The sequence below is a fragment of the Phytopseudomonas daroniae genome, from assembly GCF_004327275.1.
GTDB classification, from domain to species: domain Bacteria; phylum Pseudomonadota; class Gammaproteobacteria; order Pseudomonadales; family Pseudomonadaceae; genus Aquipseudomonas; species Aquipseudomonas daroniae.
This window is the reverse complement of record NZ_QJUJ01000003.1, coordinates 515406-572362: the sequence shown is the minus strand read 5'-3', so window position 1 is coordinate 572362 and position 56957 is coordinate 515406. Positions and strand designations below refer to the sequence as shown.

Annotated in this window: 54 protein-coding genes (2 of these 54 cut by a window edge); 23 read left to right on the top strand and 31 right to left on the bottom strand. The window is 62.1% G+C overall.

Going from position 1 to position 56957, the window contains the following annotated elements; genetic code table 11:
* Positions 1 to 21, bottom strand: partial view of a hypothetical protein gene (locus tag DNK10_RS10595; RefSeq protein WP_131181027.1) — the beginning only. 210 nt of this gene lie to the left of the window's left edge; 21 of the gene's 231 nt are visible here — the first part of the coding sequence; its start codon is at positions 19 to 21; its stop codon lies beyond the left edge, outside the window.
* Positions 22 to 88: 67 nt separating this feature from the next.
* Here DNK10_RS10595 and DNK10_RS25870 point away from each other — a divergent pair, with 67 nt between their 5' ends.
* Complete coding sequence (locus tag DNK10_RS25870) at positions 89 to 262, top strand: hypothetical protein (protein WP_165495976.1); 174 nt, start codon at positions 89 to 91, stop codon at positions 260 to 262.
* Between the two features lie 62 nt (positions 263 to 324).
* On the opposite strand, the gene DNK10_RS10590 is transcribed toward DNK10_RS25870, so the two are convergent.
* The 4 genes from DNK10_RS10590 to DNK10_RS10575 all read right to left on the bottom strand — a co-directional run bounded on the left by DNK10_RS10590 (position 325) and on the right by DNK10_RS10575 (position 3332).
* Entirely contained in the window at positions 325 to 864 is a 540-nt protein-coding gene (locus tag DNK10_RS10590) for a glycoside hydrolase family 24 protein (protein WP_131191518.1), read from the bottom strand.
* A gap of 51 nt (positions 865 to 915) precedes the next feature.
* A complete protein-coding gene (locus DNK10_RS10585; protein WP_131191517.1) occupies positions 916 to 2052 on the bottom strand; it encodes a glycoside hydrolase family 5 protein in 1137 nt (378 codons plus the stop codon).
* A gap of 122 nt (positions 2053 to 2174) precedes the next feature.
* Positions 2175 to 2534: a putative holin gene (locus DNK10_RS10580; protein ID WP_131181024.1), complete on the bottom strand. Its 360-nt coding sequence runs from the start codon at positions 2532 to 2534 to the stop codon at positions 2175 to 2177.
* A gap of 435 nt (positions 2535 to 2969) precedes the next feature.
* Complete coding sequence (locus DNK10_RS10575) at positions 2970 to 3332, bottom strand: PA0613 family protein (protein ID WP_131191516.1); 363 nt, start codon at positions 3330 to 3332, stop codon at positions 2970 to 2972.
* Between the two features lie 193 nt (positions 3333 to 3525).
* Between DNK10_RS10575 and DNK10_RS10570 the strand changes: the two genes are divergently transcribed.
* Positions 3526 to 4179, top strand: a complete 654-nt coding sequence (locus DNK10_RS10570; RefSeq protein ID WP_131191515.1) for an XRE family transcriptional regulator — start codon at positions 3526 to 3528, stop codon at positions 4177 to 4179.
* Between the two features lie 45 nt (positions 4180 to 4224).
* Positions 4225 to 4524, top strand: coding sequence for a pyocin activator PrtN family protein (locus DNK10_RS10565; protein WP_131191514.1), 300 nt, complete (start codon positions 4225 to 4227; stop codon positions 4522 to 4524).
* 107 nt (positions 4525 to 4631) lie between these two features.
* Here the strand turns inward: DNK10_RS10565 and trpE are convergent, their stop codons facing one another.
* The 14 genes from trpE to DNK10_RS10495 all read right to left on the bottom strand — a co-directional run bounded on the left by trpE (position 4632) and on the right by DNK10_RS10495 (position 22705).
* A complete protein-coding gene (trpE, locus tag DNK10_RS10560; RefSeq protein WP_131191513.1) occupies positions 4632 to 6110 on the bottom strand; it encodes an anthranilate synthase component I in 1479 nt (492 codons plus the stop codon).
* 291 nt (positions 6111 to 6401) lie between these two features.
* On the bottom strand, positions 6402 to 7082 hold the full coding sequence (locus tag DNK10_RS10555) for a phosphoglycolate phosphatase (RefSeq protein ID WP_131191512.1): 681 nt from the start codon (positions 7080 to 7082) through the stop codon (positions 6402 to 6404).
* Positions 7079 to 7753 carry a ribulose-phosphate 3-epimerase gene (gene rpe / locus DNK10_RS10550; protein WP_131191511.1) on the bottom strand — a complete coding sequence of 225 codons (675 nt, stop codon included), beginning with the start codon at positions 7751 to 7753 and terminating at the stop codon, positions 7079 to 7081. The genes DNK10_RS10555 and rpe overlap by 4 nt, the downstream gene beginning before the upstream one ends.
* A gap of 95 nt (positions 7754 to 7848) precedes the next feature.
* Positions 7849 to 9306 (bottom strand): NADP-dependent succinate-semialdehyde dehydrogenase, encoded by a 1458-nt coding sequence (gene gabD / locus DNK10_RS10545; RefSeq protein WP_131191510.1) that lies wholly within the window; start codon positions 9304 to 9306, stop codon positions 7849 to 7851.
* 4 nt (positions 9307 to 9310) lie between these two features.
* Positions 9311 to 10744, bottom strand: a complete 1434-nt coding sequence (locus DNK10_RS10540) for a hypothetical protein (RefSeq protein ID WP_131191509.1) — start codon at positions 10742 to 10744, stop codon at positions 9311 to 9313.
* A 74-nt stretch (positions 10745 to 10818) separates the two neighbouring features.
* Positions 10819 to 11967 (bottom strand): iron-containing alcohol dehydrogenase, encoded by a 1149-nt coding sequence (locus tag DNK10_RS10535; RefSeq protein ID WP_131191508.1) that lies wholly within the window; start codon positions 11965 to 11967, stop codon positions 10819 to 10821.
* A gap of 176 nt (positions 11968 to 12143) precedes the next feature.
* Positions 12144 to 13514, bottom strand: a complete 1371-nt coding sequence (locus tag DNK10_RS10530; protein WP_131191507.1) for a sigma-54 interaction domain-containing protein — start codon at positions 13512 to 13514, stop codon at positions 12144 to 12146.
* A 294-nt stretch (positions 13515 to 13808) separates the two neighbouring features.
* On the bottom strand, positions 13809 to 14849 hold the full coding sequence (locus tag DNK10_RS10525; protein ID WP_131191506.1) for an ABC transporter substrate-binding protein: 1041 nt from the start codon (positions 14847 to 14849) through the stop codon (positions 13809 to 13811).
* 69 nt (positions 14850 to 14918) lie between these two features.
* Positions 14919 to 15746, bottom strand: a complete 828-nt coding sequence (locus tag DNK10_RS10520) for an ABC transporter permease (protein ID WP_131181012.1) — start codon at positions 15744 to 15746, stop codon at positions 14919 to 14921.
* A gap of 151 nt (positions 15747 to 15897) precedes the next feature.
* The gene (locus DNK10_RS10515) at positions 15898 to 17145 is read right to left on the bottom strand and encodes an ABC transporter permease (RefSeq protein WP_131181011.1); all 1248 of its coding nucleotides are present in this window, start codon (positions 17143 to 17145) and stop codon (positions 15898 to 15900) included.
* 106 nt (positions 17146 to 17251) lie between these two features.
* A complete protein-coding gene (locus tag DNK10_RS10510; RefSeq protein WP_131181010.1) occupies positions 17252 to 18286 on the bottom strand; it encodes an ABC transporter substrate-binding protein in 1035 nt (344 codons plus the stop codon).
* Positions 18287 to 18330: 44 nt separating this feature from the next.
* Entirely contained in the window at positions 18331 to 19440 is a 1110-nt protein-coding gene (locus DNK10_RS10505; RefSeq protein ID WP_131191505.1) for an ABC transporter ATP-binding protein, read from the bottom strand.
* Positions 19441 to 19658: 218 nt separating this feature from the next.
* Entirely contained in the window at positions 19659 to 20288 is a 630-nt protein-coding gene (locus DNK10_RS10500) for a response regulator (protein WP_131191504.1), read from the bottom strand.
* Between the two features lie 14 nt (positions 20289 to 20302).
* Complete coding sequence (locus tag DNK10_RS10495) at positions 20303 to 22705, bottom strand: PAS domain-containing sensor histidine kinase (RefSeq protein WP_131191503.1); 2403 nt, start codon at positions 22703 to 22705, stop codon at positions 20303 to 20305.
* A gap of 226 nt (positions 22706 to 22931) precedes the next feature.
* Between DNK10_RS10495 and DNK10_RS10490 the strand changes: the two genes are divergently transcribed.
* Entirely contained in the window at positions 22932 to 23897 is a 966-nt protein-coding gene (locus DNK10_RS10490; RefSeq protein WP_131191502.1) for an alpha/beta hydrolase family protein, read from the top strand.
* Positions 23898 to 23979: 82 nt separating this feature from the next.
* Here the strand turns inward: DNK10_RS10490 and DNK10_RS10485 are convergent, their stop codons facing one another.
* Genes DNK10_RS10485 through DNK10_RS10475 form a run of 3 tightly spaced genes read right to left on the bottom strand, consistent with a single transcriptional unit; the run spans position 23980 to position 26433 of the window.
* Positions 23980 to 24738 (bottom strand): DnaJ domain-containing protein, encoded by a 759-nt coding sequence (locus DNK10_RS10485; RefSeq protein ID WP_131191501.1) that lies wholly within the window; start codon positions 24736 to 24738, stop codon positions 23980 to 23982.
* Position 24739: 1 nt separating this feature from the next.
* Positions 24740 to 25411 (bottom strand): N-acetylmuramate alpha-1-phosphate uridylyltransferase MurU, encoded by a 672-nt coding sequence (murU, locus tag DNK10_RS10480; protein WP_131191500.1) that lies wholly within the window; start codon positions 25409 to 25411, stop codon positions 24740 to 24742.
* Complete coding sequence (locus tag DNK10_RS10475; protein WP_131191499.1) at positions 25408 to 26433, bottom strand: aminoglycoside phosphotransferase family protein; 1026 nt, start codon at positions 26431 to 26433, stop codon at positions 25408 to 25410. The genes murU and DNK10_RS10475 overlap by 4 nt, the downstream gene beginning before the upstream one ends.
* Before the next feature lie 124 nt (positions 26434 to 26557).
* On the opposite strand from DNK10_RS10475, the gene DNK10_RS10470 reads away from it, so the two are divergent.
* From DNK10_RS10470 to DNK10_RS10415, 11 genes are all read left to right on the top strand, one after another.
* Positions 26558 to 29347 carry an LPS-assembly protein LptD gene (locus DNK10_RS10470; protein ID WP_131191498.1) on the top strand — a complete coding sequence of 930 codons (2790 nt, stop codon included), beginning with the start codon at positions 26558 to 26560 and terminating at the stop codon, positions 29345 to 29347.
* Positions 29322 to 30620 (top strand): peptidylprolyl isomerase, encoded by a 1299-nt coding sequence (locus DNK10_RS10465; RefSeq protein WP_131181057.1) that lies wholly within the window; start codon positions 29322 to 29324, stop codon positions 30618 to 30620. Before DNK10_RS10470 ends, DNK10_RS10465 begins: the two co-directional genes overlap by 26 nt.
* Before the next feature lie 99 nt (positions 30621 to 30719).
* Complete coding sequence (gene pdxA / locus DNK10_RS10460; protein ID WP_131191497.1) at positions 30720 to 31736, top strand: 4-hydroxythreonine-4-phosphate dehydrogenase PdxA; 1017 nt, start codon at positions 30720 to 30722, stop codon at positions 31734 to 31736.
* Between the two features lie 108 nt (positions 31737 to 31844).
* The gene (gene rsmA / locus DNK10_RS10455; RefSeq protein ID WP_131191496.1) at positions 31845 to 32657 is read left to right on the top strand and encodes a 16S rRNA (adenine(1518)-N(6)/adenine(1519)-N(6))-dimethyltransferase RsmA; all 813 of its coding nucleotides are present in this window, start codon (positions 31845 to 31847) and stop codon (positions 32655 to 32657) included.
* 14 nt (positions 32658 to 32671) lie between these two features.
* The gene (gene apaG / locus DNK10_RS10450) at positions 32672 to 33052 is read left to right on the top strand and encodes a Co2+/Mg2+ efflux protein ApaG (protein ID WP_131180998.1); all 381 of its coding nucleotides are present in this window, start codon (positions 32672 to 32674) and stop codon (positions 33050 to 33052) included.
* Positions 33052 to 33876, top strand: coding sequence for a symmetrical bis(5'-nucleosyl)-tetraphosphatase (locus tag DNK10_RS10445; RefSeq protein WP_131180997.1), 825 nt, complete (start codon positions 33052 to 33054; stop codon positions 33874 to 33876). The genes apaG and DNK10_RS10445 overlap by 1 nt, the downstream gene beginning before the upstream one ends.
* A complete protein-coding gene (glpE, locus tag DNK10_RS10440; protein WP_131191495.1) occupies positions 33873 to 34202 on the top strand; it encodes a thiosulfate sulfurtransferase GlpE in 330 nt (109 codons plus the stop codon). Before DNK10_RS10445 ends, glpE begins: the two co-directional genes overlap by 4 nt.
* 492 nt (positions 34203 to 34694) lie before the next feature.
* Positions 34695 to 36617, top strand: a complete 1923-nt coding sequence (locus DNK10_RS10435) for a PrkA family serine protein kinase (protein WP_131180995.1) — start codon at positions 34695 to 34697, stop codon at positions 36615 to 36617.
* A 96-nt stretch (positions 36618 to 36713) separates the two neighbouring features.
* Complete coding sequence (locus DNK10_RS10430) at positions 36714 to 37985, top strand: YeaH/YhbH family protein (protein WP_131180994.1); 1272 nt, start codon at positions 36714 to 36716, stop codon at positions 37983 to 37985.
* Entirely contained in the window at positions 37982 to 39550 is a 1569-nt protein-coding gene (locus tag DNK10_RS10425; RefSeq protein ID WP_131191494.1) for a SpoVR family protein, read from the top strand. Before DNK10_RS10430 ends, DNK10_RS10425 begins: the two co-directional genes overlap by 4 nt.
* Before the next feature lie 230 nt (positions 39551 to 39780).
* A complete protein-coding gene (locus DNK10_RS10415; RefSeq protein WP_131191493.1) occupies positions 39781 to 41013 on the top strand; it encodes a multifunctional CCA addition/repair protein in 1233 nt (410 codons plus the stop codon).
* 297 nt (positions 41014 to 41310) lie between these two features.
* Here DNK10_RS10415 and folK read toward each other — a convergent pair whose 3' ends face one another.
* Together folK and folB are read right to left on the bottom strand one after the other, a co-directional pair.
* Positions 41311 to 41838 carry a 2-amino-4-hydroxy-6-hydroxymethyldihydropteridine diphosphokinase gene (gene folK / locus DNK10_RS10410; RefSeq protein ID WP_131191492.1) on the bottom strand — a complete coding sequence of 176 codons (528 nt, stop codon included), beginning with the start codon at positions 41836 to 41838 and terminating at the stop codon, positions 41311 to 41313.
* Positions 41829 to 42185, bottom strand: coding sequence for a dihydroneopterin aldolase (gene folB / locus DNK10_RS10405; RefSeq protein WP_131180990.1), 357 nt, complete (start codon positions 42183 to 42185; stop codon positions 41829 to 41831). Before folB ends, folK begins: the two co-directional genes overlap by 10 nt.
* A 74-nt stretch (positions 42186 to 42259) precedes the next feature.
* On the opposite strand from folB, the gene plsY reads away from it, so the two are divergent.
* The gene (gene plsY, locus DNK10_RS10400; protein WP_131191491.1) at positions 42260 to 42829 is read left to right on the top strand and encodes a glycerol-3-phosphate 1-O-acyltransferase PlsY; all 570 of its coding nucleotides are present in this window, start codon (positions 42260 to 42262) and stop codon (positions 42827 to 42829) included.
* 51 nt (positions 42830 to 42880) lie between these two features.
* Here the strand turns inward: plsY and tsaD are convergent, their stop codons facing one another.
* Entirely contained in the window at positions 42881 to 43924 is a 1044-nt protein-coding gene (tsaD, locus tag DNK10_RS10395; protein WP_131180988.1) for a tRNA (adenosine(37)-N6)-threonylcarbamoyltransferase complex transferase subunit TsaD, read from the bottom strand.
* Positions 43925 to 44137: 213 nt separating this feature from the next.
* Here tsaD and rpsU point away from each other — a divergent pair, with 213 nt between their 5' ends.
* From rpsU to rpoD, 3 genes are all read left to right on the top strand, one after another.
* A complete protein-coding gene (rpsU, locus tag DNK10_RS10390; RefSeq protein WP_003290642.1) occupies positions 44138 to 44353 on the top strand; it encodes a 30S ribosomal protein S21 in 216 nt (71 codons plus the stop codon).
* Between the two features lie 200 nt (positions 44354 to 44553).
* Positions 44554 to 46536 (top strand): DNA primase, encoded by a 1983-nt coding sequence (gene dnaG, locus DNK10_RS10385; RefSeq protein ID WP_131191490.1) that lies wholly within the window; start codon positions 44554 to 44556, stop codon positions 46534 to 46536.
* Between the two features lie 67 nt (positions 46537 to 46603).
* Complete coding sequence (gene rpoD, locus DNK10_RS10380) at positions 46604 to 48451, top strand: RNA polymerase sigma factor RpoD (RefSeq protein WP_131180986.1); 1848 nt, start codon at positions 46604 to 46606, stop codon at positions 48449 to 48451.
* A gap of 142 nt (positions 48452 to 48593) precedes the next feature.
* On the opposite strand, the gene yjiA is transcribed toward rpoD, so the two are convergent.
* From yjiA to DNK10_RS10365, 3 genes are all read right to left on the bottom strand, one after another.
* The gene (yjiA, locus tag DNK10_RS10375) at positions 48594 to 49559 is read right to left on the bottom strand and encodes a GTPase (RefSeq protein ID WP_131191489.1); all 966 of its coding nucleotides are present in this window, start codon (positions 49557 to 49559) and stop codon (positions 48594 to 48596) included.
* Between the two features lie 162 nt (positions 49560 to 49721).
* Entirely contained in the window at positions 49722 to 49925 is a 204-nt protein-coding gene (locus tag DNK10_RS10370; RefSeq protein ID WP_131180984.1) for a YbdD/YjiX family protein, read from the bottom strand.
* Positions 49918 to 51996 carry a carbon starvation CstA family protein gene (locus DNK10_RS10365; protein ID WP_131191488.1) on the bottom strand — a complete coding sequence of 693 codons (2079 nt, stop codon included), beginning with the start codon at positions 51994 to 51996 and terminating at the stop codon, positions 49918 to 49920. Before DNK10_RS10365 ends, DNK10_RS10370 begins: the two co-directional genes overlap by 8 nt.
* Positions 51997 to 52221: 225 nt before the next feature.
* On the opposite strand from DNK10_RS10365, the gene DNK10_RS10360 reads away from it, so the two are divergent.
* The 4 genes from DNK10_RS10360 to DNK10_RS25865 all read left to right on the top strand — a co-directional run bounded on the left by DNK10_RS10360 (position 52222) and on the right by DNK10_RS25865 (position 54971).
* Complete coding sequence (locus DNK10_RS10360) at positions 52222 to 53598, top strand: cache domain-containing protein (protein ID WP_131180982.1); 1377 nt, start codon at positions 52222 to 52224, stop codon at positions 53596 to 53598.
* Positions 53595 to 54221 carry a response regulator gene (locus tag DNK10_RS10355; protein WP_131180981.1) on the top strand — a complete coding sequence of 209 codons (627 nt, stop codon included), beginning with the start codon at positions 53595 to 53597 and terminating at the stop codon, positions 54219 to 54221. Before DNK10_RS10360 ends, DNK10_RS10355 begins: the two co-directional genes overlap by 4 nt.
* A gap of 103 nt (positions 54222 to 54324) precedes the next feature.
* Positions 54325 to 54693 carry a PilZ domain-containing protein gene (locus DNK10_RS10350; RefSeq protein ID WP_131180980.1) on the top strand — a complete coding sequence of 123 codons (369 nt, stop codon included), beginning with the start codon at positions 54325 to 54327 and terminating at the stop codon, positions 54691 to 54693.
* Positions 54694 to 54821: 128 nt separating this feature from the next.
* A complete protein-coding gene (locus DNK10_RS25865; RefSeq protein ID WP_165495975.1) occupies positions 54822 to 54971 on the top strand; it encodes a hypothetical protein in 150 nt (49 codons plus the stop codon).
* A gap of 27 nt (positions 54972 to 54998) precedes the next feature.
* On the opposite strand, the gene radA is transcribed toward DNK10_RS25865, so the two are convergent.
* The 3 genes from radA to DNK10_RS10335 form a co-directional block, all read right to left on the bottom strand.
* Positions 54999 to 56363 carry a DNA repair protein RadA gene (gene radA, locus DNK10_RS10345; protein WP_131191487.1) on the bottom strand — a complete coding sequence of 455 codons (1365 nt, stop codon included), beginning with the start codon at positions 56361 to 56363 and terminating at the stop codon, positions 54999 to 55001.
* 128 nt (positions 56364 to 56491) lie between these two features.
* Positions 56492 to 56746: a hypothetical protein gene (locus tag DNK10_RS10340; protein ID WP_131191486.1), complete on the bottom strand. Its 255-nt coding sequence runs from the start codon at positions 56744 to 56746 to the stop codon at positions 56492 to 56494.
* An 8-nt stretch (positions 56747 to 56754) separates the two neighbouring features.
* Positions 56755 to 56957, bottom strand: the 3' portion of a protein-coding gene (locus DNK10_RS10335) for an HP1242/YdcH family protein (protein ID WP_131173231.1). It continues 76 nt past the right edge of the window; 203 of the gene's 279 nt are visible here — the last part of the coding sequence; its start codon lies off the right edge, out of view — the gene reads right to left on this strand; its stop codon occupies positions 56755 to 56757.

Here is a 56957-nt window from a genome sequence, read left to right as displayed (position 1 = left end):
GGGCAGCAGCTTTCTCGGCATCGGTAAGTTTCCTGTGTTGATTCTGGGATGAGACCTGCAGTTGCTGCTCGAGCATCAGGCGCTTTTCATGCGAGCGTCGAACCTGGTCGGCAGCAGCGCGCTGGGTTTCGGCCAGCATGTCGGCGTGGAGCCTGTCGCGCTGGGCGATCTGGCGCTCAAGCTCCCTGCCCTGCTCAGCCATTTGTTCGCCCAGTCTCCAGCCCTGGACAAGCCACCCCAGGCCAGCGGCGCCGACCAGTAACACCAGAGCCAGGCCGGCGCCAGCAAGCTGACGGTAGCTCGCAGGGATCGCTGAAAGCCAGTTCATCCTGCTACCTGTCCGCCACAGGCGGTGTACATGGCGAGCAGGTCGGCTTGGTCGCAGACTTCAGCGGTGCGCTCTTCTTCGTATATGCCCAGAAGTGCGCTGAGCTTATGTTCGCGCTGGCCATAGCCGGCGCCAGGCAGACTGGCCCAGATCGGAGCGGCGGCGGTGATGGCCTGCTCTATTCTCCCGGCGCGGATATGCCCAAGCGCAGCGCATTCTTCAAGCAGCTTCACCGCGGCCAGATCCTGTGCCTTCGGCGTGAAACGACCATGAAAGTGATAGCGGCTGACGATGGAGTCCCAGGTGCGGGCCAGAAACTGATAGCGGCCGGCTGCCGAGGACTGAATGGCGTAGCGCGGCAGGTCGATCAGGCGGCGCGGGTGCGCGCTGTAGTCGCTGAACAGCGTTCCGCCCACCAGCACGTTGTAGCCGTCATCGCTGTCGGCGATGGTCGAGGTGCCTTCGCTCCAGGCGAGCATGTCGAGAAAGGCGAGTACGTTGGTGCCGCCCGCCTGGGCAGCCGTGAGTCGGGCCATGATGATTCTCCAGTAGAGAATGGCCCGCCGAAGCGAGCCATGTTGAGGGGATTAACGAGGCCCGTAGGCGGTGGTGCTGTTGCCGATCCGCGCCATCAGCGAACGCGTGTTGGGTTTCAGCGTGCCGTCGTTGCGATCCATGCCGTTGGGATCGTCATCCGCATCACCGGGGCCGGCCAGCCACTGAAAACGCAGGATGTGGTTTTCATCGAAGTACTTGTGCAGTTCGGTGAAATAGCTGCGCATACCGGGCACGTGATCCGGGCCGCCGAACTCGCCGGCGATACCGCGTTTGCCGTTGGCCTTGAGCCAGTCGATGAAGGGATGCCAATCGGCCACCCGCTCACGGTAGGTGACCGACTCATTGGCCTGGCTCCACTTGCCACCGCCCTGCCCCCCTTTGTCTGGGTACTGATGCGCTTCGTAGAGTAGCCGGTCTCCAGGATCCTGGAGGTTCTTGAGCATGTCGGAGCGACTCGGCCATTGCGTGGCAGAACTGAAGGCATTACCGGCCACAGTGATGAAATGCCGTGGATCGACGGCGCGCACTGCGCTGACCAGGCTCTGCACATTGTCGCTCCACAAGGTTTCGACGTTGACGCCGCCGTCGGGCACGCTGCCCATGTTGTGAGGCTCATTCATCAGGCCATAGCCGAAAAGCCCAGGTTCGTCGCGAAGCTCACCAGCGACCGCCGCCCAGATACGCGCCAGCAATGCATAGTTCACCGGGCAGTCGGGCGCGCCAATGGCCGTCCACAGGGCGAAGCCGTCACCCCAGGCCTGAACCACACGGCCGCTTACCGGCCCATTGGCGCGCACGTACCAGCGGCAGTAGTTGTGCATATCGAGCAGCGAGAAACCGCCCCAGCTGTGCACGTGCCGGATGGCCAGGCGGATCTCCTCGATATAGCTCTGGCGCAGGGTGAAACCGCCGACACCGTCGAGGATGGCGATACGCTCGCCGGCAAAAGGCAGGCGCACCGCAAACGGCTTGCCGCCCAGGCCACCGGCATAGGACTTGATGTAGTCCGGCTGGTGACCGCGTGGCGCAATGGTGCGGTAGTGGGTATCCAGAAGCGCCGTGCTGATGGCATCGACGTAGGGATTGTTGCCCAGCCCCGCGGCGTTGAAACCAATCAGCGGGAATTCTCCGGCAGCGGCCATTTGGTCAAAGGTTTTGATGGTCATGGGTGTTTCCTCCAGACATGAAAAAGCCCGCGCGGTGGCGGGCCTGGGTGAGTACGGCGACACGGGCGTGTCACACGTACGGGTTCGGATATCGGTTGCGGCAAGTAGCTCGGAACGGCAAGTCAATCGTCCCGGTCTTTCGGGGCCTGATCGCGCGAGGCGCCGACCCGCCGGCGAATGGCAGTGAGCATCAGCGTTACCACCAGCCCGGCGCCGGCAAAGCCGGCCGGCCCCGGATAGGCGAACGGGTGGATGCCGTAGAACTGAAAGTCGGTGATCGCCGGAGCACAGAGGTAGCCCATTACCGCCGACGTCAGAAAGAACGCCAGTCGATTCCACATCGGCAGTTGCTGGGTAGTGGTGAAGTACACCAGCGCCCCGAACAGCGCCCCAATGGCCGCTTCGCCGTCGATGGACGCAAGCAGCGCTGCGAGATTGGCGCCAAGCACACCGAGCAACACGGTACTGCTGAACTCGTTCATTGTTATTGTCCTCCCCGAGGCCGATGGCCACGACGATATTGAGGGTTACGCCGCCCCCTGAAACGACAAAGCCCCGCACGCTGGCGGGGCTTTGCTAGAGGAAGGTCGGTTTGTTGCGGCGCGCTTTCAAGAGCGCGCAATCAGTAGAAAAAGTCACAAGGCCGGCTGGCTGCTCGCCCACCTCTCTGACGTTGATGAATTTATATCCCCCGATTCCCAGGGTCACAAGACACCTGCGACCATCAGCGGAAACGCGCTGGAAAAAAACGGATACGGTAAGGTTTGGTACACGCAGCCCCACGAAATATGGCGCGTGCACGGTGATCGGAACCGTGTTGGCCAAGGCAATAGAGGTCTGAAGGTACATCGGCGTGCCGGGCGGCGCTGCAGGTTGCTGCCTGGCGAGTCAGCAGGGGACAGAAATGAAAAGCGCGCTCAGGCGGCGCGCTTCAGGAGTTGGTACTGGATGGACTTGTGCGCCTGTCCCAGGCGTCGATAGAACTGCGAGCGACTGCAACCGCACGCAGCCCATTTCTCGCTTTGCGAAGCGGAGTGGCCACAGTAGTGCTCGATGACGACCTGCCGCTGTTCGGGCGACAGGTGCTTGCTGACGATCCACTCGATCTCCGCCACCCTGTCGAGCAATACCCGGCTGCCACGTGTGCGGCGAGTCAACACGCCCTGATACGCCATCAGCGAGGCGATGACATTGCTGCCAAACCCGGCGGCGAGATCGGTTGCGCTGCCCTGCCGCTCATCGGCCCATAACTGCAAGGTTTCATCGATGTAGGAAATCATGGTGCTCCTCCTGCCACCCTGTCGGCGGTCAGATAACTGGACATCCCGCTGGCGCTGGCTGCGCGTGCCGGGCTCAAGGATTGGTCGAGCCCTTATCGGTGATCGACTGAGAGAAAATAATCACGATACGTGTTTTATTCAAGACGCAAATTGCGCTATAAACATTTCATATCGTGATTAATGGAGCGCCGTCATGGAAACTCTCGGGCAACGCATCAAGCACCTGCGCAAGAACAGAGGCCTCAGCCAGCAACTACTGGCTGAAGCATGCGGCTGGTCGTCCCAGTCGCGCATCGGCAATTACGAGAGTGATCTGCGTGAACCCAGCCTGGCGGATCTGCTGCTGCTCGCCCCGGCGCTGGGCGTCAGCATCGCCGAACTCGTCGGCAGTGAAGCGCTGCCCGTGCCGGTGGCCGACACGCTGGACGTCGGCCATGCCCGCGGCGGCGCGGTACCGGTGGTGGGGCATGCGCAGTTGGGCACCCATGGCTACTTCGAAGAGATCGACTTTCCCGTCGGCCACGGGGACGGCTACCTGCGCATCTATAGCGACGATCCGAACGCTTATGGCCTGCGGGTGAGCGGCGACAGCATGCACCCGCGGATCAAGAACGGTGAGTACGTGCTGATCGAGCCGAACAAGCCCTTCCACGCTGGCGACGAGGTGATGGTGCGCACGCAGGATGGGCAGGCGATGATCAAGGAATACATCTACCTGCGCGACGGTATGTACCGCTTCGACAGCGTCAACCAGAACCATCCGCCCATTCATATTCCGCAGGACAAGGTCAGCAAGATTCACCTGGTGGGCGGCATCCTCAAGTCGTCGCGCTTCACCGAAGAATGATCACATGCCCTATCAACCAGAACCGGGAGTTGCCAAGCCCACGCCATGAACACTCAGCCTGAGCCGCCACTGCCGCTGCAGACGCTGGAGCTCCTTTTCCGAACCCACGGCGACGTACTGGTGCCCATCGACCGGGTGCGCACGGTGTACTTCCGCCACCTGAGCCCGGACAACTTTATCCGTGCCATCGCCTCCGGGCGCCTGAATCTGCCGATCACCACCCTGGACAGCAGCGCCAAAGCGCCGAAGTTCATCGAACTGCACCACCTGGCCGCGTACATCGACAGCTGCGCCAGCACCGCCCATGTGCAACCGGGCGCTCAGACAGCTACGGCCACGGTCTGAGACAGCACAGCCCGTATTTCGCATGCTCTGGATGCATGGGCGATATCGGCTCGAAACCGAACTCACACAAACGAAAACGGGCGGCATCTGCCGCCCGTTTCAGCTCATCAGCGCGAGCCCTGCTCCGCCAGCGCCACGGCGCGAAACATGGCGCGGCGTTTGTTGAGGGTCTCTTCCCACTCCAACGCGGGTACCGAGTCGGCGACGATGCCGGCACCGGCCTGGACGTGCAGCTCACCGTCCTTGATCACCGCGGTGCGGATGGCGATGGCGGTATCCATGTTGCCGTTCCAGGCGTAGTAACCGACCGCACCGCCATAAACGCCCCGTTTGACCGGTTCGAGCTCGTCGATGATTTCCATGGCACGGATCTTCGGTGCGCCAGAGAGGGTACCGGCCGGCAGGATGGCGCGCAGAGCGTCCATGGAGGTCAGCCCCTTCTTCAGCTCGCCGGTGACGTTGGAGACGATGTGCATGACGTTGGAATAACGTTCGATGACCATCTTCTCGGTGAGTTTGACCGAGCCGATTTCGGAGACGCGACCGGTGTCGTTGCGGCCCAGGTCGATGAGCATCAGGTGTTCGGCGACTTCCTTGGCGTCGGACAGCAGATCCTCCTCCAGCGCCAGGTCAGCCTCTTCGGTGGCACCACGCGGGCGGGTACCGGCGATGGGGCGCACGGTGACCAGGTTGTCTTCGACACGCACCAGCACCTCGGGCGAAGACCCGACGACATGGAAGTCACCGAAGTTGAAGAAGTACATGTACGGTGTCGGGTTGATGCAGCGCAGCGCGCGGTACAGGTCGATGGGCGCGGCCTCGAAGGGTATCGACATGCGCTGGGAAATCACCACCTGCATGCAGTCGCCAGCGAGGATGTAATCCTTGATGGCATTGACCGAGCGCTCGTAATCCTCGCGACTGAAGCTGGAGCGGAAAGCCGGTTCTTCACCCGACGCCTTGTTCAGATCCACCCCCAGCCGCGGCGTGAAAGGCTGACGCAGCTTGTGCAGAATGCTCTGCAACTGCGCCTGGCCGCGCTCGAAGGCATCAGGCTCGGCGGGGTCGGCCAGCACGATGGCGTGCATCTTGCCGGCCAGATTGTCGAACACCACCACGGCGTCGGAGACCATCAGCAGGATGTCCGGGGTGCCCAGGGTATCGGGGTTGACGCCCCCGGCCAGCTTCGGCTCGACGTAGCGCACGCTGTCGTAGGCGAAGTAACCGACCAGACCGCCGTTGAAACGCGGCAGACCGGGAATGGTCGGTACGCTGTAACGGGCCTTGAAGGTCTCGACGAACTCCAGCGGGTCGGCACATTCGTGGCGCTCGACTTCGATGCCGTCGGTGCTGACCACGACGCTGTGGTCATGTACGCGCAGTACGGTACGCGCCGGCAGGCCGATGATCGAATAACGGCCCCACTTCTCGCCGCCCTGCACTGATTCGAGCAGGTAGGAATTGGGGGCGTCGGCCAGTTTCAGGTAGATCGACAGTGGCGTGTCGAAGTCGGCGATGGTTTCGCAGGCAAGCGGAATGCGGTTGTAGCCTTCAGCGGCTAAACGCAGGAATTCTTCATGGATCATGATCAGCCTCGTGGCTTGGGAAATCGGTCAGTGCGAACGGGCCGCCTGTCGCGGCAGAAGAATGTCAGGCGCGCCAGCGCCAACGGGCCAGGGCCTTGATGACTTTCATCCAGAGTTTGCAGGTGACCACCACGGGAGCATCTCGAAGAGGGGGGAAATAACGAGCGGCCAAGGTAGCAGCTGCAAGCTGCACGCTGCAAGCCGGGGTGGATCGGGGCGCGTAGCTGACACTTTTCCCTCCCCCTTCGCCATCGCAATGGTGGATCGGTGAAGCGTGACCCACCCTACACGTCAAAGCAGCTCGGCAAGGCTATCGACCACCAGGTTCGGCTCTTCTTCGGCAACCGGGCGGCCGTGATTGTAGCCGTAGCTCACGGCCACGCAGGGCACGCTGGCAGCTCGGGCGGCGAGCACGTCGTTGCGCGAGTCGCCGACGAACAGCGACTGCGCTGCAGTCACGCCGGCCAGCTGCATCACCTGCAGCAACGCGGCAGGGTCGGGTTTCTGCTGTGGCAGGGTGTCGCCGCCGATGATCCAGCGGAAATAACCGCCCAGGCCAACCTGTTCCAACAGTGGCGCGACGAAACGCTCCGGCTTGTTGGTCACCACAGCCAGCTCGACGGCGGCGGTGCTCAGGGCTTCCAGCAGTTCGTGTACGCCGGGATAGAGCACGGTCAGGTCATGACAGTCGGCGTAGATATCGAGAAAGCGCGCCAGCGCAACGTCAGCGTCTGCATCATCCACGGCGCTGTGCTCGATATCACCGGCCAAGGCGCGGCGCACCAACACGCGCGCGCCGTTACCAACCCATTCACGAACCTGCTCGACGCCGGCCGGCACACGCCCCAGCTCGATCAGCATGCGGTCGACGGCGGTGGCCAGATCCGGCACCGAATCGACCAGCGTCCCGTCCAGGTCGAACATCACCAGGCGCGGCAGCTCACCAGCGCACAACTCGCGCAGCGGTTTCATCCACGCACCTGGGCCAGTTCGGCACGCATGGCGTCGATCACCGCCTTGTAGTCCGGCTGGTTGAAGATCGCCGAGCCGGCGACGAAGGTATCGGCACCCGCTTCGGCGATCTCGCGGATATTCTTGGCGCTGACGCCACCATCGATTTCCAGGCGGATATCGCGGCCGCTGGCGTCGATCAGGGCGCGGGCTTCACGCAGCTTGTCGAGGGTACCGGGGATGAACTTCTGGCCACCGAAACCGGGGTTGACGCTCATCAGCAGGATCATGTCGACCTTGTCCATCACGTACTTCAGTACATCCAGCGAGGTCGCCGGGTTGAACACCAGGCCGCACTTGGCGCCGCCATCCTTGATCAACTGCAGGGAGCGGTCGATGTGCAAAGTGGCTTCGGGGTGGAAGGTGATATAGCTGGCACCGGCTTCGAGGAAGTCGCCGATGATGCGATCCACCGGGCTGACCATCAGGTGCACGTCAATGGGCGCGGTGACGCCGTACTTGCGCAGCGCCGTGCAGACCATCGGGCCGATGGTCAGGTTGGGCACGTAGTGGTTGTCCATCACGTCGAAGTGAACGATATCCGCCCCGGCGGCGAGTACGTTGTCCACTTCCTCACCCAGACGGGCGAAGTCAGCGGAAAGGATCGACGGGGCGATGGCGAAGGGTTGCATGGCGCACCTCTGAGTGCTTGGATCACGGTGGCGCGCATTGTAACGGCTCGAACGCCATCTGGCAGCGCCGCCTGACGGCGGCGCGCCAAAGTGCCTCAAATGCCTAAGCAGAGATACTTGATCTCCAGATACTCATCGAGGCCGTACTTGGAGCCCTCGCGGCCCAGGCCGGAGGCTTTCATGCCGCCGAACGGCGCCACTTCGTTGGAGATCAGCCCGGTATTGATACCGACCATGCCGTATTCCAGCGCCTCGGCCACCCGGAAGGTACGGCCCAGATCGCGGGTGTAGAAGTAGCAGGCCAGGCCGAACTCGGTGTCGTTGGCCTGGCGCACCACGTCGGCTTCGTCAGTGAAGCGGAACAGCGGCGCCAGCGGGCCGAAGGTTTCCTCACGGGTGACACGCATGTCGTCGGTAACGCCGGTCAGCACGGTGGGCTCGAAGAAGTTGCCGCCCAGGGCATGCACCTTCCCGCCCTGCAGCACCTGCGCGCCTTTGCTCAGGGCATCGCTCAGGTGCGCCTGTACCTTGGCCACGGCATTGCCGTCGATCAGCGGGCCGGTGGTCACGCCTGCCTCGGAACCCTGGCCGACCTTGAGTTTGGCCACGGCAGCCGAAAGCTTCTCAGCAAAGGCGTCGTACACCGCATCGTGGACATAGATACGATTGGCGCAGACGCAAGTCTGCCCGGCGTTGCGGTACTTGGCGACCATTGCACCCTCCACCGCAGCATCCAGATCGGCATCCGCGAAGACGATGAAGGGCGCGTTGCCGCCCAGTTCCAGGGACAGTTTCTTCAGGGTCGGTGCGCATTGCTCCATGAGCTTGATGCCGACACCGGTGGAGCCGGTGAACGACAGCTTGCGCACGATGGGGTTGGCGCACAGTTCGGCACCCACCTCACGGGAACGCTCGGCGTCGGCCGGCAATACGCTGAACAGCCCGGCCGGGATGCCGGCACGCTCCGCCAGCACGGCCAGGGCCAGGGCGCTGAAAGGCGTTTGTGGCGCAGGCTTGAGCACCATGGCGCAACCGGCGGCCAGGGCCGGGCCAGCCTTGCGGGTAATCATCGCCGCCGGGAAATTCCAGGGCGTGATCGCCGCCGTCACGCCGACCGGCTCCTTGGTCACCAGCAGGCGCTTGTCGGCCTGATGGCCGGGAATGGTATCGCCATAGACGCGCTTGGCCTCCTCGGCGAACCATTCGATGAACGAGGCGGCGTAGAGCACTTCGCCCCGCGCTTCGGTCAGCGGCTTGCCCTGCTCGGCAGTCATGATCTGTGCCAGGTCTTCCTGGTTGGCGAGCATCAGCTCGTACCATTTGCGCAGCCGCGCGGCGCGCTCCTTGGCCGGCAGCGCGCGCCAGGCCGGCTGGGCAACACGGGCGGCTTCGATGGCTGCTCGAGTCTGGGCTGCGCCCAGGTTCGGCACCCAGCCCAGGGATTCGCCGCTGGCGGGGTTGAAGATTTCCGTGGTGGTGCCATCTTCAGCGTCGCACCACTGGCCGTCGATATACGCCTGATGACGCAGCAGTCGGGGATCGTTCAGTTGCATGGGATCACTCCTGTACGGTGGGAGTCGTGGCTCCCGACGGTAATGGTTTCAGTCCGGATTGGGGAATCTCGGCGGGCGGCAGATCCTTGCTGAAGGTCTGGTCGTTCTCGCCACGGAAGAAGCGGGTGCCGTAGATCAGCAGACACAGACCCAGCCCGATGGCGAAGGCCCAGCCGGCGCCCTTGATCGCCAGCACCGCGCCGATCACCCCGGCGATGCCCAGGTCACGCTGACTGCGCGCTTCCATGATGCCCAGGCGCACGCTGACGTAGCCCTGGATCAGCAGGGTCAGCGCCAGGGCCACACCGAGAATCGGCTGTACCAGGGTCACCACCGGCAACAGCAGTAGGCCGGTGTTGGTGCCCCAGCGGAACGAGCCGACGCCGCCGTAGATGGATTTCATCGCCTTGGCGCCGCCCTTGAAGCGCTCGGTGATCACCACCTGCATGGCCGACCACTGCGGCCCGCACATGGCCACGTCCGGGCCGAAGATGCTCATGAAGGCGTTACGCCCCCCAAAGATCAGGTGGGAGCGGTTAGGGTCGAAGTCGACTTTCTCGTCACGGCGAATGTCATCGGCTTCGGAGAGGATCGCCTTGGCGCCCAGCACATCGCCGAATACCACCAGATAGGCGGCCAGCGCGGTGGGGATGGCGGTGACGAACATCATCAGCGGCGGCATACCCAGGCCGAACACGGTGTACTCGTTCCACAGGGTGACGAAGTCGGGCTTGCTGATGCCCCACTCGATACTCGGCCACGGCGCCTCGCCGAAGATCGGCGCGACGATCACCGCCAGCAGGATGATCGGGAAAATGCCCAGCTTGGCGAAGTTCCACCAGAAGCGGTTGCGCTTCTTCAACTCCTGGAAATGGATGGAGAACACCAGGTAGAAGGCCACGCCGATGGCGATGGAGATGGTCCAGGGGAAGGCATCGAAACGCCCGCCTTCCTTGAATACCGTGACTACCGCGCTGAGTCCGGCGCCCATGATGATCCCGGCCTTGAGCGCCGAGGGCACCAGGGACACCACCTTTCGAGCCATCCCGGTCATGCCCAGGCCGATGGAAAATATCCCCAGCATCAACTGGAAGGTAATCAACGCATGCACCCGCTCCGGGCCCTCCGGGAACTGGCTGCAATAGGCCATGAGCATGGGGATGGCCGGAGTAATCCAGCCCGGCACCACCGGGTCGCCGAGCAGGTGGTGGATCAGGTACAGCAGGCCGTTGAGCATGACCACCGCCAGCGCCACCTCGAACGGCATGCCAAGGAATTCGGTCATCAACGGGATCGCCGCCAGATCCACCGCACACATGAGCAAGCCTTGCATGTAGTCGGAGATTTCGAAGCGGTAGTGGATGAAGGGCAGGCGCAGCTTGAACGGCCCCAGCGGGGTGTAGGGCGCTTCCGGGCCCTGCTCGTGCAGATCGGACATATGGGTTACCTAGTTTTATTAGAGTTGTAAACCAGTGCGCCCCAGAGGGGCGTTGCATCAGGGGTTGCGCATGCTCAATAAGCGGCGCGGTAGATCTTCTCGATATCCGCCGCGGTAAGCCGGCGCGGGTTGTTGCGCATCAGCCGGTCGATCTTGCTGGCCTCCTCGGCCATTGCCGGAATCGCCTCTTCCGGCACACCGAAACTGCGCATGCCCTTGGGAATGTCGACGCTGGCGCACAGTTCGGCCATGGCCTCGACGGCCAGGTCGGCGGCGGCCTTGTCGCTAAGCCCATGGGTCTGCACGCCCATGGCGGTGGCGATCTCGGCCATGCGCTCGACGCAGGCCAGCTTGTTCCAGGCCATCACATAGGGCAGCAGCAGCGCGTTGCTGACCCCATGGGCGATATTGAAACGCCCGCCCAGGGGATAGGCCAGGGCATGCACCGCACCGACGCCGGCGTTGCCGAACGCCATACCGGCCATCAGGCTGGCGGTGGCCATGTCTTCGCGAGCGACCAGGTCGGCCGGGTTGGCATAGGCCTTGGGCAAGGCCCTGGCGATCAGCTTGATGGCGCCGATGGAAAGGGCGTCGGTGATCGGCGAGGCATTCACCGACAGGTACGACTCCACCGCATGCACCAGGGCGTCGACGCCGCTGGCGGCGGTGACGCTGCGTGGGCAGGTCAGGGTCATCAACGGGCTGACCAGGGCCACGTCGGGCAGCAGGTAGTCGCTGACGATGCCTTTTTTCAGCTGCGCTTTCTTGTCCGAGAGAATGGACACATTGGTCACTTCCGACCCGGTGCCGGCAGTGGTCGGAATGGCGATCAGCGGTGGCCCCTTGCGCTTGACCTGATCGACGCCGAACAGCTCTTCCAGCGCGCCGTCATGGCCGACGTAGCCGGCGACCGCCTTGGCGATATCGATGGCGCTGCCGCCGCCGACGCCGATCAGACCGTCATGGCCGCCAGCCCGGTACACCTTGGCGCAGGCTTCGACGATGGCGATCTCCGGCTCCGGCTCGACGCCGTCGAAGATGCCATAGGCACGTTCGCCCAGTTGCTTGAGCACGTGATCGACGGTGCCGGACTTGATCAGGATGGCGTCGGTGACGATCAGCGGGTTTTCGATTTTCAGGCGGGGCAGTTCGACGGCCAGTTGCTCGACGGCACCTTGGCCGGTCAGCAGCTTATTGGCGATCTTGAATGCGGCAATACTCATCATCAGGCCCTTTTATGCATTGTTAGCTGGACGGGTTCGGGCCTGTCATAGCGATTCCTGTGCCAGTCTGACGAAACCCTTGCCGTAGACGGGTTGCGTCGATCTGCCACAGGCTATAGGGATACCGCAGCGATCAAAAAATGGATCAGATAGCCGTCATATGATCCATTTTCCAATCAGCCTTGTTCCCAGCGTTTCATCTTCTGCACCAGGGTCGCCTGGCTCAGGCCGAGCACCCGGGCCGCTTCGCGAGTGGTCTTGTGCTGCACCAACGCCTTGCGAATCAGCCGCCGCTCGAGTTGCTCGACCTGCTTGCGCAGCGGCAGCAGGCTGTCATCACCGGCTTCCCGCTCATTGCTGCGCATCTCCTCAGGCAGGTCGAAGAGTTCCACGGCAGCTCCGCTGCAGGTGACGACCAGGCGCTCGACCAGGTTGATCAGTTCGCGGATGTTGCCCGGCCAGGGGTAATCGGTCAGCGCATCCAGGGCCTCCAGCTCCCATTCCAATTCACGCCCGTAGCGCTGGTTGAATTCGGCCAGGTAGAAGTCGAGCAATGGCTGGATTTCCTCGGGCCGCTCGCGTAGCGCCGGAATATGGATCGGCACCACGTTCAACCGGTAGTAGAGGTCGGCACGAAAGCGCCCTTCGCCGACCATGGCGCGCAGATCATGGTGGGTGGCGGTGATGATGCGCACGTCCACTTCTTTCAGCTCCAGGCCACCGACCGCAATGAAGCGGCTTTCCTCGATCACTTTGAGCAGCTTCACCTGCAGCGCCAGCGGCAGGTCGCCGATCTCGTCGAGGAACACCGTGCCCTGGTGCGCCAGCTCGAGCAGGCCGCGCTTGCCCTTGCTGCCGGCGCCGGTGAAGGCGCCCGGCACATAGCCGAACAGCTCGGCCTCGATCAGGTTTTCCGGCAGGGCACCGCAGTTCAGCGCCAGGAAAGGTTGTGCGGCCCGGGCACTGGCCTTGTGGATGTACTGGGCGATCAGCGTTTTGCCGACACCGGTCTCGCCCTGCAGCAGCACCTTCACATCGCTGGCGGCGACCTGGCGGGCCTGGGCGAATACCCGCCCCGAGGCGGGGTAATCGGCCACCGGAGATGCATCGAACAGGTCATCACGCTGGCCGGCATGCAGGCGTGCGGTGCTGTTGCGTAACTGCTTGAGCTGCTGCAGCTCGTCGCGCTCGTGCTTCATGCGCAGCAACTCGGTCATGTCGCGCACGGTACTGACCACATAGCACACACTGCCATCGGCGGCGAAGATAGGTGTGCCGCTGACCAGCAGGCGCTTACCCTGGCTGACGCTCTGCATCAGCGACAACGCCCTGCCCTCCTTGAGCACGCGCAACGACACCGACTGGGAGATCACCCCCTGCTCGACCAGCGCCTGCATGTGCTGGCCGACCACATCCTCGCTACGCAGCCCGGTGAGCCGCTCGTAGGCGCTGTTGACCTTGAGGGTGATGCCATCGGCATCGGTGATGTAGACGCCGTCATGCAGCGCGTCGAGCAGTTCGCGAAAACTGGGATCGTCGAAATCCATGGGGCTTTCCGGGAAAGGTGCAGATAAAGCGCGACAGTCTACCGGGTCGTGCGGGCCCGGTGCCGTATGTACGCAAGCGGATCCGGGAAATTGCGACGACGGCCTGCGAGGGGGCCGACAGGGATGGCGGCCGGAACAAAGACCATCGTTGTTTCCACTCGCCCTCCGGGAGAGGGGCTGGGGGAGAGGGTGGCCAGGGTGATGAAGCATAAAAAAGCCGCCGCAACCGAGGGGTTTGCGGCGGCCGCGGCAAGGCCGCAAAACGCTTGGTCGTTGAGCGCTGACGCTCCGGGGTCAGCGGCGTGCCAGCCAGGCAGTGAAACGCTGTTCGAGGGCGTCGCCATACTCGGCCCAGAAGTCGACCCCAATGGCCAGCGCGTCACGCATGTTCGCCTCGGCCGTGGGCAAGCGTGCCGCTCGCTCCGCGGAAAGCGAGGTGGTCGCCTGGCGGCTCACCGGCCCGTAGGGAATCAGTTCGGCGAAGGTTCGTTGCGGCTCCGCCTGACTGGCGAAGTGGATGAAACGCTCGGCCTCCTGCACATTGATGCTGCCGCGGGGAATGGCCCAGAAATCGAAATCGTAGATACTGCCGAACCAGACCAGCCCCAGCTTGGCGCCCTGATCCTGGGCGGCGCCGATGCGACCGCTGTAGGCCGCGCTCATCACCACCCCGCCATCGGCCAGGCGCCGTACCGGCTCCTCGCCGGCCTGCCACCAGCGGATATGCGGCCGGAGCTCCTCGAGCTTGCGGAAAGCCCGCTCGACACCGGCCGCGGTCGCCAGCCGGGCGTAGACCTCCGAAGCGGGCACGCCGTCGGCCAGAAGCGCGAATTCCAGGTTGTACTTGGCGCCCTGGCGCAGGCCGCGCCCCCCCGGGAAACGCTGGACATCCCAGAAATCTGCCCAATTGCGCGGTGCCTGGGACAGGCGTTCGGTATCGTAGGCCAGCACCATGGACCAAATGAAGGTGCCGACGCCGCATGGGCGCAACGCGCCGGGAAGCAGCTCCCCGGCCTCATGTTGCAGCGACTCGGACAGCGGTCGGAACAGCCCCTCCTCGCAGCCCCGGGCCAGCTCGGGCGATTCCACTTCCATGACATCCCAGGTCACGTGCTGCATGGCCTGCATACGCCGCAGCTTGTCGAATTGGCCGTTATAGGAACCATTGACCACCAGAATGTCGGTGGCCTCCTTGAATGGACGGTAGAACGCCTGTCGCTGCGCTTCGCGCACGGAACCACCGAAGGAGACGACATTGATCTGGACGGCCAGTACCGGCTGCCCGACGAGGATGCAGGCCAAAGTACCCCAACGACATAGACTCCTTACGAACATAGTTCACTCCTTGCATGACAGACACACAGCCCAGAGCCTGTCACAGGCCCCGGGATTCCTTGCCCGTACTCAGCTGGGCTGCTGAGTGCGCAACTTCTCGCTACGCCCGCGCAGCCATTCCAGGGTCAGCAGAAACAGGATGGAGAAGCCGATCAGCAGGGTCGCCGCGGCGGCGATGGTCGGGCTGAGGTTTTCGCGGATACCGCTGAACATCTGCCGTGGCAGGGTGACCTGCTCGGGGCCGGCGAGGAACAGGGTCACCACCACTTCATCGAACGAGGTGGCGAAGGCGAACAGGGCACCGGATATCACCCCAGGCGCGATCAGCGGCAGGGTCACCCGGCGAAAGGCGGTGATCGGCGAGGCGCCGAGGCTGGCCGCGGCACGCACCAGGTTGTAGTTGAAGCCCTGCAGCGTGGCCGACACGGTGATGATCACGAAGGGCACGCCCAGCACCGCGTGCACCACGATCAGCGACAGGTAGCCGTTAGCCAGACCGAGCGGCGCGAAGAACAGGTAGCTGGCCACGCCGACGATCACCACCGGCACCACCATCGGCGAGATCAGCAGGCTCATCACCAGCGCCTTGCCGCGAAACTCGGAGCGGGTCAGGCCGATGGCCGCCAGGGTACCCAGCACCATGGCCAGCACGGTCGCCGCCGGGGCGATGATCATGCTGTTCTTCAGCGCACGCATCCAGCCGGCGGAACCGAAGAAATCCTCATACCAGCGTAGCGAGAAGCCCTGCATCGGGTAGATCAGGAAGGTGCCAGAGTTGAACGACAGCGGCACGATCACCAGGATCGGCAGCACCAGGAACAGCAGCACCAGACCGCAGAGCAGACGCAGGCCGTAGTACCAGGCGCGCTCGATGGGGGACATGTAGGGACTGAGCATAGCGTCTTACTCCAGTGTTCTTTTGGCTTGAAGCTCCCCTCTCCGGTTTATCGGAGAGGGGCTTGGGAGCGGTGCGAATGGAACCGTCCTCTCCCGCCCTTCGGGCACCCTCTCCCAGCGGAGAGGGCGGTTGGCCTGCTACGCAGACCGTTTATCCAAGACGCAGGCGGCCTGCACCCACCAGCCAGCTGTACACCACGTAGAGCAGCAGCGTGGCGACCAGCAGCAGCCCGCCCAAAGCGGTGGCCATGCCCCAGTTGATGGTGGTGTTGGTGTAGAAGGCCACGAAGTAGCTGACCATCTGATCGCTCGGGCTGCCGAGCAGCGCCGGGGTGATGTAGTAGCCGATGGACAGGATGAACACCAGCAGGCATCCCGCGCCGACGCCGGCCAGGGTCTGCGGGAAGTACACCCGCCAGAAGCTGGCGAACGGGTGGCAGCCCAGGGAGATCGCGGCCCGCATATAGCTCGGCGAGATGCCCTTCATCACGCTGTAGATCGGCAGGATCATGAACGGCAGCATGATGTGCACCATGGAGATGTACACACCGGCTCGGTTGAACACCAACTCCAGAGGCTGATCGATGAATCCGAGCTTGATCAGCGCGGAGTTGATCAGACCGCCCGACTGCAGCAGCACGATCCAGGCCGCGACCCGTACCAGAATCGACGTCCAGAACGGCAGCAGCACCATGATCATCAGCAGGTTGCCCTGCCGGGTCGGCAGGTTGGCCAGCAGGTATGCCAGCGGATAGGCCAGCGCCAGGCAGATGGCGGTGATCACCGCGCTCATCCAGAAAGTACGGGCGAAGATGTCCAGGTAGATGGCCTGATCCGGCGTGGTCTTGACCACGGCGCCGGTGTCGTCGACGCGATGATCCAGCGCCGCCAGCAGGTAGTAAGGCGTCCAGGCGCTGGTGTTGCGGCGGATCACCTGCCAGTAGGCCGGGTCGCCCCAGCGCTCGTCGAAGGATTCCAGCGCATCCTTGTAGGATGCCGGTTCGGTCTCGAACGGCAGGGCACGCCCCGTCTTGGCCAGCAAGCTGCGGTAGCCGGCCAGTTCCATGTTCAGGCGTTTGGACAGATCGCCCAGCTTCTGCTGTTCACGGGCCTCGGCCAGATCCAGCGCCAGCGCCTGGTATACCGGCTCGGCAGGCAGGCCACGGCCATCCCACGCTTCGATGGCGGTGACGGTTCTCGGCATCGAACCGATCACGTCCGGGTTATCCACACTGCGATTGAGCAGCGCCACGATCGGCACCAGAAAGGTGAAGACGAGAAACAGCACCAGCGGCAGGATCAATGCCTGGGATTTGAGGCGATTCATCCGCTCGGCGCGCGCCAGACGCTGCTTGAGCGTGGGGCCGGCGACCTCGGCAAGGGGCACTGCTAGGGCCATGGGGCTAACTCCGGTGAAACGAATAAGGAATTCGGGGTAGAGCCGGAGCGCCTGCACGCAGGCGCTCCTCACAACGATGCTCGTATAACGACGACCTGCTCAGGCTTTACTTCGCGGCCCAGGAGTTGAAGCGCTGCTCCAGCACTTCGCCGAAGTCGGCCCAGAAGGTCACGTCCATGGCCACCTGGTTGGCGATGTTCTCCGGCGCGGTCGGCAGGTCGGCGGCGACCTTGGCGTCCAGCAGATCGACGGCTTTCGGGTTCACCGGCCCGTAGGCGATGTTCTCCGAATAAGTCTTCTGGTTTTCAGCCTGCAGGGTATAGGCGATGAACTTCAGCGCTTCGTCCTTGTTCTTCGCGCCTTTCGGGATGGCCCAGGCGTCGAAGTCGTAGATACCACCGTCCCAGACCACTTTCAGGCTGCTGCCTTCCTTCTGGGTAGCGGCGATGCGGCCGTTGTAGGCCGAGCTCATGACCACGTCGCCGGAGGCCAGGTACTGCGGCGGCTGGGCGCCGGCTTCCCACCACTGGATGTGCGGCTTGAGTTCGTCGAGCTTCTTGAAGGCACGCTCCTGACCATCCTTGCTGGCCAGCACCTTGTACACGTCCTTGGGCGCAACGCCGTCGGCCATCAGAGCGAACTCCAGGGTGTACTTGGCGCCCTTGCGCAGGCCACGCTTGCCGGGAAATTTCTTCACGTCCCAGAAATCCGCCCAGTTGGTCGGCGCCGTGCTCAGCTTGTCGGCGTTGTAGGCCATGACCGTCGACCAGACGAAGAAGCCGACGCCGCAGAAGGTCGCCGCGCCGGGCACCAGGGCGTCCTTGTCGCCGATCACCGAATAGTCGATCTCTTCGAACAGATCCTCATCGCAGCCGCGGGCCAGTTCCGGTGACTCGACCTCGACCAGATCCCAGGACACGCTGTTGGTGTCGACCATGGCTTTGACCTTGGCCATTTCACCGTTGTATTCGCCGGCAATGATCTTGCCGTTGCCCGCCGCTTCCCACGGCTGGTAGTAGGCCTTGACCTGGGCGTCCTTGTTGGCGCCACCGAAGTTGATCACGGTGAGGTTCGCCGCCTGAACCTGTGCGGCACAGATCAGCCCCAGGGTCAGTGCGGAAAGAGAGAGAATCTTCGACATTTCTTGGCTTGCTCCGAGTGCAGTGGTAAAGCGAGAAACGCCAGTCAATCCGCCGACAGCGGATCGAGGGCGCGGACATGCTCGACTTGCCAGCCGAGCGGGATCACATCGCCGACGGCCAGAGCGGGATCGAGCTCGGCAATCGGCTGCTTGACGAAGAAATCGGTCTTGCCGCAGACCTCGAGGCGCACACGCACGTGATCGCCGAGGTAGATGAACTCCGAGACGCGCCCGGAGAAGCGGTTGTCGCAGGTCTGCGCCGCGGCATTCAGGCGAATGCGCTCGGGGCGGATCGACAGACTCACGGCGTCGCCAGGCTGACCGACGTTGACGGCCAACGCCTGCACCTTCTCGCCACGGCTCAGTTGCACGGTGCAGTTGTCACCAGTGCGCTCGACCAGTTCGCCGGCGAAGCGGTTGTTCTCGCCGATGAACTGGGCGACGAAGGTGTTGCATGGCGACTCGTAGAGTTCGCGCGGCGATGCGATCTGCTGGATCTCGCCCTGGTGGAACACCGCCACCCGGTCGGACATGGTCAGCGCTTCGCTCTGGTCGTGGGTCACGTAGACCACGGTCACGCCGAGGCGCTGATGGATATGCTTGATCTCCATCTGCATGTGCTCGCGCAGCTGCTTGTCCAGCGCCCCCAGGGGTTCGTCCATCAGCACCAGTTGCGGCTCGAATACCAGGGCACGAGCCAGGGCCACACGCTGCTGCTGGCCGCCGGACAGCTGCGCCGGGTAACGGCCGGCAAAAGCGTCCAACTGCACCATGGACAATGAGCGTTTGACCTTCTCGCCGACGTCGGCCTTGCTCATGCCACGCACGCTCAAGGGGAACGCCAGGTTCTCGGCCACGGTCATGTGCGGAAACAGTGCGTAGTTCTGGAACACCATGCCGATGTCGCGCTTGTGCGGCGGCACGTTGTTCAGGCGCCTGCCGCCCAGGGTGATCTCGCCGGCCGTAGGGGTCTCGAAACCGGCCAGCATCATCAGGCTGGTGGTCTTGCCAGAGCCGGATGGCCCAAGCAGGGTCAGAAACTCGCCTTTGCGAATGTCCAGGTTGAGGTCTTTGACGATCAGGTTCTCGCCGTCGTAGCTCTTTTGCACGCCACGAAAACTGACCAGGATGTCGCTCGAAGAAGTGTCGCCCATCACCGCACCTGCCTGTTGTTCTACCGTGGCTCAAGACTAGAACCGACGCTAGAACCTGAAAATCGGGCGTGATGACACTTTGATATAAGGCAGACGGAAAGACAGCTGTAGGGCGATTCCTACAACGATGTCGCAAATGGATAAGCCTACGAACGGCAGGCTTGATTCAGTGAGACAGCATGCCCAGGAAGCGTGTCGTGAATAGACAAGTCCCTCTGTCAGACCAGTTTGTGCTCGACCGCATAGCGCACCAGATCGGCGACCGAATGCAGGTTGAGCTTCTGCATCAGGCGTGCCTTGTGGGTGCTGATGGTCTTGCTACTGAGCGCCAGGTGGGCGGCGATCTCGTTCACGCCCTCGCCCTGCACCAGGCGCTCGAACACCGAGAATTCACGCTCGGAAAGCCGCGCATGGGGCGGCCGCGAATCGGTCAGGCCAACTTCGAAAACCATGCGATCGGCCAGATCCGGATCGATATAACGCCCACCACCGGCGACCTTGCGAATCGCCGTGAGCAGCAAGGCCGGGTCGCTGTCCTTGGTGGCATAACCGGCTGCGCCGATCTTCAGCGCGCGGGCGGCCATCTGCGCTTCGTCGTGCATCGACAGCACCAGGATCGCCGGCGGTTGCGCCAACGCGAGAATCCGTGGAATCGCTTCCAGGCCGTTGACGCCAGGCATGGAGATGTCCAGCAGCACCACCTCACAGGGCGTGTGCCGCAAGGTTTCCAGCAACTGTTCGCCGTTGCTCGCCTCGCCGACCACTTGCAGGTCGCGGGCCATGCCGATCAGTTGCTTGATGCCCTCACGGACGATGGTGTGGTCTTCCGCCACCAGTACTCGGATCACGTGCTCACCTCAGTTCAATAACCGGACACACACTCGCTCAGCGGCACCCTCACCCGCAACAGGGTACCCTCGCCCGGCCGGCTGTCGAGGGTCAATTGTCCGCCGAGCATCAGCACCCGCTCGCGCATGCCCACCAGACCGAAGGAATCGGCGCGTACGGCAGCAGGGTGGAAGCCGCGGCCGTCGTCGCTGATAGACAGGTGCAGGCTGTCGCTCAGCAACTCCAGGCGCACCGTCACCGTATGCGCCTCGGCATGGCGCATGACGTTGGTCAGCGACTCCTGGAGGATGCGAAACAAGCCGGTCGCCTTGGCATCGCTCAGTGGTGGCAGGTATTCGGGCACCTCGACCAGGCAGGGAATCTGCGTGCGCGCTTCAAAACGCCGCGCCTGCCATTCGATGGCCGAGGCGATACCGGCATCCAGGATCGGTGGGCGTAACGCCGTGGCTACATCGCGCACCAGCTGGAAAAGTTGGGCAATCAGCTTCTTCATGTTATCCAGGCGGCCACGCAGGCCTGGGTCGAGATCGGCGAACCCCAGCTCGCACATCGAGGTTTCCAGCTTGAGCACGGTGAGCACCTGGCCCAGTTCGTCATGCACTTCGCGGGCGATGCGGGCCTTTTCCTCTTCGCGCACGCTCTCGAGGTGCGCCGACAGATCGCGCAGGCGCACCTGGGATTCAGCCAGCGCCAGCTCGTTGCGCTTGTTCTCGCTGATGTCCCAGACCACGCCATCCCAGATCAGCCGACCATCGGCCATACGCCTGGCCATGGCCTTGATGTCGACCCAACGCGACTCGCCGGTATGGGTGAGCATGCGCCCCTGCCAGTGCCAATCGCTATCGCTGTCGAACGCCCGATCCTGAACACGATGGTAATCGGCCTTGTCGTCCGGGTGCACCAGGCTGCGCAGGCCATGATCGGGCGCCAGCAGAGTCGCCGCCCGATACCCGACCAGGCTTTCGCTGCCCTCACCAATGAAGGCGAAAAGCGCCGGATCGCCTGGCCGTGCGCGCTCCAGGCGAAACACCACGCCAGGCACGTTGGAGGCGATGCCCTGCAGCCGCGCCTCGCTCTCCTGCAGCGCGGCCAGGGCGCGGCGGCGCTCGGTGACATCGGTGATGAACACCACCAGGTATTCGGTATCGCGGTACCGCAGAAAGCTCAGCGATACGTCCACCGGCAAACGGCTGCCATCGGCACGCAGGCATTCGGTCTCGAAACTGGGTGGCCGCTCGTCTCCCTTGCGGGCCAGGCGCCACAGATCGAGCCAGCGATCCATGCTCAGGCTCGGCTCGAAATCACTCAATGGCCGGTCGACCACGCCACCGCTGCGGCAGCCGAGCATCACCTCGGCGGCATGGTTGGCGTAACGTACATGGCTGTCCCAATTGACCCAGAGGATGCCCACCGTGCTGTTGTCGATGGAAAACTGCGACAGCCGTAACGCATCGCGAGCGACTTCGCGCAGCTCGATCTCGTGGCGGGCGGCGAGCAGGCGAAACTCCAGGGTGTCGCGCTGACGCCGCATCCACAGCGCCAACAGCAGTGCGAACACCAGCAACAGGCCGAGCAGCAGGCTGATCCCGCGCCAGAAGCTCGACGATGTATCCTGCTGCAGATAACTCGGCGGCAGCCAGCGACTGTGCAGATCGTCCAGCTCCCGGGCGGACACGCTGCGCAGCGCGACATCGACGATGGCAGACAGCTCAGGCCAGTCACGGCGCGTGGCGACCCGCAGCAGTTGTGGGAAGCCGATATCGCCGACGATTGTCAGGCCGATAAACTCCGGCTCGCGAGACAGGCGCCCGAGCTGTGCTTCGTCGAGCACCGCATAACTGGCCTGTTGGTTGAGCACCCGTTGCAGGGCCTGGCGTGGTGAGCTGGCGATATCCAGCTTGAGCTTCGGGTAACTGCTGCGCAGGTAATCGAGTACCGCATCCGACACTTTCAAGGCAATCGGCGAGCGCTCGTCGAGTTGCTCCAGATCGACCGCCCCGCCGCTGTCACCTTCGCCGATAAGCAGGTGCGACACGCGCAGGAAAGGATCGGAAAACACCCAGCGACGCAGCCCCGCAGGTGTCTGGCCAAGGCCGGGCGCGAGGTCGATCTGATCACTGCGCAACGCCTGCTCCAACTCATCCATTGTCTGGAAGGTTCGCCAGCGCAGCTGGACGCCCATCAACGCAGCCAGCGTATTCATCATCTCGACATTGGCGCCGCTGAGGCGATGCAAGCGCCGATCAAGCTGAGCATAGGGCGCCTGCAACACAACCCCGGCACGCAATACGGGATGCGCGGCAAGCCATTGCTGCTGGGTGCTGTCGAACACCTGGGCAGGCGCCGACGGCAACTCATCCGCCCACGACGCAGTCGGCAGAGTCAGCATCAGGAGAAACAGCCAGCGGTGGATCATGCTCGGTACCAGAAACGGAGGGAGACTACGCAGAGCGAATGCCTGCCACAAAGCCGCATTAAGCTACACCAGGATCTGACAAATCCACGATAAGTTGGGGTCTGTTGCCGGCATCCCGCCTAGCGGGTCGCCGCCCGGCCTGGCGAGATTCTCGCGGCAACGCGGCTTGCGCTGAAACGGCAACAGACCCTAGGCTCTAGCCGCTATCCAACATCCGGGCCATACGATGATGCGCTTTCGACACTCGCCACGCTACCTGCTGTGCCTGACGCTGCTGACGGGCGCGATGGCCGTGCAAGGCGATCAGAGTTCACCCGCCGAAGCCGGCGAGCAAAGCGACTCTGCGCCAGAGCCGCGTGCGCCATTGGCCGAACGCAGTGACCTGGAAGCCCTGGCGCTCGAACGTCAACTGGCAGCCAATGAACAACAGCGGCTCGATGCAGCCGGCACGCCTTTTCTCGCCCTTTGGCTGCCAGCCAACGATCCAGCCCCCAAAGGTGCGGTAATCCTGCTACCGGGCGATAACGAAAGCGCCGATGCACCGCGGATCATCGGACCGCTGCGGCACAAGCTGCCGGATGTCGGCTGGCACAGCCTGAGCGTAAGCCTGCCGGATTCCCAGGGCGCCAACCTCCCCGTGCGCATTGCCGAGCCTCCGCTTGCCAACGGCGATATACCTGCCGAGAAACCTGAAGAGCCCGCCACAGTTGAACCGGTGCCTGCCGAAGAACCCACGCAAAGCGTAGAAGATGCACGCGCTGCTCACGTCGAGCGCGTGTTTGCACGTATCGACGCCAGCCTCGCCTTCGCCGAGCAGCAACAGGCCAAAACCATCGTACTGCTGGGCCATGGCAGCGGTGCCTACTGGGCTGCCCGCTACATCGCCGAGCGCACGCCTGCCAACCTCGACAACCTGCTGCTGGTAAACACCCGTCAGCCGGAAGGCTCCGAGCCCCCGATCAACGACCTGCTGGTGCAGATCAAGGCCAATGTGGGCGACTTCTATTACCGGGACAGCCCTAGCGCACGCCGGGCCGCACAATTGCGCAAACAGATCAGCCAGCGGCAGCCGCAGCCCACCTTCGTACAGGTCGGCCTGGACGCTCTGCCGGGCAATTCTGGCGTGGCCGAGGAACAGTTGTTCAGACGCTTGCGCGGTTGGCTGGATAAACAGGCGAGCGCCGGCCAGTAGGCTTCCCACATGGCGCCCTGCCGCCATGTGCTGCTGAAGGATGAAGAGAAGTCAGCTACGAACCCGGATCACCCGATTCAACTCAACGAAAACCTCGCTGCTGGCGAATCAGCGCGTAGGCGTTGTGCAGTTCACGGGTCGTCTCGGTGGCTTCGCGCACCTTTTCGGGTGCCGCGCCGCTGCCGGCCATCTTGTCCGGGTGATGACGACTGAGCAGACGCCGGTAGGCCTTCTTGATCTGCTCCGCGTCGCTGTCGGCATTCACGCCAAGCAGACGCAGTGCCTGCTGATAGCTACCAGGGGCAGCCGTCGGCGGGCCGCGACGTGGCGAGCAGGCCGCACTCAACGCTTCCTGGGCATCGGCTGAAACCCCCAGCCATTTACCCCACAGCAGAATCAGTTCGCGCTCGGCCTGCCCCACCCGGCCATCGGCCCAGGCCATGCGCCAGCATGCACGCAGCAGGGCATCCGCATCGGCGCGACGGCGCTGTAGAGAGCCGCGCAGATTATCCTGCCCCGTCTTGCCCCGAGAAAAAGCTTCGATGGCTGCCGACTTGGCTGCCTCGCCAACAACGAGACGCTGCATCTCGGCACGGGCCTGGCGGATATGGGCCTGTTGCACCACGCCGTCGCTTTTCGCCAGGCGACCGAGCATGACGAATAGCAGCTCATCATCGCGCACAGTCGTCTTGCCACGCAGGTGCTCACCCAGTGCCGTCCAGCCACGTAAACCGAGACGCCGGTCGAGCACCTGACCAAGCAGCCCACCCAGCAGCAGGCCTGGGATACTCGCCAGCGCAAAGCCGGCCAGAGCGCCAACCAGGGTCAGGGGCCAATACATCTCAGCGCTCGTCCATCAGCAGGCGTTCGACTTCGGCCAGCCGTTCATGGGTACCGACATCGACCCAGCGCCCGGAGTAACGCTCGCCGCTCACGTTCCCCCCCGCCATGGCGTTGCGCAGCAGCGGCGCAAGCTTGAAGGCGCCCGACTGGCAATCAGCGAACAGCGACGCGCCCAGCACGGCGATACCGCTGTAGGTCAGGCTGTCGCGCTCTGCCACGGCATCCTCGACCTGCCCGCCATGCAGCAGAAAGTCGCCTTTCGGGTGATGTGGCGGGTTGTCCACCAGCACCAGATGAGCCTGTCCGGCCAAAGGGCGGCGCAGATTGGCGAAATCGTAATCTGTGAAAATATCGCCATTGACCACCACGAATGGCTCACCACCCAGCAACGGCAGGGCCTTGAAGATTCCGCCGCCGGTTTCCAGAGGCTCGCCCTCGGGTGAGTAGCGAATGCTCACGCCATAACGCTCGCCATCACCGAGATAATCCTCGATCTGCTGGCCGAGCCAGGCGTGATTGACCACCAGTTCGGTAAACCCTGCACGAGCCAGAGCCCGCACGTGGTATTCGATCAGCGGCACACCGGCTGCGTGCACCAGGGGTTTGGGCGTATGCAGCGTCAGCGGCCGCAACCGCTCGCCCTTGCCTGCGGCGAGGATCATGGCCTTCATCGCCGAGCCTGCGCGGCGCGCTTGAGGTCAGCGATCAGCTCGCCGAGCTCCGCCAGTTCCGGTCGCCTGCCGAGTACGGCATCTATATAGGCGAAGAAACGCGGCACATCGGCCAGGTAGCGGGGCTTGCCGTCACGGTGGCAAATGCGCGCGAAGATACCGATCACCTTGAGGTGGCGCTGCACGCCCATCAGGTCGCTGGCGCGCAAAAAGTCCTGCACATCCTCCTGCACCGGTATGCCAGCCGCACGGGCCTGCTGCCAATAATCTTCGAGCCAGGTCTGCACGCGCGCTTCCGGCCAACTGAGGAAGGCATCCTTGAACAGGCTGGTGATGTCATAGGTGACGGGGCCGTAGACCGCGTCCTGGAAATCCAGCACGCCGGGGTTGGGCTCGCTGATCATCAGGTTGCGCGGCATGTAGTCGCGGTGCACCAGTACCTTGGGTTGCGCCAGGGCACTGTCGATCAGCAGCGCGCAGATGCGCTCCCAGGCTGCCTGCTGCATGGCATCGAAGGTGATGCCCAACTCCCGGGCAACATACCAGTCCGGAAACAATTGCAGCTCGCGACGCAGCAGGGCGTCGTCGTAGTGCGGCAACGGCGTGCCCATCGGCAGTCTTTGATAGGCCAGCAACGCGTCGATGGCGGGGCTGAACAGGCTGTCGGCATTGTCGCTGTCGATCACATCCAGGTAGGTCTCGCGACCAAGATCGCTGAGCAGCAGAAAACCTTGCTCGAGATCCGCTGCATAAATGTGCGGCACGTTGAGTTCAGCGCGCGCCAGCACATTCGCCACCTCGACGAATGGTCGGCAATTCTCCTGGGGCGGGGGCGCATCCATCACGATCAGGCTACGGCCAGCGGCCTGCCAGCGGAAATATCGGCGGAAGCTGGCATCGCTGCTCGCCGGCTGTAATGAGGCTTGTGGCACCTCGCCCCACTGCTTAGAGGCGAATAATTCCTGCAACTGGGGCGCAAGCCACTGTTGCAGATACTGCAGACGTACATCTTGATCAGGCATTACAAGGGTCTCCGACGGCGCTAGCCGTTGCGCGGGTCATGCTTTATTATCCAGCATCTTTTTCAGCCCATCGAGAGGCGTGCGGCCCCTGGGCCAAAAGCGCACAGGAAGCCCGGAAAACAAGATGGCAGTAAAATACCCCGCTTTTCGCAAGAAATTCCCGCTTCTGGTAACGGGCGGCCTGCTGGCCCTGCAACCCTTCGCCAGTCCATTCGCCACTGCTGCCGAACAGTTCGATTGCCAGGCGTCGCCTACCGGCGGCTGGGCCTGTGCGCCAAAAACCAGCACTGCCAATCTGCCCATTCGCCCAACGCACAGTAGCAATGCGCTGAGCACCGGCACGGCTGCCGCGGCGACAGGTAAGCCTGAGACCAAGGCCGCACCAACGCAAGTCACCGAAAGTGGTGGCCGAGCGCTGGCATCGCGCAGTGCCGATTACAGCCACCTCGACTGGGTACCGCGCGAGCAGTTGACCAGCGCGCAGCTGGCCGAGATCGGCCCATCCTGCTCCGGCTCTTACATCGAGCCGAGCCGCCCGGGCATGAACGACACCACGCCGATGAGCGAAGCGCCGATGTTCGTTTCGGCCCGCGCCTCGCGTTACCAGCAGGAAGAGCAGGTCGCCACCCTCGCTGGCGATGTGGTCGTGCGTCAGGCCGGTATGCAGGTAGAAGCCGATGAGGCCAACCTGCATCAGGCGGAAAACCGCGGTGAGCTGACTGGCAATGTACGCCTGCGCGACAAGGGGGCTCTGGTCGTCGGCGATCGCGCCGAACTGCAACTGGACAACGGCGAAGCACGCATCGAAAACGCCGAGTACGTGATGCACGCCGCCCACGTACGCGGTAGCGCGGCTTACGCCAAGCGTGAAGAAACCGCGATCATCCGCCTCAAGGATGGCACCTACACCAGTTGCGAACCCGGCAGCAACGCCTGGCATCTGACGGGTAACAACATCACTCTGAATCCGGCCACCGGCTTCGGTACCGCGACCAACGTCACGCTGCGGGTCAAGGATTTTCCGGTGTTCTACACACCGTATATCTACTTCCCGATCGATGACCGTCGCCAGTCCGGCTTCCTGCCGCCCAGTTTCGGCAGCTCCAGCGACAACGGCCTGACCATTCAGACGCCCTACTACTTCAACCTGGCGCCGAACTTCGACGCCACCCTGTATCCGACCTACATGGCCGATCGCGGGTTGCTGCTCGAAGGCGAATTCCGCTACCTGACCCGCAACAGCGAAGGCCAGATCGGTGCTGCTTATCTCGATGACAGCAATGACGACCGCAAACTGCAGTCGGACTACAAGGATCAACGCTGGATGTACAGCTGGCAGCACAGGCAGGGCCTGAACAAACGCCTGCTGGCCGAAGTCGATTACACCGATATCAGCGACCCGTACTATTTCCAGGATCTGAGCACCGACCTGGGTATCGATACCACCCGCTACGTCAACCAGCGCGGCACCCTGACCTGGCGCGGCGATAGCTACACCGCGCGGCTCAATGCACATGCCTACGAGCTGGCCACCATTACCGATCTGACCCCTTATAACCGTCTGCCGCAGATCACGCTCGATGGCAAGCTGCCCTTCCAGCCAGGTGGTTTGAACTTTACCTATGGCACGGAGTTGGTGCGCTTCGATCGTGATCTGCGCAGCGGCAACTTCATCAATGAAGATGGTGTATCCGAAGGGCTTTGGTATGACGCTCGACTCAGGGGTTTAGCTCGCGCCAACGGCACTCGCATGCACGTTGAGCCGGCGGTTAGCCTGCCGCTGGACTGGAGCTGGGGCTTCTTCAAGCCACAGGTCAAGTACATGCAGACCAACTATGATCTGGATCTCGACCAACAAGGCAAAAATACCCTGTTCGCCGAGCAACAATACAGCAGCAGCCAGAACCGCGGTGTCGGTCTGTTCAGTGTCGACAGCGGCCTGTATTTCGACCGCGATACCACCCTATTCGGCCGTGAAGCTCGTCAAACCTTGGAACCGCGTCTGTTCTACCTTTATGTCCCTGAGGAAGATCAAACAGATATCCCGATATTTGACACTGGTGAGAGCGCTTTCAGTTATGCCTCGTTGTGGCGCGAGAACCGTTTTTCTGGCAAAGATCGTATTGGTGACGAGAACAAGTTATCACTGGGTGTAACCAGCCGATGGATTGAGGCGAATGGTTTCGAACGTCAGCGCTTCAGCATCGGCCAGGCCTTCTATTTTGAAGATCGCAAAGTAACCATGCCTGATTCGTATCGAGGCCTGCCAAATACTCAGCGCCTGCGAGACCGCTCTGATTACACCTCCAGCGTTTCGCCCTACGCACTGGAATACATGTATCGCTACAACCAGGACTGGCGCTTCACCTCGGACTTCAACTGGGATCCGGACAGCCACCGTACCCGCTCGGGCAGCGCCATGTTCCATTACCAGCCCGCCGACAATCCACGCAAGATCGTCAACGCCGGCTATCGCTACCGTAATGACACAATGCGCTTCGACCAGAGTACTGGCACGTGGACCTATGGTGGTGACTACGGTACGCCAGGTACCGACAGCTACATCAAGGACTACTACAAGATCAGCCAGCATGACTTCTCCGTCATCTGGCCGCTCGGTCCGCAGTGGAGTGTCATCTCCCGCTGGCAGTACGACTACGGCCGCAACCGTACCCTGGAAGCCTTCGGTGGCTTCGAGTACGACAGCTGCTGCTGGAAGCTGCGGGTCATCAACCGTTACTGGATCGACTACGACGAAGTCAGCCTCAACCCTTCTCGTAACGACGAGCCGGATAACGGCATCTTCCTGCAAATCGTCCTCAAAGGCCTGGGTGGCGTGACTGGCAACAACGTTGAGACATTCCTCGACCAAGGCATTCAAGGTTATCGTGAACGTGAAGATCAAGCTTTCTGAGTGCGTGCGCCCACTGCTGTTGGGCGCGCTGTTTCTGGGTACCGCGGCACACGCCGATGTACAACCCCTCAACCGCGTGGTGGCGATCGTCGATAACGACGTGATCATGCAGACTCAACTCGACGCCCGTGTCCGCGAGGTTCAACAGACCATCGCCAAGCGCGGTGCCGAGGTACCACCGGCCGATGTGCTGGCCCAGCAGGTGCTGGATCGCCTGATCATCGAGAATATCCAGTTGCAGATGGGCGAGCGCTCCGGCATTCGCATCAGCGACGAGGAGCTCAACCAGGCCATCACCACCATTGCCCAGCGCAACGGCATGAGCATCGAGCAGTTCCGTGCCGCACTGGCCCAGGACGGCTTGTCGTTCAATGAGGCCCGCGATCAGGTCGCCCGCGAGATGGTCATCAGCCGTGTGCGCCAGCGCCGTGTGGCCGAGCGCATTCAGGTAACGGATCAGGAAGTGAAAAACTTCCTGGCCTCCGACCTGGGCAAGATGCAGCTGTCTGAAGAGTTCCATCTGGCCAACATCGTTATCCCGGTGCAGGAAGACGCTTCCTCCGACGACCTGCAGGCTGCCGAGCAGCGTGCTCAGGAGATTTACCAGCAAGCGCGTCAGGGTGCTGACTTCGGCCAGTTGGCCATCGCCCACTCGGCCAGTGAAACCGCGCTGGACGGCGGTGACATGGGCTGGCGTAAAGCGGCGCAGCTACCCCCTCCGTTTGACAACATGATCGGGGCCCTGAACGTAGGCGACGTGACCGAGCCGATCCGCACACCCGGTGGTTTCATTCTGCTCAAGGTGCTGGAGAAGCGCGGTGGCGAAACGGCCGTGCGTGACGAAGTCAACGTGCGTCACATCCTGATCAAGCCCAGCGAGATCCGCAGCGAGGCCGAAGCCCAGGTTCTGGCCGAGCGCCTCTATCAGCGCATCCAGTCCGGGGAAGACTTCGCCGAACTGGCGAAAAACTTCTCCGAAGACCCGGGTTCGGCCCTCAATGGCGGTAGCCTCAGCTGGATCGACCCCAACGCTCTGGTGCCGGAATTCCGCGAAGTGATGAACAACACCGCCAGCGGTGAAGTCTCCAAGCCGTTCAAGAGCCAGTTCGGCTGGCACGTACTGCAGGTCATGGGCCGTCGCGCCACTGACAGCAGTGAACAGATGCGCGAGCAACAGGCATTGAATCTGCTGCGCAACCGCAAGTATGAGGAAGAGCTGCAGACCTGGTTGCGCCAGATCCGCGATGAAGCCTATGTAGAGACCAAGCTGTAAGTTCAGGTTGGTACTGCACGACCAAGCCCGGCCCAGCGCCGGGCTTTTTCATTTCTGTCTGCGCTAGAATCGCCAGCGCCCTGTTGTCGAGAGTCGATCATGCCCAACTGCCTGCGTTTCGCCCTCACCCCCGGAGAACCCGCCGGCATTGGCCCGGATCTGTGTCTGCTGCTCGCTCGCGAGCGCCAGGCGCATGCACTGATCTGCATCGCCAGCGCGTCGTTAATGCAAGCGCGCGCAGTGCAACTGGGCCTGGATATCAGGCTGATCGAAACCGGCCCCGATGACTGGCCACTGCAACCAGCCCCTGCCGGCAGCCTGTATGTATGGGATACCCCGCTGGGTCAGCCTGTACAAACCGGCCACCTGGACAAAGCCAACGCCGCTTATGTCCTGCAGACCCTGAGCCGTGCCGGCCAGGGTTGCCTGAAGGGTGACTTCGCAGGGCTGATCACCGCCCCGGTGCACAAGGGTGTGATCAATGAGGCCGGCATCGCCTTTTCCGGCCATACCGAGTTTCTCGCCGACCTGACCAACACCGAACAGGTTGTGATGATGCTGGCGACCCGCGGCCTGCGCGTTGCCCTGGTGACGACACACCTGCCGCTCAAGGATGTGGCAAGCGCGATCACCGATGAGCGCCTGCAGCGCGTAACGCGCATTCTGCATGCCGACCTGCGCGACAAGTTCGGCATCGCCGATCCACGCATCCTGGTCTGCGGCCTGAACCCCCATGCGGGCGAAGGCGGTCACCTGGGGCGCGAAGAAATCGACGTCATCGAGCCGGTGCTGCAGCAACTGCGTGCAGAGGGTCTGAACCTGATCGGCCCGCTGCCCGCCGACACGCTGTTCACCCCCAAGCATCTGGATCACTGCGACGCAGTCCTGGCGATGTATCACGACCAGGGACTGCCGGTACTCAAATACAAGGGTTTCGGCGCCGCGGTGAACGTGACCCTGGGCTTGCCGATCATCCGTACATCGGTCGATCACGGCACCGCCCTGGATCTGGCCGGCACAGGACGCATCGATTGTGGCAGCCTGCAGGTCGCACTGGAAACGGCCTACGAAATGGCCCAGGGCAGCCGCAAGCTGCAAGCGACAAGCCACAAGTAGAAGCGCTGCAGCGGCGCAAGCACGTTCCCTGCTAAACTGCGCGTTTTCGCCTTACCGCTTTGTGCTGTTGCTTATGGCTTGCAGCTTGAAGCTTGGAGCTGCTCTTCGATGTCCGAGCCCTACCAACACCGTGCGCGCAAACGTTTCGGTCAGAACTTCCTGCACGATGCCGGGGTCATTCACCGCATCCTGCGCGCCATCCATGCCCGCGATAGCGAACACCTGCTGGAAATCGGCCCAGGCCAGGGCGCACTGACCGAGGGGCTGCTGAACAGCGGTGCACTACTCGACGTGATCGAACTGGATCTCGATCTGATCCCCATCCTGGAGGCGAAATTCGCTAGCGAGCCACGCTTTCGCCTGAACCAGGGCGATGCCCTGAAGTTCGATTTCGCCCGCCTGCAAGCCGAGCCGAACAGCCTGCGCGTAGTCGGCAATCTGCCCTACAACATCTCGACTCCGCTGATTTTCCACCTGCTGGATAACGCTCACCTGATCCGCGACATGCACTTCATGCTGCAGAAGGAAGTGGTCGAACGCCTGGCTGCCGGCCCTGGTGGCGGTGACTGGGGGCGACTGTCGATCATGGTGCAGTACCATTGTGACGTGGAGCACCTGTTCAATGTCGGCCCCGGCGCCTTCAATCCACCACCCAAGGTGGATTCGGCCATCGTGCGCCTGACACCACACAAGCAATTGCCCCACCCGGCCAAGGATCACCATCTCCTCGAGCGTGTGGTGCGCGAAGCCTTCAATCAGCGCCGCAAGACCCTGCGCAATACGCTCAAGGCCCTGCTTCCGGCCAGCGCCATCGAAGCGGCTGGCGTCGACGGCAGCTTGCGCCCGGAACAGCTGGATCTGGCCGCTTTCGTGCGCCTGGCCGACCAGTTGGCGGAACAACCCGCTCCCTCGCTCACCTGACTTACCGAGTGCCCATGTCCGACTCTCGCTACCAGATCGACGTCAGCGTCTTCACCCGCTACCTGCCGGAGCAGTCACAGCCGCAGCAAAATCGCTTCGCCTTCGCCTACGACGTGACCATCGTCAACAAGGGTGAACTGCCCGCGCAGCTGCTGTCGCGCCACTGGCTGATTACCGATGGCAATGGTCAGGTTCAGGAAGTACGCGGTGCAGGCGTGATTGGTGAGCAGCCACTGATCGAGCCAGGGGCCAGCCATAGCTACAGCAGCGGCACACTATTGACGACTCAGGTCGGTACCATGCAGGGCAGCTACCAGATGGTCGCCGACGACGGCCAGCACTTCGATGCCCCCATCGCGCCTTTCCTCCTCGCCGTACCCGGCGCCCTGCACTGATGGCGACGTATGCCGTCGGTGACCTGCAGGGTTGCCTGAAACCGCTGCAATGCCTGCTGGAGCGCGTAGCCTTCGATCCCGAGCGTGACCGCCTGTGGCTGGTCGGCGACCTGGTCAACCGTGGGCCTGAGTCGCTGGAAACGCTGCGCTTCCTGTATCGCATGCGTGATGCGCTGGTGTGCGTGCTGGGCAACCACGATCTGCACCTGCTGGCCGTCTCGCGCAACATCGAGCGCCTCAAGCGCGGCGATACCTTGCGAGAAATTCTCGAGGCGCCGGATCGCGACGACCTGCTCGACTGGCTACGCAGACAAGCGTTGCTGCATTATGACGAACAGCGCGACATGGCCCTGGTGCATGCCGGCATCCCCCCGCAATGGAGCATGGCCAAAGCGCTCAGGCGTGCTGCAGAGGTCGAGAACGCCCTGCGTGACGATGCCCTCTACCCGATGTTCCTGGACGGCATGTACGGCAACGAGCCCGCCCGCTGGGACAAGGAGCTGCACGGCGTGACGCGCCTGCGAGTGATCACCAACTATTTCACCCGCATGCGTTTCTGCAAGGCAGACGGCACCCTGGATCTGAAAACCAAGGAAGGCCCCGGTACGGCACCTGCGGGTTACTCGCCCTGGTTCAGCCACAAACAGCGCAAAACCCGCGGTCAGAAGATCATCTTCGGCCACTGGGCCTCCCTGGAGGGACGCTGCGACGAACCTGGCGTTTTCGCCCTGGATTCCGGCTGCGTATGGGGAGGCAGCATGACTTTGATGAACATCGACAGCGGCGAATACCATCGCTGCGACTGCAGCGAGGAAACAGCATGAGCGAGTTCAAACGTATCGCCCCTGAACAGGCCCAGGTTCTGCGTGAGAATGGCGCGGTGGTGGTCGACATCCGCGATCCGCAAAGCTTCGCTGCCGGGCACATCAGCGGCTCGCAGCACCTGGACAATCACTCCCTGGCCGACTTCATCGCCAAGGCAGATATTGATGGGCCGGTGATCGTCGCCTGCTACCACGGCAACTCCAGCCAGAGCGCAGCCGCCTACCTGGTCGGCCAGGGGTTCTCCGACGTTTACAGTCTCGACGGCGGCTTCGAGTTATGGCGCAGCACCTACCCCCAGGAAACCACGTCCAGCCAGCCGGAATAAAAAATGGCCGGGAGCCATTTTTAACGTCGCTTGCGACGGCCCGCAGGGTGGCCGCCAGGGATGGCCGGCCATAAAATATTTTCACCGCCAGGCCCGCGCCAGTACTGGGCTTGGCTCTCTCCAGAGCGCTGCAACAGCGTTACTGTCGGCGATTGCGCCTTGACCTTGGTAATTCCGAACTATCCTTACTTCAGGCCATCCCAATTCAGGTAGCCGGCCAATCGGCCGAACGGGCCATCGGTAACCACCTTCAGCAGACAGTCAGGCCATACAGCGAATGGTCATGGCGGGGGAAGGCAGCCGATACGCCGCGCGGGTAACACACCCGGCGGCGGCTGTCCTCGAACCTGCCACGCCACGGACAGGCCGACCACGAGGTTCTGACTGGCTGCGGGGTGCTCGGGGGATTCATCTCGGTAGCGCAAGCGCCGGGTCTGCAAGCACCCGCTCGACCGATCCCGGCCGGCTCCAAGCATCGAGCGAGGTGAAGTCATGAGCATTTTCAGTCACTTCCAGCAACGATTCGAGGCGACCCGCCAGGAGGAGTACTCGCTGCAGGAGTACCTCGAACTGTGCAAACAGGATCGCAGCGCCTACGCCAGTGCTTCCGAACGGCTGCTTATGGCGATCGGCGAACCGGAGCTGCTCGATACGTCGCACAATCCGCGCCTGTCGCGCATCTTTTCCAACAAGGTGATCCGCCGCTACCCCGCCTTCGCCGATTTCCACGGCATGGAAGAATGCATCGAGCAGATCGTTTCCTATTTCCGCCACGCGGCCCAGGGCCTGGAGGAAAAGAAACAGATCCTCTATCTGCTGGGCCCCGTCGGTGGCGGTAAATCGTCCCTGGCAGAAAAGCTCAAGCAACTGATGGAGAAGGTGCCCTTCTACGCCATCAAGGGCTCGCCCGTATTCGAATCACCGCTGGGCCTGTTCAACGCCGACGAAGACGCGGCGATCCTCGAGGAGGATTACGGCATCGAGCGACGCTACCTGGGCAGCATCATGTCGCCCTGGGCCAGCAAGCGCCTGGCCGAGTTCGGCGGCGACATCAGCCAGTTCCGCGTGGTCAAGCTCTACCCCTCGATCCTCAACCAGATAGCCATCGCCAAGACCGAACCCGGCGACGAGAACAATCAGGACATCTCCGCCCTGGTCGGCAAGGTGGACATCCGCAAGCTCGAGGAGTACCCACAGAACGACGCCGACGCCTACAGCTATTCGGGTGCTCTGTGCCGAGCCAACCAGGGCCTGATGGAATTCGTCGAGATGTTCAAGGCGCCTATCAAGGTGCTGCATCCGCTGCTCACCGCCACCCAGGAAGGCAACTACAACAGTACCGAGGGTTTGGGCGCTATTCCCTACAACGGCATCCTGCTGGCCCACTCCAACGAGTCGGAATGGCACACCTTCCGCAACAACAAGAACAACGAAGCGTTCATCGACCGTATCTACATCGTCAAGGTGCCCTACTGCCTGCGCGTCAGCGACGAGATCAAAATCTACGACAAGCTATTGACCAGCAGCTCGCTGGCCAACGCTCACTGTGCGCCGGACACCCTGAAGATGCTCGCCCAGTTTTCCACCCTGTCGCGTCTCAAGGAGCCGGACAACTCCAACATCTACTCGAAGATGCGCGTCTACGACGGCGAGAATCTCAAAGACACCGACCCCAAGGCCAAATCGATCCAGGAATACCGCGATGCCGCTGGCGTCGACGAAGGCATGAATGGCCTGTCGACCCGGTTCGCCTTCAAGATTCTCTCCAAGGTATTCAACTTCGATCCTCATGAAATCGCCGCCAACCCGGTGCACCTGCTCTATGTGCTGGAGCAGCAGATCGAACAGGAACAGTTCCCCGGCGAAGTGCGTGAGCGCTACCTGCGCTTTATCAAGGAATACCTGGCACCGCGTTATATCGAGTTCATCGGCAAGGAGATTCAGACCGCCTACCTGGAGTCCTACAGCGAATATGGCCAGAACATCTTCGACCGTTACGTGCTGTATGCGGATTTCTGGATTCAGGATCAGGAGTATCGCGATCCGGAAACCGGCGAAATCCTCAATCGCGTAGCCCTCAACGAGGAACTGGAAAAGATCGAAAAGCCGGCCGGCATCAGCAATCCGAAGGACTTCCGCAACGAAATCGTCAACTTCGTGCTGCGCGCCCGCGCCAACAACAACGGCAAGAACCCGACCTGGCTCAGCTACGAGAAACTGCGCGTGGTGATCGAGAAGAAGATGTTCTCCAACACCGAAGATCTGCTGCCAGTCATCAGCTTCAACGCCAAGGCCAGCAAGGAGGATCAGCAGAAGCACAACGACTTCGTCAATCGCATGGTCGAGCGCGGTTACACCGAGAAGCAGGTGCGCCTGCTGTCCGAATGGTATCTGCGCGTACGTAAATCGCAATAACAGCAGCGGCAAGCTTCAAGCTGCAAGAAAAGCAGGAGCCAGACTCGGCCTACTTGCAGCTTGTAGCTTGCGGCTTGAAGCTGGCCCGGAGGGCCTATGAGCTACGTGATCGACCGTCGCCTGAATGGCAAGAACAAGAGCACGGTGAACCGCCAGCGGTTCATCCGTCGTTACCGTGATCACATCAAGAAAGCGGTGGAAGAAGCGGTCAGTCGCCGCTCCATAACCGATATGGAGCACGGCGAGCAGATCAGCATTCCCGGCCGCGATATCGACGAACCTGTGCTGCACCATGGCCGCGGCGGCAAGCAGACCGTCGTCCACCCCGGCAACAAGGATTTCGTCGCCGGAGAACGTATTCCACGTCCCCAGGGTGGCGGTGGCGGCCAGGGTTCAGGCAAAGCCAGCAACTCCGGCGAGGGCATGGACGAATTCGTCTTTCAGATCACCCAGGAAGAATTCCTGGACTTCATGTTCGAGGATCTGGAACTGCCCAACCTGGTCAAGCGTCACCTGACCGGCGCGGAGACCTTCAAGACCGTACGCGCCGGCATCAGCAGCGAAGGCAACCCGTCACGCATCAACATCATCCGCACCCTGCGCTCGGCCCATGCCCGGCGCATCGCGCTGTCTGGCAGCAGCCGCGCGAAACTGCGTGAAGCCAAGGCCGAACTGGAGCGCCTGCGTCGTGAGGAACCCGATAACTTCGGCGACATTCAGACTATCGAAGAAGAAATCGAGCGGCTCAGCGCGCGAATTCACCGCGTGCCCTTCCTCGACACCTTCGACCTCAAGTACAACCTGCTGGTCAAACACCCCACTCCCAGCTCCAAGGCAGTGATGTTCTGCCTGATGGACGTATCCGGCTCAATGACCCAGGCGACCAAAGACGTCGCCAAGCGTTTTTTCATCCTCCTGTACCTGTTCCTCAAGCGCAATTACGACAAGATCGACGTGGTGTTCATCCGCCACCACACCAGCGCCAAGGAAGTCGACGAGGAAGAATTCTTCTACTCACGGGAAACCGGCGGCACCATAGTGTCCAGCGCCCTGAAGATGATGCAGGAGATCATGGCCGAGCGTTATCCGGTCAACGAATGGAACATCTACGGCGCCCAGGCTTCCGACGGCGACAACTGGAACGACGACTCGCCGGTGTGCCGGGACATCCTGATCAAGCAGATCATGCCGTTCGTGCAGTACTTCACCTACGTGGAAATCACCCCGCGCGAACACCAGGCGCTGTGGTTCGAATACGAACAGGTCGCCGAAATATTCGACGAGACCTTCGCCCAGCAGCAACTGGTATCGGCCGGTGATATCTACCCGGTATTCCGCGAACTGTTTCAGCGGAGGCTCTTAACATGAGCAGCACCAGCAGCAAGAAACGTCAGCCGCTATCCACAGGGTCGGAGTGGACGTTCGAGCTGATTCGCGACTACGACCGGGAAATCAGCCGACTCGCCGAACGCTACGCGCTGGACACCTACCCGAACCAGATCGAGGTCATCACCGCCGAACAGATGATGGACGCCTACGCGTCGGTGGGCATGCCGCTGGGCTACCACCACTGGTCGTACGGCAAGCAGTTTCTCAGCACCGAGAAGTCCTACAGCCGTGGGCAGATGGGCCTGGCCTATGAAATCGTGATCAATTCCGATCCCTGCATCGCCTACCTGATGGAAGAGAACACCATCACCATGCAGGCACTGGTAATCGCCCATGCGTGCTACGGGCACAACAGTTTCTTCAAGGGCAACTACCTGTTCCGCACCTGGACGGATGCTTCCTCGATCATCGATTACCTGGTGTTCGCCAAGCAGTACATCACCCAGTGCGAAGAGCGCCACGGCATCGATGCGGTCGAGGATCTGATTGATTCCTGCCATGCGCTGATGAACTACGGCGTGGATCGCTACAAGCGCCCCTACCCGATTTCCGCCGAGGAAGAGCGGCGGCGTCAGAAGGATCGCGAAGAGCACCTGCAACGCCAGATCAACGACCTGTGGCGCACCATTCCCAAAAGCGCCAGCAAGGCCGACGAACAGGACAGCAAGCGTTTTCCGGCCGAGCCTCAGGAAAACATCCTCTATTTTCTGGAAAAGCACGCGCCGTTGCTGGAGCCCTGGCAGCGCGAGGTGATCCGCATCGTGCGCAAGATCGCCCAGTATTTCTACCCGCAGCGTCAGACCCAGGTGATGAACGAAGGCTGGGCGACCTTCTGGCATTACACCCTGATGAATGATCTCTACGACGAAGGCCTCGTTACCGAGGGCTTCATGATGGAGTTCCTGCAGTCGCATACCAGCGTGGTGTTTCAGCCGTCTTTCGACAGCCCTTACTACAGTGGCATCAACCCTTACGCCCTGGGGTTCGCCATGTACCGCGACATCCGCCGCATCTGCGAAGAGCCGACCGAGGAAGACCGCCACTGGTTTCCGGACATCGCCGGCAGCGACTGGCTGAGCACCCTGAAATTCGCCATGACCAGCTTCAAGGATGAAAGCTTCATCCTGCAGTATCTGTCGCCCAAGGTGATCCGCGACCTGAAACTGTTCAGCATTCTCGATGACGATCAGGTAGACGAACTGAGCGTACCGGCCATTCACGACGAACCGGGTTATCGCACCATTCGCGAAACCCTGGCCGCCCAGTACAACCTGGGCAATCGCGAACCCAACGTGCAGATCTGGAACATCGACCGACGCGGTGATCGCTCACTGACCCTGCGCCACTTCCAGCACGACCGTAAACCCCTGGGCAGCTCCACCGAAGAAGTGCTCAAGCACCTGCACCGCCTGTGGGGGTTCGACATCCACCTGCAGACCCTGCAAGGCGAGCAGATCGTCAACACCCAGCACGTGCCGCCAAAGAGCGACGCCGCCCCGAACGGCGACTTCCCGCGCCTGGATCTGCACATCCCACCGCTCTGAAAACGGGCCCAGCCTGGGCCCGACTCCTCCAGCACAACGACAGGCTCCGGCACAGCGGTTATCAGGCGGTTGAAAAACGTAGGCGAGGTAGGCAAGACAAGGCAAAAACGGCCGAAAAAGCGCAGTTTAGGTGTGCTAAATGAGCATTTTGAGGCCGTTTTTAACGCAGTATTGCCAACGTAGGTAGTTTTTCAACGGCCTGTTATCCTCCGCCCATGACGGAGAACCCTATGCTCATCTACAAAGTTGGCGGCGCCGTACGTGATCGCCTGCTCGGCCGCCCGGTCACCGAGATCGACTGGGTGGTGGTTGGTGCCACCGCCGAGGCCATGCTGGAAAAAGGCTTTCGCCCGGTCGGTGCGGATTTCCCGGTCTTTCTGCACCCGGAAACGGGCGAGGAATACGCCCTGGCGCGTACCGAACGCAAGAGCGGCCGCGGCTATGGTGGTTTCACCTTTCACGCCAGCCCGGAAGTGACCCTGGAAGAAGACCTGATCCGCCGCGATCTGACCATCAACGCCATTGCCGAAGACGAGCATGGCCAGCTTATCGACCCCTATGGCGGGCAGCGCGACCTGGCGGCCAAACAGCTGCGCCATGTATCGCCGGCTTTCGCGGAAGATCCGTTGCGCGTTCTGCGCGTGGCGCGCTTCGCGGCCCGCTACGCACCGCTGGGCTTCGCCGTGGCAGCCGAAACCCTCGCGCTGATGCGCCAGCTCGCCGAGTCTGGAGAGCTGGACGCCCTGACGCCCGAACGCAGCTGGAAGGAAATCTCCCGCGCACTGATGGAGCCGCGACCGGACGTTTTCATTCAGGTGCTGCACGACTGCGGCGCCTTGGCGGTCATGCTGCCGGAGGTCGATGCACTGTTTGGCGTGCCGCAGCCGCCTGCTCATCATCCAGAGGTCGACACCGGCATTCATGTGCTGGCCGTGTTGCGCCAGTGCGCCGACCACCAGCAACCGCTGCCCGTACGCTGGGCCTGCCTGCTGCACGATGTAGGCAAGGGATTGACCAGGCCTGCCGACTGGCCTCGGCATATCGCTCACGAACACCGTGGCATCCCGCTGATCCAGGCGATCAACAGCCGGTGCAAAGTGCCCAGGGAGTGCCAGGAGCTGGCTGAACTGGTCGGGGAGTTTCACACCCATGCCCACCGCGCCCTGGAGCTGCGTGCGTCAACGCTACTGGAGCTGATGCAACGCTTCGACGTATTCCGTCGCCCGCAACGCTTCGAGGCCTTCGTCGCCGCCAGCGAGATGGACGCCCGGGGTCGCCACGGGCTGGAACAGCGTGAGTATCCACAGGCAGCCTACTTGCTGGATGCCATGCAGGCGGTGCGCAAGGTGACCGCACAGCCCTTGCTCGAGCGTGGCTACAAGGGTGCGGAACTGGGCGAAGCGCTCAATCGCGAGCGGCTCGCCGCACTCAAGGCATTCAAGCAGTCCGCTCAGACGCAATAGGGCCTAACAGCGTTGCTGCGCGGTCGTGCGCAAGCGTTAACACCACCTAGTGTCGCGTCACAGATCAGCTGTCGGTCGAACGACCTCTCGTAGGGTGGGTTAGACTGACGGTTTTACCATCTCTGTTGCGGCGTAACCCACCACCGGCGCAACACGATCTATCACCTGGAGGGTTACGCGGGGCGGCCATCCGCGACGCTCCACGATAGCGGTGCCTGTCAATCTGAGTCCGGCGTCGCTAACCTGCGCGGCCCGACCCACCCTACGGGCGCCCGACATTTCATGGTTGACGTGACACTAGGGCGACGGCAGCAACTCGGCAGGTGTCAGCTCGGCACCACGCCACAGGAAGGAAACCGGCCACAGTTGCTGCTCGATCCGCGTCTCTCGCCACAATTCAGCGAAGCTGAGCCCTACGCCCGGATGTTCGACATCCGGCACCAGCAGTGCCAACGGCCTGAGCACGAAGGCGTTCTTGAGAATTTCCGCGCGGGGCAGCACCAGGCCATCGAAGCTGCCGACCAATGCGTCGTACATCAGCACGTCGATATCCAGCGGCAGGCCCTTGCGATCCGGCGCATAGCGACCGTTGTCGGCCTCGATGAACTTCAGCCGGCGATCCAGTTCGAGCAGTGGCAAGGCAGTCTGCCCGGCAATCACCAGGTTGAAGAACGGGCCGCTCTTGATACCCACCGCCAGGCTTTCGAAGACTGGCGAGCAACGCATATCGGTGACGATGTCGGCCAGAGCATCGAGGCCGGCACGCAGGTGTGCCTCGCGCTCGATATTGCTGCCCAGGCCCAACAGTATCGGGGTTAGCGACATCCGCGCTCGATCTCCACGCCAACACCGCCACGGGCGGCGGGCACCGCGCCCGGCTTGGTCAGCCGCAGACGCACCCAGGGAATCCCGAACTCACTCATCAGCAGCGCCACCAGGCGCTCGGCGAAGGTTTCCACGAGGATGAACTGCGACTCGCTGGCAAAGGCCTGGATGCGTGCGGACACCGAGGCGTAATCCAGCGCCTTGTTCAAATCATCCTCCTCGGCCGCCGGACGGTTGTCCCAGCCCAGCCACAGATCCAGCTGCAGGCATTGGCGGATGGTGCGCTCCCAGTCGTAGGCACCGATAACGGTGTCGACTTCCAGACCCGCGATAAACACTGTGTCCAAGCATGCTCTCCACGGCACGACAAGCTCGCCGTACCTCGTTAGAATCGGGCATCCCCCGGCGCGGAATGGATACCATGTTTTGGTTGCTGGCGATCCTCGCCTACCTGCTCGGCTCGCTGTCCTTCGCTATCCTGCTCAGCCGCATGACCGGCCTGGCGGATCCTCGTGCCAGCGGCTCGGGCAATCCCGGCGCCACCAATATGCTACGGCTGGCGGGCAAACGCCTGGCCATTCTCACGCTGATTGGCGATCTGTTCAAAGGTTTGCTGCCCGTCGTGATTGCCGCACACCTTGGTTTCGAACTGCAGCAACAGGCCTGGCTGGGTCTGGCAGCCGTGGTCGGGCACCTTTATCCGATCTATTTCCGCTTTCGCGGTGGCAAGGGCGTCGCCACTGCGGCCGGCATGTTGCTGGGTCTGTATCCACCCGCTGCCTTGCTGGCGCTCTGCACCTGGCTGCTGATCTTCGGGCTGACCCGCACCAGCTCCCTCGCCGCACTGACCGCCGCACCGCTGACATTACCGCTACTCGCCTGGCAACAACCGGCAGCGCTACTGCCGATGTGCGTGCTCAGCGGGTTGATCGTCTGGCGCCACCGCAGCAATCTACGCGATCTATGGGCTGGCCGTGAGCGACATTTCTAAGAGCAGCTTCAAGCGGCAAGCTTCAAGCCACAAGCAACATCCCACTCTCGTTCAACTTTCTGCGTGTGGCTCGCAGCGAGGCAGATCTTCCATTGGCCAGCGTGCCTGTACGCTGATGGCAAGATCCTGGTGTTGCCCGGCCAGCAGGCGCTGGCAACCGGCGTAAGCGATCATCGCGCCATTGTCGGTACAGAATGCCGGACGGGCGTAAAAGACCTTGCCCTTCAGCGCTGCGAGCATGTCCTCCAGCGACAGCCGCAACGCCTGATTGGCGCTCACCCCACCCGCGATCACCAGGCTGTTGAGCCCCGTCTGCTTGAGCGCACGACGACACTTGATGGTCAGCGTCTCGACGACAGCCTGCTGGAACGCCAGGGCCACATCGCAGCGGGTCTGTTCGCTGTCGTCGCCACTGGCGCAGCATTGCTGCCAGGTATTGAGGGTGAAGGTCTTCAAGCCGCTGAAACTGAAATCCAGACCGGGGCGGTCGGTCATCGGTCGCGGGAACACGAAGCGTCCGGGCGTACCGCGCTCGGCGAGCCGGGCGATTTCCGGGCCACCGGGGTAACGCAGCCCCATTAATTTGGCCGTCTTGTCGAATGCCTCGCCAGCGGCATCGTCCAGTGACTCACCAAGTAACTGGTACTCGCCGATGCCATCGACCCGAACCAGTTGGGTATGCCCGCCCGACACCAACAAGGCGACGAACGGAAAAGCTGGCGGAGTCGGCTCGAGCATGGGAGCCAGCAGGTGGCCTTCCATATGATGCACGCCGATGGCCGGTACATCCCAGGCGAACGCCAGCGCCTGGGCGCAGGAGGCGCCAACCAGGAGCGCGCCGACCAGTCCCGGCCCTGCGGTGTAGGCGATGGCATCGATCTCGGTGGCTACGCAGCCGGCCTCCTCCAGCACCTGGCGGATCAGCGGCAGCATGCGCTTGACGTGGTCACGCGAGGCCAGCTCCGGCACCACACCACCGTAGGCGCGGTGCAGGTCGATCTGACTGAACAGCGCATCGGCAAGCAGGCCGCGCTCGCTGTCGTAGAGCGCGACACCGGTCTCGTCGCACGAAGTTTCCAATCCCAGAACAAGCATGGTTTCGCCTTGAGGTTGAACAGTCCGGCAGCCGCCGGGCGTGAAAGGCCGGCATGATAATCGTCGCCAAGCGGCACAGACCAGTGCTTTTCGATCAGAGGCTTTGCATTCCGGTTGACGAGGCGGTAACATCCGCAACCCTTAAAAACCTGTGATCTTTCCGTGCCGTTGCCGGAAGACACAAACCTCCGGTAATAAAGAAGGTAGCTCTGGATGCCAGCCGTCAAAGTTAAAGAGAACGAACCCTTCGACGTAGCTCTGCGTCGTTTCAAGCGCTCCTGCGAAAAAGCCGGTGTTCTGGCCGAAGTTCGTAGCCGCGAATTCTACGAAAAGCCGACCGCCGAGCGTAAGCGCAAAGCAGCTGCCGCTGTTAAGCGTCACGCCAAGAAAGTGCAGCGCGAACAGCGCCGCAGCGTTCGCCTGTACTAATACCGTACACGCAACGTCTGAATGCCCGGTTTAGGCCGGGCATTATCGTCAAAGACTCCGCGTCGCCTTCTGGCGAATGGTCGGAGTTTTTGCGTTTTTGCCGCTGGCAAGTCACTTGGAAATATAGGCACTGGTAACGCAGGTCGTTTATCAATAGCCTGCTACTGTTTCCCGCAACGCTGCGGCAGTATTGAGCACTTATGGCCGGCCTGATCCCGCAATCCTTCATCGATGATTTGCTCAACCGCACCGACATCGTCGATGTGGTGAGTTCGCGCATCCAACTGAAGAAGACCGGCAAGAACTACAGCGCCTGCTGCCCGTTCCACAAGGAAAAGACCCCCTCCTTCACCGTCAGCCCGGACAAGCAGTTCTATTACTGCTTCGGCTGTGGCGCTGGCGGCAACGCCCTGGGCTTCGTGATGGATCACGACCAGATGGAGTTTCCCCAGGCGGTCGAGGAACTGGCCAAACGTGCCGGCATGGACGTGCCACGGGAAGACGGCGGACGTGGCGGCAAGCCCCGCCAACCTACCGACTCACCGCTCTACGCCCTGCTCAAGGCCGCTGCGGACTTCTACCGCCAGGCACTGAAGAGCCACCCGCAACGCCGCGCCGCGGTCGACTACCTGAAAAGCCGCGGGCTATCAGGCGAAATCGCTCGCGACTTTGGCCTGGGCTTCGCCCCACCAGGCTGGGATAACCTTCTCAAACACCTGTCCGGCGACAGCCTGCAACACAAGGCCATGATCGATGCCGGCCTGCTGGTGGAAAACCCGGATAGCGGCAAACGTTACGACCGCTTCCGTGACCGGGTGATCTTCCCCATCCACGACAGCCGTGGCCGGGTCATCGCCTTTGGCGGGCGGGTGCTGGGAGACGACAAGCCCAAGTACCTGAACTCCCCGGAAACCCCGGTATTCCACAAGGGTCAGGAACTCTACGGCCTGTACGAGGCGCGCAAGCACAACCGCAATCTCGACGAGATCATGGTGGTCGAGGGCTACATGGACGTCATCGCCCTCGCCCAACAAGGCCTGCGCAATGCCGTCGCGACCCTTGGCACGGCCACCAGCGAAGAACACCTCAAGCGCCTGTTTCGTCTGGTGCCGAGCGTATTGTTCTGCTTCGACGGCGACCAGGCCGGCCGCAATGCCGCCTGGCGCGCCCTGGAAGCCGCCCTGCCGAACCTGCAGGATGGCCGCCGCGCTCGCTTCCTGTTCCTGCCTGAAGGCGAAGACCCGGACACCCTGGTGCGCAGCGAAGGTACCGATGCATTTCGCGCGCGCATTCATCAGCACGCCCAGCCGCTGGCGGATTATTTTTTCCAGCAACTCAGCGAAGAAGCGGATCCGCGTTCGCTGGAAGGCAAGGCGCATCTGGTGACATTGGCTGCACCGTTGATCGAAAAGATTCCCGGCAACACCTTGCGCGCCTTGATGCGCCAACGCCTGACGCAGATTACCGGCCTCAGCGGCGAGGCCCTGAGTCAGATGTCCGCACCGCCCAGCCGACAGCAGGCAACTGCGCCCTCCCAGCAGGACGGCAACAACCATGCGCCACACTTCGAAGCCATCCCCGACAGCGCCTACCACGACGTCGCAGCGACCCATGAAGAGCAGCCGTCCGCTCACGCGTTCGAACGCCCAGCCAGAAAACAGGGCAAAGGCGAATGGAAAAAGGAGGGTGGCAAGTGGAGCAAGAAAGACCGCGATGACTACCATCCACCACGCACCGCAGTGAGTGTCGAATCGCCCCATCTGAGCGCTCTGCGCAGCCTGCTGCATCACCCTGAGTTGGCACAAAGAGTCGATGATGTCAGCAACTTCGCCGCAGAAGGCGACACTTACGCCCAACTGCTGGTGGCCCTGGTGGGCACTCTGCAGAAGCAGCCAGGGCTGCGCTCACTGCAACTGATCGCCCGTTGGCACGGCACCGAACAGGGCCGCCTGCTCAAAGTACTGGCAGAAAAAGAATGGTTAATCGATCACGACAACCTTGAACGGCAGTTTTTCGACACCATAACTACACTTGTCCATAGCCAGTCGTTAAGACGGCGCGAAACCGCTCTGCGCAGCATCATGCAGAAAAGCCCGAGCGAACTCACCGACGAGGAAAAGGCCCTGCTCCGTGAGCACTACAGCAGCCCTACCTCGCCCAGCAAGACCCCAACTGGCGCCTGAGCGCCGAGCTGAGGTATAATCCTCGGCTTGTTTTCAGCCCGCCAAGACCTTCAGTGGATAGGGTGTTATGTCCGGAAAAGCGCAACAGCAATCTCGTATCAAAGAGTTGATCACCCTGGGTCGTGAGCAGAAGTATCTGACTTACGCAGAGGTCAACGACCACCTGCCCGAGGATATTTCAGATCCTGAGCAGGTGGAAGACATCATCCGCATGATCAATGACATGGGGATCCCGGTACACGAGAGTGCTCCGGATGCAGACGCCCTGATGCTGGCCGATGCCGACACCGACGAAGCCGCAGCTGAAGAAGCCGCTGCTGCGTTGGCTGCGGTTGAAACCGATATCGGCCGTACCACCGACCCGGTGCGCATGTACATGCGTGAAATGGGTACCGTGGAGCTGCTGACCCGCGAAGGCGAGATCGAAATCGCCAAGCGGATCGAAGAAGGCATCCGTGAAGTAATGGGTGCAATTGCCCACTTCCCAGGTACCGTCGACGGCATTCTCGCTGAATACACTCGCGTCACCACCGAGGGCGGCCGCCTGGTCGAAGTACTCAGTGGCTACATCGATCCGGATGACGGCGTCGTTCCTGCCGAAGCTGCTGCACCCGTGCCCGCTGCGGCCGGTGACGCTGCCGATGACAAGGACGATGACGAAGAAGACGGCGACAGCGACGACGAGGAAGAAGAAGGCGATGGCGGCCCGGATCCAGAAGAGGCCCTGCGCCGCTTCACCGCGGTCTCCGATCAGCTGGAAATCGCCAAGAAAGCGCTGAAAAAGCATGGCCGCAGCAGCAAACAGGCCATCGCAGAACTCAAGGCCCTGGCCGAGCTGTTCATGCCGATCAAACTGGTGCCCAAGCAGTACGATGCCCTGGTGGTGCGCGTACGTGAAGCACTGGATCGCCTGCGTGGTCAGGAACGCGCCATCATGCAGCTGTGCGTACGTGATGCACGCATGCCGCGCGCCGACTTCCTGCGCCTGTTCCCAGGCAATGAAGTGGATCTGGACTGGGCTGCCAGCCTGGCCAAGGGCAAATCCAAGTATGCGGAAGCCATCGGCAACCTGCAGGCTGACATTCAGCGCTGCCAGCAGAAACTGATCGCTCTGCAGACCGAGAGCGACCTGACGCTGGCCGAGATCAAGGACATCAACCGTCGCATGTCGATCGGTGAGGCGAAAGCCCGCCGCGCGAAGAAAGAGATGGTCGAAGCCAACCTGCGCCTGGTGATCTCGATCGCCAAGAAGTACACCAACCGTGGCCTGCAATTCCTCGATCTGATCCAGGAAGGCAACATCGGTCTGATGAAGGCGGTGGACAAGTTCGAATACCGTCGCGGCTACAAGTTCTCGACCTATGCCACCTGGTGGATCCGTCAGGCGATCACTCGCTCGATTGCCGACCAGGCACGCACCATCCGTATTCCGGTGCACATGATCGAGACAATCAACAAGCTCAACCGCATCTCCCGTCAGATGCTTCAGGAAATGGGCCGCGAGCCCACTCCGGAAGAACTGGGCGAGCGCATGGAAATGCCTGAGGACAAGATCCGCAAGGTATTGAAGATCGCCAAAGAGCCGATCTCCATGGAAACCCCGATCGGCGACGACGAAGATTCGCACCTGGGCGATTTCATCGAGGACAGCACCATGCAGTCCCCGATCGATGTAGCCACCGTGGAAAGCCTCAAGGAAGCCACTCGCGAAGTGCTTTCCGGGCTGACCGCACGCGAAGCCAAGGTGCTGCGTATGCGTTTCGGTATCGACATGAACACTGACCACACCCTCGAGGAAGTGGGCAAGCAGTTCGATGTCACCCGTGAGCGTATTCGTCAGATCGAAGCCAAGGCATTGCGCAAGCTGCGTCACCCGACCCGTAGCGAACACCTGCGCTCGTTCCTCGACGAGTAAGGTTTCATGGGTATAAAAATGGCCGGGAGCCATTTTTAACGTCGCTTGCGACGGCCCGTAGGGTGACGGCCAGGGATGGCCAGCCATAAAAAATGCCGGACAGCGCAAGCTGCCCGGCATTTTTTCGCCTGCGATATAACGTTTAGGCGCTGAGCTCGGCAAACCCCTGGCGAATCGCCTCTTCAGGCAGGTTGTCGCCAATGAAGACGATCACGCTTTCACGCTTCTCGTCCGTGCCCCACTCGCTGCCCCAGTCGAAACCATATAACCGCAGCACGCCCTGGAACACCATGCGCCGAGGCTCGCCCGCAATATCGAGCACCCCCTTGTAACGCAACAGGGAATTACCGTGCTCCTCCAGCAAGGTTTCCATAAAGCTGGAAAGCCGATCCAGATCCAGCGGCGTATCGCTAGTGAGCACCAGTGTGGAGATACGGTCGCTGCTCTTGCCAGGCACCACAGGGCGCAGACTCGGTGCGATATCGGCATTCAGGTTGAAGCCGCGCACGTCGAGCAGTTCGCTCAGGTCGATACGCCCGTGCTCCACCAGGCGGATTGGCGCCCGTCGGTTGATCCGCTGCAGGCGCTGGATCAATGCCCCTCGGGCGGCCTCATCGACGAGGTCGGTCTTGCTCAGCAGGATACGGTCGGCGAACCCGACCTGGGCCTGAGCGATGGTTTCCTGCAAGTGGCGCTCGGCGTTGGCGGCGTCCACCAGGGTGATGATGCCGTCCAGCACATAGCGCTCGCACAACTCCTCGGTGGCGAAAAAGGTCTGCGCCACCGGTGCTGGATCAGCGAGCCCGGTGCACTCGATCACCAGCCGGTCGAAGGCCAGCTCGCCGCTATCCAGTTTTTCCAGCAACAGGAACAGCGCCTTCTCCAGCTCGACATGGATCGAGCAGCAGACACAGCCATTGGCCAGGGTCATCACCTGTACCGGCTCGCTACCAAGCAACTGGCTGTCGATGGGCATTTCGCTGTATTCGTTTTCGATCACCGCGATCTTCAGGCCATGTTCGGCCTTGAGCACATGGCGTAACAGGGTGGTCTTGCCGGCACCGAGAAAGCCACTGAGCACGGTGACCGGAATGGGGGAAAAGGACATGAGCGTTCCTTGGAGCTACAAGCTTCAAGCGACAAGCTGCAAGTAGAAGCAACAGCCGCCTTGGGCTTGATGGTAAGACAGCACAAAATCAATGGCGGTGAACTACCACAGCAGTCACCGCCATCCACTTGCAGCGTGAGGCTTGAAGCTTGCCGCTGCCCTTCAGCAGCAGCGGATCGGCCGCCCCTTGCCGCCACCATAACGCGCTTCCTGGCGCTCACGAAAGAAGGCTTCGTAGCTCATCACCGGCTGGTCAGGATGCTTTCTGGTCATGTGCTCGACATAGGTATCGTAATCGGGCATGCCCACCAGCATCCGCGCGGCCTGGCCAAGGTACTTGCCCATACGGCTGAGATCATTAAACACGGGCCACCTCCGGTGCGTCGTCAGGAATGGCCTCATATGAGGCCTCCTGATCGGTGCGAAACTCCCTGCCCCAGGCAGCACGCCCGACCTTGATGGCGTAGAACAGCACGCTCAGCACCACGAACAGGAACAGCACGGTCAGGGTGGCGTTGGTGTAGGCGTTGAAGATCACGTGCTGCATCTGGCCAATATCCTTGGCCGGCGCCAGAATCTGGCCGGCATCCAGGGCATCCTGGTATTTACTGGCCAGGGACAGGAAGCCAACGGCCGGATCCGGATCGAACAGCTTGATCAGCCCTGCGGTAGTGGTGCAGATCAGCAGCCAGGTGGCCGGGATCAACGTCACCCACACATAGCGCTCGCGCTTCATCTTGATCAGCACCACGGTGCCGAGCATCAGGGCGATGCCGGCGAGCATCTGGTTGGAGATACCGAACAGTGGCCATAGGGTGTTGATGCCACCCAGCGGATCGATCACACCCTGATAGAGCAGCCAGCCCCACAACGCCACGCAACCTGCGGTAGCAACGACGTTGGCGAACCAGGACTCGGTACGCTTCAGGGAAGGCACGAAGTTGCCCAGCAGATCCTGCAGCATGAAGCGCCCGGCACGGGTACCAGCGTCCACCGCCGTGAGGATGAACAACGCCTCGAAAAGGATCGCGAAGTGGTACCAGAACGCCATGGTGTTCTCACCCGGCAGCACGCTGTGGAGAATCTGCGCGATGCCCACGGCCAGGGTCGGCGCACCACCGGCACGGGCCAGGATGGTGTTCTCGCCAATATCTCGAGCAACGGCTTCCAGCTCTTGCGGAGTGATCACGAAGCCCCAACTGCTGACCGCAGCGGCGACCGATTGGACATCCGAGCCGACCAGCGCTGCCGGGCTGTTCATGGCGAAGTACACGCCTGGCTCGATCACCGACGCGGCAACCATGGCCATGATGGCCACGAAGGATTCCATCAGCATGCCGCCGTAACCGATGTAACGAGCATGGGATTCGTTGGCGAGCAACTTGGGCGTGGTGCCAGAGCTGATCAGAGCGTGGAAGCCGGATACCGCGCCGCAGGCGATGGTGATGAACAGGAAGGGGAACAGCGTGCCCTTCCATACCGGGCCGGTGCCGTCGGTGAACTGGGTCAGCGCCGGCATCTTCAGCTCGGGCATGACCACCAGAATGCCGATGGCGAGGGCGATGATGGTGCCGATCTTGAGAAAGGTCGACAGGTAGTCGCGTGGCGCCAGGATCAGCCATACCGGTAGTACCGCGGCGACAAAACCGTAACCGATCAGCATCCAGGTGATCTGTATGCCGGTGAAGGTGAAAGCCGGGCCCCACACCGGGTCGGCGGCGATCACCCCACCGAGCCAGATAGAGCCGAGCAGCAGGATCACGCCGATCAGAGAGATCTCGCCGATCCGTCCCGGACGGATATAGCGCATGTAGATGCCCATGAACATGGCGATGGGAATGGTCGCCATCACCGTGAACATGCCCCATGGGCTTTCCGCCAGCGCCTTGACGACGATCAGCGAGAGCACCGCGAGGATGATGATCATGATCAGGAAGGCGCCGAACAGGGCGATGGTGCCCGGTATCTGGCCCATTTCCTCACGCACCAGCTCGCCCAGGGAGCGGCCGTTACGGCGCGTGGAAATGAACAGCACCATGAAGTCCTGCACCGCACCGGCCAGTACCACACCGGCGATCAGCCAAAGGGTGCCTGGCAGATAACCCATCTGTGCAGCGAGCACCGGGCCCACCAGCGGGCCAGCGCCAGCAATGGCGGCGAAGTGGTGGCCGAAGAGGATGTGTTTGTTGGTCGGGACGTAGTCCAGGCCGTCGTTGTTGAGTACGGCGGGGGTCGCGCGGGTAGGGTCTAGCTGCATCACCTTGTTGGTGATGAACAGGCTGTAGTAACGATATGCGACGAGATAGATCGCCACGGCAGCAACCACAATCCACAAGGCATTGATCGACTCACCGCGATTCAGCGCCACGGTACCCAGCGCGAAGGCGCCCAGTACGGCAACGGCAAACCAGGCGATATGGCTAGCCATTCTGGTCATTGAACATCTCCTGCCGCAGACCTTGATCCGCGACACTCATTGTTATTGTTGTGCTCCGGAAATTGGAGCCCCGCAACTATCCATCCAAGCCCCCCTTCCCGGTAATTCGCAAAACTACCCACGACCACCTACGTAGAACTACGCAGTCCACAGCCGATCAATTGCGGGGTTATGTATGCTCTGCCAGCCTCCAGCCCCGACCAACGTTCAGCCCGGAGTGAATCGATGCAACTCAAGCACAAGATCGTCGCCCTGAGCCTATTGCCCATGCTGTTGGCCGTGGCCGTGGTCTGCCTGCTGGTTCTGGTACAGAACCAGCGCCTGGGCAATCAGCAGGCCCAGCTCATCGAGCGCAGCATCCTCAGCAGCAAACAGACCGAGCTAAAGCACTATGTGGAAATGGCCCTGAGCACCATCGGGCCGCTGTACGAGAGCGGTCTCGATGACGACGAAACCAAGCGCCAGGTTCTGGCCCTACTGGCTCGCATCAACTTTGGCAGCGACGGTTACTTCTTCGTCTACGACCGCAACGGCAAGAACCTGATGCACCCGCGTCAGGGCGGGCTGGTCGGCAAGAACCTGTGGAACATGACGGACTCCCACGGCCTGCTGGTAATCCAGGCCTTGATCCGCAGCGCAACGGATGGCAACGGCTTTCAGCGTTACGGCTGGCAGAAACCCTCCACCGGGCAAATGGCCGAAAAGCTCGCCTACGTCACCGTGCTCGATCGCTGGGGATGGATGCTCGGCACCGGCATTTACCTGGAAGATGTCGATAACGCCATCGCCCAGGTTCGCCATGATGTCGGCAGCGGTATTCGCACCACCATGCTCGCCATCGCCGTAGTCGCCCTGATCGCCGTTCTGCTGGTGTTCGCCAGTGGTCTGACTCTCAATGTCAGCGAACACCGCCTGGCCGACCGCAAACTGCAACAGTTGACCCAGCGCATCATCACCTCTCAGGAAGAGGAACGTTCGCGCCTGTCTCGCGAGCTGCACGACGGTATCAGCCAGTTGCTGGTGTCGATCAAGTTCCAGTTCGAGCTGGCAGGCCACGAACTGGATGCCGGCAAGTCCGGCGCCGCCAGAACCCTGCGCCAAGGTATCGAACGCCTGGCGGGGGCAATCGGAGAAGTGCGTCGGATTTCCCACGACCTGCACCCGTCGTTGCTCGACACCCTCGGCCTGGCCTCGGCGATTGGCCAACTGGCCAGTGAGTTCGAGCAACGCAGCGGACTGAGCGTGACCTATGACAACAGCCTGGGCGATACCCGACTGAGCGACGACATGAACGTGGCCCTGTTTCGCATCCTGCAGGAAGCGCTGACCAACATCGAACGCCATGCCCACGCTACCCGCGTGGCAATCAGCCTGACAGGCGACGGCCGTAGCTTGAACCTGCGCATCGGCGATGACGGTGGCGGCTTCAGCCCGCGCGAGGCCGAACAACACAGCGGTGGCATCGGCTTGCGTAATATCCGCGAGAGGGTCGAGCACTTTGGCGGTGGTTTCAACATCACCTCGAGCTCCTCCGGCACCGTACTCAACGTTGCCCTGTTACTCTCTGCCGTCACGCCACACACCCAGGATCAGCAGTTATGAAGACGATCCGCATCGCGCTTGTCGACGACCATGTTCTGGTGCGCGACGGCATACGTACGCTGCTGTCGATGGTCGAGCACTTCGAGATCGTCGGCGAGGCCGGCAACGGCAGCGAAGCGCTGGAACTGCTCGCCCACGCACAACCCGACATCCTGCTGATGGACATCGGTCTCAAGGACATCAACGGCCTGGAACTGACCGGCATCATCAAGAAGCGCTACCCGGCGATCAAAGTGCTGATCCTGAGCATGTACGACAATCAGGAATACGTCAGCAGCTCGTTGCGTATGGGGGCGTCGGGTTATGTCCTCAAGGAAGCACCGTCCCAGGAAATCATCTCCGCCATCGATGTGCTGGCGGTCGGTGGACGCTTCTACAGCGGCGACGTGGCACGGAAGCTGGCTCAGGAAGAAAGCGAAGAAGGCGAGCTCACGCCACGCGAGCGCCAGGTTCTGCTGATGATGGCGCAAGGCCTGAACAACAAAGCGATGGCAAGAGAGCTGCAGATCAGCGTTCGCACCGTGGAAACCTACCGCCTGAACATCCGTCGCAAACTCGACATCGAAAAGCCGGCCGATCTGGTCAAGCACGCCATGGAATACGGATGGGCACCAGAGACGTAACGAGCAACCTCATGAGCAATCCACTATTCGCCTGAACAGCCGTTATGACGGCGTCGGCAAGTGAGCTTAGCTATAGTGGACAAACAAACAGAGGACAACGCCCATGAGTGACAACCACGAACGCCGACGCTTCCAGCGCATCGCCTTCGACGCCCCCGCCGAGATCGTCCAGGGCGAACGGAGCTGGCAAGTGGAGCTTCACGACATCTCGTTCAAAGGCGTTCTGGTGCGCCGCCCGTGGAACTGGGACGACGATGCCGGCCAGGACTATCTGGTACGCATCACCCTCGACGACAAGCTGCAGGTCGCGATGCAAGTGGAACTGGTACACCGCGAAGAGCGCGTGCTGGGCTTCCTCTGCCACCACATCGATCTCGATTCCATGAGCCACCTACGCCGCCTGGTCGAACTCAATCTGGGCGATGAACACCTGCTGGAGCGGGAGCTGGCAGCGCTCTGCGAGGACGAATAGCAGGCCGTGCGGCGTCCTGCCGCGGCCAGGTGCCGACGATAATTGACCTCGATCAAGATTCTTCGACAGGCCCGGCCGCAGGATAAAGACGAACCCAACAGGGGAACATTCCCCACGGAGGCATCGTCATGATCAGCGCCCCTATCGCCAAGGCAATCGACTTCCCTTCGCAGCGTCAGGCAGCACCACGACCGGCACGCTCCAGCGCCTGGATCGCGCGTATTGGCCAGCGTATGCAGCGTCGCCAATACGCCGATGCCGTCTGCCTGATCCACTGAACCAGGCGACGCGGCCAGGATGCGCTCTTATTCGAAGAGCGCGTCCAGTGCCTGCTCAAGCCGCGTAACGGCAACTACCTGCAAACCGGCTGGCGCCTCCTTCGGCGCATTGCCCCTGGGCACGATAGCGCGCTTGAAGCCGTGCTTGGCCGCCTCTTTCAGACGCTCCTGACCGCTTGGCACCGGGCGGATCTCGCCCGACAGGCCAACCTCGCCGAACACCAGCAGATCGTGAGGCAGCGGCCGGTTGCGCAGGCTGGATATCACCGCCGCCATCAACGCCAGATCGGACGCCGTTTCCAACACCTTCACTCCACCGACCACGTTGAGAAACACGTCCTGATCATAGGTGGGAATGCCGCCGTGGCGATGCAGCACCGCCAGCAACATGGCCAGGCGATTCTGATCCAGGCCCAGGGTCACCCGGCGTGGGTTACTCATGTGACTGGTATCGACCAGCGCCTGCACTTCCACCAGCATCGGCCGGGTACCTTCCCAGGTGGCCATGACGATACTGCCCGGCACTTCTTCCTGGGCGCGGGTGAGGAAGATCGCCGAGGGGTTGCTCACTTCCTTGAGGCCCTTGTCGGTCATGCCGAACACGCCCAGCTCGTTGATCGCGCCAAAGCGGTTCTTAACCGCACGTAGCAGGCGCAAGCGGCCATCGGGGTCGCCTTCGAAATACAGCACGGTGTCGACCATATGCTCAAGCACGCGCGGCCCCGCCAGCGCGCCTTCCTTGGTAACGTGGCCGACCAGGAAGATCGCTGTGCCGCTCTGCTTGGCGAAGCGCACCAGCAGCGCTGCGCTCTCGCGCACCTGGGCAACGCCGCCGGGCGCCGACTGCAGCTGCTCGGTGAAGATGGTCTGGATCGAGTCGATCACCATCACCTTGGGTTTTTCCTGGCGGGCGGTGGCGATGATGCTTTCGATGCAGGTCTCGGTCATCACCTTGAGTTTGTCTTCGGGCAGGCCCAGGCGCCGGGCGCGCATGGCCACCTGCTGCTGGGACTCCTCGCCGGTGACGTAAAGCGCCGGGAAACGCTGAGCGATATTGCACAGGGTCTGCAGCAGGATGGTCGACTTGCCGATGCCGGGGTCGCCGCCGATCAGCACCACCGAGCCATCCACCAAGCCGCCACCAAGCACGCGGTCAAGTTCTGCGGACGCGGTGGAGAAACGCGGCATTTCCTCGACGCTGACTTCGGCCAGGGTCTTGAGCTGCGCTTGCGCGCCCGTCCAGCCGCCGCGCCCGCTGGGCGTCGCCGAACCGGCTTCGAGCATGGTTTCGGTCAGGGTGTTCCAGGCGCCGCACTCACCGCACTGCCCGGCCCACTTGGGAAAGGTCGCGCCGCACTCGGTGCAGCCATACAAGCGTTTGGCCTTGGCCATGGGGAGGACTCCTGTGCAGACGAAGTCCGGATGATACGAAATAGCTGGATATATTTACAGCTTCACTGAGGGCCTGAACGCCAAGACCCGAGCCGGATTCGGGTCGCCGGCCATGGCAGTCGACCGACTCAATGGCCGGACAAACCTCTGCAGCCGCCCTGGCAGCGCTGCAACTGCAGCGCTATAGCGCTTTCCAACCGCGCGTTGCCTGCGCAGCGGCGAGCGTTCCACGCCTCCGCGCCCTCTTCACGGAAGACGCGCTCGTCGAGCCGTTCATACTCGCCCGTCAACAGGGCGAACGCCGGCGCGCAACGACACAATTGCCGCCAGTCGGCACGCGGCCCGCCGGTATCGGCGACCGGCAAACAAACCTTGGCCGTCATGGGGCGGCTCAGCCGCGGCAGGCGTTGCCGCATCCGCAGCACTGGCCGGCTTCGCGCTTGAGACGGCGGGCCAGGTCGTCCTTCAGCGCCAGGCGCTGCGACTTGAGCTGGCCCAGGGCCGCATCGTCGAGCCGTTCGATGCCGTCCTCGATACGGCAGATGCGCTTGTCCAGGGCTTCGTATTCCTCGGCCTGGTGGGCGAAGCCGGCGT

Coding starts and splice junctions, on each gene's coding strand:
- DNK10_RS25870 (WP_165495976.1), top strand. CDS start 89: ATGCGAGCGTCGAACCTGGTCGGCAGCAGCGCGCTGGGTTTCGGCCAG.
- DNK10_RS10485 (WP_131191501.1), bottom strand. CDS start 24,738: ATGTATTGGCCCCTGACCCTGGTTGGCGCTCTGGCCGGCTTTGCGCTG.
- DNK10_RS10430 (WP_131180994.1), top strand. CDS start 36,714: ATGAGCTACGTGATCGACCGTCGCCTGAATGGCAAGAACAAGAGCACG.
- DNK10_RS10575 (WP_131191516.1), bottom strand. CDS start 3,332: ATGATTTCCTACATCGATGAAACCTTGCAGTTATGGGCCGATGAGCGG.
- tsaD (WP_131180988.1), bottom strand. CDS start 43,924: ATGCTTGTTCTGGGATTGGAAACTTCGTGCGACGAGACCGGTGTCGCG.
- DNK10_RS10535 (WP_131191508.1), bottom strand. CDS start 11,967: ATGAGTATTGCCGCATTCAAGATCGCCAATAAGCTGCTGACCGGCCAA.
- DNK10_RS10350 (WP_131180980.1), top strand. CDS start 54,325: ATGAGTGACAACCACGAACGCCGACGCTTCCAGCGCATCGCCTTCGAC.
- glpE (WP_131191495.1), top strand. CDS start 33,873: ATGAGCGAGTTCAAACGTATCGCCCCTGAACAGGCCCAGGTTCTGCGT.
- DNK10_RS10580 (WP_131181024.1), bottom strand. CDS start 2,534: ATGAACGAGTTCAGCAGTACCGTGTTGCTCGGTGTGCTTGGCGCCAAT.
- DNK10_RS10570 (WP_131191515.1), top strand. CDS start 3,526: ATGGAAACTCTCGGGCAACGCATCAAGCACCTGCGCAAGAACAGAGGC.
- DNK10_RS10425 (WP_131191494.1), top strand. CDS start 37,982: ATGAGCAGCACCAGCAGCAAGAAACGTCAGCCGCTATCCACAGGGTCG.
- rpsU (WP_003290642.1), top strand. CDS start 44,138: ATGCCAGCCGTCAAAGTTAAAGAGAACGAACCCTTCGACGTAGCTCTG.
- gabD (WP_131191510.1), bottom strand. CDS start 9,306: ATGCAACTGAACGATCCCCGACTGCTGCGTCATCAGGCGTATATCGAC.
- DNK10_RS10365 (WP_131191488.1), bottom strand. CDS start 51,996: ATGACCAGAATGGCTAGCCATATCGCCTGGTTTGCCGTTGCCGTACTG.
- DNK10_RS10520 (WP_131181012.1), bottom strand. CDS start 15,746: ATGCTCAGTCCCTACATGTCCCCCATCGAGCGCGCCTGGTACTACGGC.
- DNK10_RS10475 (WP_131191499.1), bottom strand. CDS start 26,433: ATGCCTGATCAAGATGTACGTCTGCAGTATCTGCAACAGTGGCTTGCG.
- DNK10_RS10540 (WP_131191509.1), bottom strand. CDS start 10,744: ATGTCCGATCTGCACGAGCAGGGCCCGGAAGCGCCCTACACCCCGCTG.
- DNK10_RS10555 (WP_131191512.1), bottom strand. CDS start 7,082: ATGAAACCGCTGCGCGAGTTGTGCGCTGGTGAGCTGCCGCGCCTGGTG.
- plsY (WP_131191491.1), top strand. CDS start 42,260: ATGTTTTGGTTGCTGGCGATCCTCGCCTACCTGCTCGGCTCGCTGTCC.
- DNK10_RS10590 (WP_131191518.1), bottom strand. CDS start 864: ATGGCCCGACTCACGGCTGCCCAGGCGGGCGGCACCAACGTACTCGCC.
- DNK10_RS10585 (WP_131191517.1), bottom strand. CDS start 2,052: ATGACCATCAAAACCTTTGACCAAATGGCCGCTGCCGGAGAATTCCCG.
- DNK10_RS10515 (WP_131181011.1), bottom strand. CDS start 17,145: ATGGCCCTAGCAGTGCCCCTTGCCGAGGTCGCCGGCCCCACGCTCAAG.
- DNK10_RS10445 (WP_131180997.1), top strand. CDS start 33,052: ATGGCGACGTATGCCGTCGGTGACCTGCAGGGTTGCCTGAAACCGCTG.
- DNK10_RS10435 (WP_131180995.1), top strand. CDS start 34,695: ATGAGCATTTTCAGTCACTTCCAGCAACGATTCGAGGCGACCCGCCAG.
- DNK10_RS10505 (WP_131191505.1), bottom strand. CDS start 19,440: ATGGGCGACACTTCTTCGAGCGACATCCTGGTCAGTTTTCGTGGCGTG.
- rpoD (WP_131180986.1), top strand. CDS start 46,604: ATGTCCGGAAAAGCGCAACAGCAATCTCGTATCAAAGAGTTGATCACC.
- DNK10_RS25865 (WP_165495975.1), top strand. CDS start 54,822: ATGATCAGCGCCCCTATCGCCAAGGCAATCGACTTCCCTTCGCAGCGT.
- DNK10_RS10490 (WP_131191502.1), top strand. CDS start 22,932: ATGATGCGCTTTCGACACTCGCCACGCTACCTGCTGTGCCTGACGCTG.
- pdxA (WP_131191497.1), top strand. CDS start 30,720: ATGCCCAACTGCCTGCGTTTCGCCCTCACCCCCGGAGAACCCGCCGGC.
- DNK10_RS10510 (WP_131181010.1), bottom strand. CDS start 18,286: ATGTCGAAGATTCTCTCTCTTTCCGCACTGACCCTGGGGCTGATCTGT.
- DNK10_RS10340 (WP_131191486.1), bottom strand. CDS start 56,746: ATGACGGCCAAGGTTTGTTTGCCGGTCGCCGATACCGGCGGGCCGCGT.
- DNK10_RS10360 (WP_131180982.1), top strand. CDS start 52,222: ATGCAACTCAAGCACAAGATCGTCGCCCTGAGCCTATTGCCCATGCTG.
- DNK10_RS10530 (WP_131191507.1), bottom strand. CDS start 13,514: ATGGATTTCGACGATCCCAGTTTTCGCGAACTGCTCGACGCGCTGCAT.
- rsmA (WP_131191496.1), top strand. CDS start 31,845: ATGTCCGAGCCCTACCAACACCGTGCGCGCAAACGTTTCGGTCAGAAC.
- radA (WP_131191487.1), bottom strand. CDS start 56,363: ATGGCCAAGGCCAAACGCTTGTATGGCTGCACCGAGTGCGGCGCGACC.
- folK (WP_131191492.1), bottom strand. CDS start 41,838: ATGTCGCTAACCCCGATACTGTTGGGCCTGGGCAGCAATATCGAGCGC.
- trpE (WP_131191513.1), bottom strand. CDS start 6,110: ATGATCCATGAAGAATTCCTGCGTTTAGCCGCTGAAGGCTACAACCGC.
- dnaG (WP_131191490.1), top strand. CDS start 44,554: ATGGCCGGCCTGATCCCGCAATCCTTCATCGATGATTTGCTCAACCGC.
- DNK10_RS10470 (WP_131191498.1), top strand. CDS start 26,558: ATGGCAGTAAAATACCCCGCTTTTCGCAAGAAATTCCCGCTTCTGGTA.
- DNK10_RS10565 (WP_131191514.1), top strand. CDS start 4,225: ATGAACACTCAGCCTGAGCCGCCACTGCCGCTGCAGACGCTGGAGCTC.
- yjiA (WP_131191489.1), bottom strand. CDS start 49,559: ATGTCCTTTTCCCCCATTCCGGTCACCGTGCTCAGTGGCTTTCTCGGT.
- murU (WP_131191500.1), bottom strand. CDS start 25,411: ATGAAGGCCATGATCCTCGCCGCAGGCAAGGGCGAGCGGTTGCGGCCG.
- DNK10_RS10525 (WP_131191506.1), bottom strand. CDS start 14,849: ATGTTCGTAAGGAGTCTATGTCGTTGGGGTACTTTGGCCTGCATCCTC.
- DNK10_RS10415 (WP_131191493.1), top strand. CDS start 39,781: ATGCTCATCTACAAAGTTGGCGGCGCCGTACGTGATCGCCTGCTCGGC.
- rpe (WP_131191511.1), bottom strand. CDS start 7,753: ATGCAACCCTTCGCCATCGCCCCGTCGATCCTTTCCGCTGACTTCGCC.
- DNK10_RS10355 (WP_131180981.1), top strand. CDS start 53,595: ATGAAGACGATCCGCATCGCGCTTGTCGACGACCATGTTCTGGTGCGC.
- DNK10_RS10495 (WP_131191503.1), bottom strand. CDS start 22,705: ATGATCCACCGCTGGCTGTTTCTCCTGATGCTGACTCTGCCGACTGCG.
- apaG (WP_131180998.1), top strand. CDS start 32,672: ATGTCCGACTCTCGCTACCAGATCGACGTCAGCGTCTTCACCCGCTAC.